The sequence below is a fragment of the Novosphingobium oxfordense genome (assembly GCF_044029435.1).
Lineage (GTDB): Bacteria > Pseudomonadota > Alphaproteobacteria > Sphingomonadales > Sphingomonadaceae > Novosphingobium.
The window spans coordinates 783,357-841,027 of record NZ_CP147008.1; the positions used below are offsets into that span (position 1 = coordinate 783,357).

Annotated in this window: 46 protein-coding genes and 1 pseudogene (2 of these 47 cut by a window edge); 28 read left to right on the top strand and 19 right to left on the bottom strand. The window is 64.2% G+C overall.

Features of this window, described 5'->3' with window-relative positions; translation table 11 throughout:
* The 3 genes in view from WBP07_RS26300 to WBP07_RS26310 are tightly spaced (at most 59 nt apart) and all read left to right on the top strand, a layout consistent with a single transcriptional unit that may run on beyond the window.
* Window positions 1-337, top strand: partial view of an SMP-30/gluconolactonase/LRE family protein gene (locus WBP07_RS26300; RefSeq protein WP_395398029.1) — the 3' portion only. The gene continues 539 nt to the left of window position 1, outside the view; only the last 337 of its 876 coding nucleotides appear in the window; the start codon falls outside the window, past its left edge; its stop codon occupies window positions 335-337.
* A 59-nt stretch (window positions 338-396) separates the two neighbouring features.
* Window positions 397-1,800, top strand: a complete 1,404-nt coding sequence (locus WBP07_RS26305) for a sugar porter family MFS transporter (protein WP_395398030.1) — start codon at window positions 397-399, stop codon at window positions 1,798-1,800.
* On the top strand, window positions 1,797-2,645 hold the full coding sequence (locus WBP07_RS26310; RefSeq protein WP_395398031.1) for an aldose 1-epimerase: 849 nt from the start codon (window positions 1,797-1,799) through the stop codon (window positions 2,643-2,645). The genes WBP07_RS26305 and WBP07_RS26310 overlap by 4 nt, the downstream gene beginning before the upstream one ends.
* A 19-nt stretch (window positions 2,646-2,664) precedes the next feature.
* Here WBP07_RS26310 and WBP07_RS26315 read toward each other — a convergent pair whose 3' ends face one another.
* The gene (locus tag WBP07_RS26315; RefSeq protein WP_395398032.1) at window positions 2,665-3,765 is read right to left on the bottom strand and encodes a LacI family DNA-binding transcriptional regulator; all 1,101 of its coding nucleotides are present in this window, start codon (window positions 3,763-3,765) and stop codon (window positions 2,665-2,667) included.
* Between the two features lie 136 nt (window positions 3,766-3,901).
* On the opposite strand from WBP07_RS26315, the gene WBP07_RS26320 reads away from it, so the two are divergent.
* The 5 genes from WBP07_RS26320 to WBP07_RS26340 all read left to right on the top strand — a co-directional run bounded on the left by WBP07_RS26320 (window position 3,902) and on the right by WBP07_RS26340 (window position 12,943).
* Window positions 3,902-6,334 carry a glycoside hydrolase family 3 N-terminal domain-containing protein gene (locus WBP07_RS26320; RefSeq protein ID WP_395398033.1) on the top strand — a complete coding sequence of 811 codons (2,433 nt, stop codon included), beginning with the start codon at window positions 3,902-3,904 and terminating at the stop codon, window positions 6,332-6,334.
* Between the two features lie 15 nt (window positions 6,335-6,349).
* Entirely contained in the window at window positions 6,350-7,348 is a 999-nt protein-coding gene (locus WBP07_RS26325) for an alpha/beta hydrolase (protein ID WP_395398034.1), read from the top strand.
* Window positions 7,345-8,142, top strand: a complete 798-nt coding sequence (locus WBP07_RS26330) for a GDSL-type esterase/lipase family protein (RefSeq protein WP_395398035.1) — start codon at window positions 7,345-7,347, stop codon at window positions 8,140-8,142. Before WBP07_RS26325 ends, WBP07_RS26330 begins: the two co-directional genes overlap by 4 nt.
* A gap of 235 nt (window positions 8,143-8,377) precedes the next feature.
* A complete protein-coding gene (locus WBP07_RS26335; protein WP_395398036.1) occupies window positions 8,378-11,305 on the top strand; it encodes a TonB-dependent receptor in 2,928 nt (975 codons plus the stop codon).
* Window positions 11,306-11,362: 57 nt separating this feature from the next.
* Entirely contained in the window at window positions 11,363-12,943 is a 1,581-nt protein-coding gene (locus WBP07_RS26340; protein ID WP_395398037.1) for a tryptophan halogenase family protein, read from the top strand.
* Between the two features lie 271 nt (window positions 12,944-13,214).
* Here WBP07_RS26340 and WBP07_RS26345 read toward each other — a convergent pair whose 3' ends face one another.
* From WBP07_RS26345 to WBP07_RS26355, 3 genes are all read right to left on the bottom strand, one after another.
* Complete coding sequence (locus tag WBP07_RS26345; protein ID WP_395398038.1) at window positions 13,215-14,717, bottom strand: diguanylate cyclase; 1,503 nt, start codon at window positions 14,715-14,717, stop codon at window positions 13,215-13,217.
* 399 nt (window positions 14,718-15,116) lie between these two features.
* Window positions 15,117-17,267, bottom strand: a complete 2,151-nt coding sequence (locus WBP07_RS26350; RefSeq protein ID WP_395398039.1) for a putative bifunctional diguanylate cyclase/phosphodiesterase — start codon at window positions 17,265-17,267, stop codon at window positions 15,117-15,119.
* Between the two features lie 493 nt (window positions 17,268-17,760).
* Window positions 17,761-19,029 (bottom strand): integrase, encoded by a 1,269-nt coding sequence (locus tag WBP07_RS26355; RefSeq protein ID WP_395398040.1) that lies wholly within the window; start codon window positions 19,027-19,029, stop codon window positions 17,761-17,763.
* Between the two features lie 206 nt (window positions 19,030-19,235).
* On the opposite strand from WBP07_RS26355, the gene WBP07_RS26360 reads away from it, so the two are divergent.
* From WBP07_RS26360 to WBP07_RS26370, 3 genes are all read left to right on the top strand, one after another.
* Complete coding sequence (locus WBP07_RS26360) at window positions 19,236-20,396, top strand: hypothetical protein (protein WP_395398041.1); 1,161 nt, start codon at window positions 19,236-19,238, stop codon at window positions 20,394-20,396.
* A 154-nt stretch (window positions 20,397-20,550) separates the two neighbouring features.
* The gene (locus tag WBP07_RS26365; RefSeq protein WP_395398042.1) at window positions 20,551-22,116 is read left to right on the top strand and encodes a beta-xylosidase; all 1,566 of its coding nucleotides are present in this window, start codon (window positions 20,551-20,553) and stop codon (window positions 22,114-22,116) included.
* 17 nt (window positions 22,117-22,133) lie between these two features.
* Window positions 22,134-23,759 (top strand): family 43 glycosylhydrolase, encoded by a 1,626-nt coding sequence (locus tag WBP07_RS26370; RefSeq protein WP_395398043.1) that lies wholly within the window; start codon window positions 22,134-22,136, stop codon window positions 23,757-23,759.
* Window positions 23,760-23,763: 4 nt separating this feature from the next.
* Here the strand turns inward: WBP07_RS26370 and WBP07_RS26375 are convergent, their stop codons facing one another.
* The gene (locus WBP07_RS26375; protein WP_395398044.1) at window positions 23,764-24,687 is read right to left on the bottom strand and encodes an SMP-30/gluconolactonase/LRE family protein; all 924 of its coding nucleotides are present in this window, start codon (window positions 24,685-24,687) and stop codon (window positions 23,764-23,766) included.
* Window positions 24,688-24,858: 171 nt separating this feature from the next.
* On the opposite strand from WBP07_RS26375, the gene WBP07_RS26380 reads away from it, so the two are divergent.
* The 8 genes from WBP07_RS26380 (at window position 24,859) to WBP07_RS26415 (ending at window position 34,629) form a co-directional block, all read left to right on the top strand.
* On the top strand, window positions 24,859-25,815 hold the full coding sequence (locus tag WBP07_RS26380; RefSeq protein ID WP_395398045.1) for an NAD(P)-dependent oxidoreductase: 957 nt from the start codon (window positions 24,859-24,861) through the stop codon (window positions 25,813-25,815).
* Window positions 25,812-26,537, top strand: a complete 726-nt coding sequence (locus tag WBP07_RS26385) for a 4-carboxy-4-hydroxy-2-oxoadipate aldolase/oxaloacetate decarboxylase (protein ID WP_395398046.1) — start codon at window positions 25,812-25,814, stop codon at window positions 26,535-26,537. Before WBP07_RS26380 ends, WBP07_RS26385 begins: the two co-directional genes overlap by 4 nt.
* A gap of 161 nt (window positions 26,538-26,698) precedes the next feature.
* Window positions 26,699-28,021 carry an NtaA/DmoA family FMN-dependent monooxygenase gene (locus tag WBP07_RS26390; RefSeq protein ID WP_395398047.1) on the top strand — a complete coding sequence of 441 codons (1,323 nt, stop codon included), beginning with the start codon at window positions 26,699-26,701 and terminating at the stop codon, window positions 28,019-28,021.
* A complete protein-coding gene (locus WBP07_RS26395; protein WP_395398048.1) occupies window positions 28,021-29,196 on the top strand; it encodes an alpha-hydroxy acid oxidase in 1,176 nt (391 codons plus the stop codon). The genes WBP07_RS26390 and WBP07_RS26395 overlap by 1 nt, the downstream gene beginning before the upstream one ends.
* On the top strand, window positions 29,193-29,912 hold the full coding sequence (locus WBP07_RS26400) for a GntR family transcriptional regulator (RefSeq protein ID WP_395398049.1): 720 nt from the start codon (window positions 29,193-29,195) through the stop codon (window positions 29,910-29,912). The genes WBP07_RS26395 and WBP07_RS26400 overlap by 4 nt, the downstream gene beginning before the upstream one ends.
* 326 nt (window positions 29,913-30,238) lie before the next feature.
* Complete coding sequence (locus WBP07_RS26405) at window positions 30,239-31,420, top strand: AAA family ATPase (RefSeq protein WP_395398050.1); 1,182 nt, start codon at window positions 30,239-30,241, stop codon at window positions 31,418-31,420.
* Between the two features lie 124 nt (window positions 31,421-31,544).
* Window positions 31,545-32,606, top strand: coding sequence for a ParB/RepB/Spo0J family partition protein (locus WBP07_RS26410; protein ID WP_395398051.1), 1,062 nt, complete (start codon window positions 31,545-31,547; stop codon window positions 32,604-32,606).
* Between the two features lie 739 nt (window positions 32,607-33,345).
* Window positions 33,346-34,629 carry a replication initiator protein A gene (locus WBP07_RS26415; RefSeq protein WP_395398052.1) on the top strand — a complete coding sequence of 428 codons (1,284 nt, stop codon included), beginning with the start codon at window positions 33,346-33,348 and terminating at the stop codon, window positions 34,627-34,629.
* A gap of 927 nt (window positions 34,630-35,556) precedes the next feature.
* Here the strand turns inward: WBP07_RS26415 and WBP07_RS26420 are convergent.
* Together WBP07_RS26420 and WBP07_RS26425 are read right to left on the bottom strand one after the other, a co-directional pair.
* Window positions 35,557-35,934, bottom strand: a complete 378-nt coding sequence (locus tag WBP07_RS26420) for a hypothetical protein (protein WP_395398053.1) — start codon at window positions 35,932-35,934, stop codon at window positions 35,557-35,559.
* A gap of 101 nt (window positions 35,935-36,035) precedes the next feature.
* Window positions 36,036-36,235: pseudogene (locus tag WBP07_RS26425) on the bottom strand (transposase); the annotation flags it as partial.
* A 417-nt stretch (window positions 36,236-36,652) separates the two neighbouring features.
* Here WBP07_RS26425 and WBP07_RS26430 point away from each other — a divergent pair.
* The 3 genes from WBP07_RS26430 (at window position 36,653) to WBP07_RS26440 (ending at window position 39,939) form a co-directional block, all read left to right on the top strand.
* On the top strand, window positions 36,653-37,690 hold the full coding sequence (locus WBP07_RS26430) for an SIS domain-containing protein (RefSeq protein ID WP_395398054.1): 1,038 nt from the start codon (window positions 36,653-36,655) through the stop codon (window positions 37,688-37,690).
* A gap of 11 nt (window positions 37,691-37,701) precedes the next feature.
* Window positions 37,702-38,511 (top strand): 3-deoxy-manno-octulosonate cytidylyltransferase, encoded by an 810-nt coding sequence (locus tag WBP07_RS26435; protein ID WP_395398055.1) that lies wholly within the window; start codon window positions 37,702-37,704, stop codon window positions 38,509-38,511.
* Window positions 38,512-38,709: 198 nt separating this feature from the next.
* Window positions 38,710-39,939, top strand: coding sequence for a VacJ family lipoprotein (locus tag WBP07_RS26440; protein WP_395398056.1), 1,230 nt, complete (start codon window positions 38,710-38,712; stop codon window positions 39,937-39,939).
* A gap of 160 nt (window positions 39,940-40,099) precedes the next feature.
* Here the strand turns inward: WBP07_RS26440 and WBP07_RS26445 are convergent, their stop codons facing one another.
* A complete protein-coding gene (locus tag WBP07_RS26445; RefSeq protein ID WP_395398057.1) occupies window positions 40,100-42,118 on the bottom strand; it encodes an SPFH domain-containing protein in 2,019 nt (672 codons plus the stop codon).
* Between the two features lie 99 nt (window positions 42,119-42,217).
* On the bottom strand, window positions 42,218-42,880 hold the full coding sequence (locus tag WBP07_RS26450) for a hypothetical protein (protein ID WP_395398058.1): 663 nt from the start codon (window positions 42,878-42,880) through the stop codon (window positions 42,218-42,220).
* Between the two features lie 169 nt (window positions 42,881-43,049).
* On the opposite strand from WBP07_RS26450, the gene WBP07_RS26455 reads away from it, so the two are divergent.
* Window positions 43,050-44,267, top strand: coding sequence for an MFS transporter (locus WBP07_RS26455; protein ID WP_395398059.1), 1,218 nt, complete (start codon window positions 43,050-43,052; stop codon window positions 44,265-44,267).
* A gap of 26 nt (window positions 44,268-44,293) precedes the next feature.
* Here the strand turns inward: WBP07_RS26455 and WBP07_RS26460 are convergent, their stop codons facing one another.
* The 4 genes from WBP07_RS26460 to WBP07_RS26475 form a co-directional block, all read right to left on the bottom strand.
* Entirely contained in the window at window positions 44,294-45,751 is a 1,458-nt protein-coding gene (locus WBP07_RS26460) for a CHAD domain-containing protein (protein ID WP_395398060.1), read from the bottom strand.
* 95 nt (window positions 45,752-45,846) lie between these two features.
* Entirely contained in the window at window positions 45,847-46,437 is a 591-nt protein-coding gene (locus tag WBP07_RS26465; RefSeq protein ID WP_395398061.1) for a homogentisate 1,2-dioxygenase, read from the bottom strand.
* Between the two features lie 114 nt (window positions 46,438-46,551).
* Window positions 46,552-47,484: a phosphatase PAP2 family protein gene (locus WBP07_RS26470; protein ID WP_395398062.1), complete on the bottom strand. Its 933-nt coding sequence runs from the start codon at window positions 47,482-47,484 to the stop codon at window positions 46,552-46,554.
* A gap of 350 nt (window positions 47,485-47,834) precedes the next feature.
* On the bottom strand, window positions 47,835-48,527 hold the full coding sequence (locus tag WBP07_RS26475; protein ID WP_395398063.1) for a DUF3313 family protein: 693 nt from the start codon (window positions 48,525-48,527) through the stop codon (window positions 47,835-47,837).
* A gap of 204 nt (window positions 48,528-48,731) precedes the next feature.
* On the opposite strand from WBP07_RS26475, the gene WBP07_RS26480 reads away from it, so the two are divergent.
* Together WBP07_RS26480 and WBP07_RS26485 are read left to right on the top strand one after the other, a co-directional pair.
* A complete protein-coding gene (locus tag WBP07_RS26480) occupies window positions 48,732-49,742 on the top strand; it encodes a transporter (RefSeq protein WP_395398064.1) in 1,011 nt (336 codons plus the stop codon).
* 52 nt (window positions 49,743-49,794) lie between these two features.
* Window positions 49,795-51,024, top strand: a complete 1,230-nt coding sequence (locus WBP07_RS26485; RefSeq protein WP_395398065.1) for a BamA/TamA family outer membrane protein — start codon at window positions 49,795-49,797, stop codon at window positions 51,022-51,024.
* Here the strand turns inward: WBP07_RS26485 and WBP07_RS26490 are convergent.
* From WBP07_RS26490 to WBP07_RS26505, 4 genes are all read right to left on the bottom strand, one after another.
* Complete coding sequence (locus tag WBP07_RS26490) at window positions 50,997-52,034, bottom strand: AI-2E family transporter (RefSeq protein WP_395398066.1); 1,038 nt, start codon at window positions 52,032-52,034, stop codon at window positions 50,997-50,999. The two genes, WBP07_RS26485 and WBP07_RS26490, sit on opposite strands and share 28 nt — an antisense overlap.
* A gap of 152 nt (window positions 52,035-52,186) precedes the next feature.
* On the bottom strand, window positions 52,187-53,104 hold the full coding sequence (locus tag WBP07_RS26495; RefSeq protein WP_395398253.1) for a formylglycine-generating enzyme family protein: 918 nt from the start codon (window positions 53,102-53,104) through the stop codon (window positions 52,187-52,189).
* 63 nt (window positions 53,105-53,167) lie between these two features.
* A complete protein-coding gene (locus WBP07_RS26500) occupies window positions 53,168-53,872 on the bottom strand; it encodes a YidH family protein (protein WP_395398067.1) in 705 nt (234 codons plus the stop codon).
* Window positions 53,869-54,405, bottom strand: a complete 537-nt coding sequence (locus tag WBP07_RS26505) for a DUF4136 domain-containing protein (RefSeq protein WP_395398068.1) — start codon at window positions 54,403-54,405, stop codon at window positions 53,869-53,871. The genes WBP07_RS26500 and WBP07_RS26505 overlap by 4 nt, the downstream gene beginning before the upstream one ends.
* Before the next feature lie 258 nt (window positions 54,406-54,663).
* Between WBP07_RS26505 and WBP07_RS26510 the strand changes: the two genes are divergently transcribed.
* A complete protein-coding gene (locus tag WBP07_RS26510) occupies window positions 54,664-55,554 on the top strand; it encodes a DUF2092 domain-containing protein (protein ID WP_395398069.1) in 891 nt (296 codons plus the stop codon).
* On the opposite strand, the gene WBP07_RS26515 is transcribed toward WBP07_RS26510, so the two are convergent.
* Entirely contained in the window at window positions 55,523-55,828 is a 306-nt protein-coding gene (locus WBP07_RS26515; RefSeq protein ID WP_395398070.1) for a hypothetical protein, read from the bottom strand. The two genes, WBP07_RS26510 and WBP07_RS26515, sit on opposite strands and share 32 nt — an antisense overlap.
* A gap of 529 nt (window positions 55,829-56,357) precedes the next feature.
* On the opposite strand from WBP07_RS26515, the gene WBP07_RS26520 reads away from it, so the two are divergent.
* Both WBP07_RS26520 and WBP07_RS26525 read left to right on the top strand, forming a co-directional pair.
* Window positions 56,358-56,702 (top strand): hypothetical protein, encoded by a 345-nt coding sequence (locus WBP07_RS26520; RefSeq protein WP_395398071.1) that lies wholly within the window; start codon window positions 56,358-56,360, stop codon window positions 56,700-56,702.
* Window positions 56,703-56,778: 76 nt separating this feature from the next.
* The gene (locus WBP07_RS26525; RefSeq protein ID WP_395398072.1) at window positions 56,779-57,429 is read left to right on the top strand and encodes a response regulator; all 651 of its coding nucleotides are present in this window, start codon (window positions 56,779-56,781) and stop codon (window positions 57,427-57,429) included.
* Here the strand turns inward: WBP07_RS26525 and WBP07_RS26530 are convergent.
* Window positions 57,365-57,671: the final stretch of a sensor histidine kinase gene (locus WBP07_RS26530; RefSeq protein ID WP_395398073.1), read on the bottom strand. The gene runs 731 nt beyond the window's last position; 307 of the gene's 1,038 nt are visible here — the last part of the coding sequence; the start codon falls outside the window, past its right edge; the stop codon is at window positions 57,365-57,367. The two genes, WBP07_RS26525 and WBP07_RS26530, sit on opposite strands and share 65 nt — an antisense overlap.

Consider the following 57,671-nt stretch of genomic DNA (forward strand, 5'->3'; position numbering starts at 1 on the left):
CACCCTGTTCCTGGACTTCAACAGCGGCGATCGCGCCGACTGGGGCTATCCGGACGGAGCGATCTGCGATGCCGAAGGCGGCGTCTGGCTGGGCTTCTATGCCGGCAGCGCGGCGCGGCGTTTCGCGCCCGACGGCAGCCTGACGGACGAGGTGCGTTTCCCGGTCAGCAACGTGACCAAGATCGCGCTGGGCGGCGCCGATGGTCGCACCGCATACGCCACCAGCGCACGGCAGGGACTGTCGGAAAAACAACTTGCCAGCCAACCGCTTGCGGGCGATCTGTTCGCCTTCCGCACGGCGATACCGGCCGCACCATCTCGCAACGCAAACACCTAAAAACATTCGGGCCAGGCCGCAGATGCAAGCCGGCCGGCCCGCGGGGAAAGGATATCCTGATGGACAGGATCGATATCAACAAGCGCCTCATCGCGCTGGTCGTTGCCGTGGCGACCATCGGCGGCTTCATGTTCGGCTATGACTCGGGCGTCATCAATGGCACGCAGAAAGGCCTTGAAGCGGCCTTCGACTTGGGCCGGCTGGGCATCGGCGTCAACGTCGGCGCCATTCTGGTCGGTTCCTCGATCGGTGCGTTCATCGCCGGCCGCCTGTCGGACCTGATCGGCCGCCGCGGCACGATGATGCTGGCCGCCGTGCTGTTCCTGTTCTCCGCACTGCTGGCGGGTGCCGCCGGGTCTTCGGAAATCTTCATTTTCGCGCGCATCATTGGCGGCCTTGGCGTCGGTGCGGCCAGCGTCACTTCGCCGGTCTACATTTCGGAAATGACCCCGGCCAACTTGCGCGGGCGTCTTTCCAGCGTGCAGCAGGTGATGATCATCACCGGTCTTACCGGCGCCTTCGTCGCGAACTTCGTGCTCGCACGCTGGGCCGGCGGGTCGACCGCGAACCTCTGGCTGGGCTTCCCGGCTTGGCGCTGGATGTTCTGGCTGCAGGCCATTCCCGCCGCGATCTACCTCGTCGCGCTGCTCTCGATCCCGGAAAGCCCGCGCTACCTGGTCGCGCGCGGCCGCAAGAATGAGGCGCACGCCGTGCTCACCCGCCTGTTCGGCGGTGCCGAAGCCACCCGCAAGGTGGCGGAAATCAACGCCTCGCTCGCTGCCGACCATCACCGCCCACGCCTGTCCGACCTGATCGACAAGACCACGGGCAAGATCCGTCCGATCCTGTGGGTGGGCATCGGCATCGCCGTGTTCCAGCAGCTCGTGGGCATCAACGTCGTCTTCTACTACGGCGCGACGCTGTGGCAGGCAGTTGGCTTTACCGAGGACAACGCCCTTCAGATCAACATCCTGTCCGGCGCGCTGTCGATCGGTGCCTGCCTTGCCGCCATCGCGCTGATCGACAAGATCGGCCGCAAGCCGCTGCTGCTGATCGGTTCGGCGGGCATGACCGTCACTCTGGGCCTTGTCGCCTGGGCATTCTCCACCGCCGTCACCGGTGCCGACGGCGTCGTGGCGCTGCCGGGCCATTCGGGCCTGATCGCGCTGATCGCAGCCAATGCCTATGTCGTGTTCTTCAACATGAGCTGGGGTCCGGTCATGTGGGTGATGCTGGGTGAAATGTTCCCCAACCAGATCCGTGGTTCCGCACTGGCGGTTGCCGGGTTCGCGCAGTGGATCGCCAACGCCGCGATCTCGGTCAGCTTCCCCAGCATGGCCGAACGTCCCGGCCTTGCCGTGACCTACGTGCTCTACGCGCTGGCCGCCGCCGTCTCGTTCTTCTTCGTGCGCGCCACCGTGACTGAAACGCGCGGCCGCGAACTGGAAGACATGAAGGGATGAGCGATCGCGGGATGATCCTTGCCGCAGGCGACTGGCGCCTCAGCCTCGATCCACATCGCGGCGGCATGGTGCGGGCGCTGAGCAGGCGCGGCAAGGACATCCTGCGGCCGATGTCGGAAGGCGCCGATGCGCTGTTCGATTCCGCCTGCTTCCCCCTCGCCCCTTACGCCAACCGCATCGCGGACGGGCGCTTCGTGTGGGAGGGCACCGCCCACGCCATCGCCCCCAACGCACCGGATCAGAAGCATCCCCTGCACGGGACCGCGTGGCTGGGCGAATGGTCGGTGGAGACGCAGGGGGCGGACTTCGCGACGCTGATCCACCACCATGCGGCCGGCGCGGACTGGGCCTGGGCCTTCACGCTGCGCCAACACTTCCAACTCGGTACCGACGGGCTGGAAGCACGGCTGGAACTGACCAACACCGACTCAACGGCGATGCCGGCAGGCCTTGGCTTCCATCCCTGGTTCACGCGTGAAGGCGTGACCGGCGTGGCCTTTACTGCCAAGGCCGTGTGGCTGGCCGATGCTGACATGCTGCCGACCGTCCGCGCGACGGCCGATTCGCTGGGCGACTGGAGCCAAGGCGCCGGGCTGGAGCGCCCCGACCTTGTGGACCACTGTTATGTCGGCTGGAGCGGCCTGCTGCGCATTCAGCGCGGCGATGGCGACGTCCTGGTCGAAGGGGACGGCACGCCGTTCCTGCACTTCTATGTGCCGCCGGAGCGGGACTTCTTCTGCGCGGAACCACAGAGCACGATGCCCGACGCGGTCAACCGCGAGGCCCCTGCCCCATTGGCGCCGGGCGAAACGCTTACCGTGACGATGCGCATCCGCAACGCCTGACGGCCCCGCTTCCCGCCCGTCAGTTCCCGTTGGGAACCGGCGGGCGCAGCACCGGCCGGCGGCGCGGCGCGGCATCGGACTGGCGGCGCACCAGCCTGTATTCGATCTCGATCCGCTGCTCGCCGATCTCGGCCTTGCGCTTGTTGCGCAGCAGGGTGACGAGCAGTTCCACCGCGCGGCGGCTCATCTCCACGATCGGCTGATGGATCGTCGTCAGTTCGGGCCAGATCGTCGTCGCCAGTGCCACGTCGTCGAACCCGCAGACGGTCAGGTCGCCCGGCACGTCCAGCCCGCGCCGATGCGCAATGGCGACGGTGGCGGCGGCCATGTCGTCGTTGCTGGCGAAGATCGCCGAGGGCTGATCCTCCAGCGAAAGCAGTTCTTCCGCCGCGTCGAGGCCGGAGCGGTAGGTAAAGTAGCCCTGCGCCACCAGCGCCTCGTCGAAAGCGATGCCCGCTTCTTCCAGCGCCTCGCGATAGCCTTCGCGCCGCGCGCCGCTGGCCGAAAGGTCGGGATGGCCGGCGATGAAGCCGATGCGGCGATGTCCCAGATCGATCAGATGCGCCGTCAATTCGCGTGCGGCGCTGCGGTCGTCGATCATGATCGTGGCGATCCCTTCGTGCGGGGTCGCCGTGCTCACGGCCACGGTCGGCATGTCCGCCTTGCGCAGGATGGCAAGCACCTCGCTCGCCTCGTTCAGCGGCGGCGGCAAGATCACGCCGTGGATGCCGCCCGCCACCATGCGTTCGGCAGCGAGGCCCAGATCCTCTCCGTCCTCCACTTTCTGGACGATGATCTGCACGTCCGACCGCCCGGCTTCCTCCAGACTGCCGACGATGAAGGCGCTGAGAAAGGCTTCCGACGGGTTCGAATAGAGCAGCCCCAGCCGCAGCTGCGATGCCCCGGCCAGGCTGCGCGCGGCGCGGTTGGGCGCATAATTCAGCTGGGCGATCGCCGCGTTCACGGCATCGCGCGTGGTCTGGCGCACCTTGGGTTCGGAATTGATCACCCGCGACACGGTCATCATCGACACCCCCGCAAGCGCGGCCACATCGGCAATGGTCGGGGCCCCGGTCTGCCGGGATTTCGCGCTGCGGCGTTTGCGCTCACTGTCGGACATGGTGTTTCTCTAGCATTTCTGCGGATGGTGGAAAGCGCATGGTTGTGCACAGTCCCCCGTCTCCGCGATCGCTTTGTGGTAGCGCAATCATTTACGATCGCCTAGACGAGGGCCCCTGGGAAACGAAGAGGATGAGATGAGGCGTATTCACCGCGTGTTGCAGACTTTTGCCATGGCTTCGTGCGCTACGGTCGCGCTCGCCCAGGCAGAGGCTCCTCATACAGCGCCCACCGCCACCCCAGTCCATCCCGAACGCTGGCCCGCCGCCAAGAGCCCCGGCCTTGTCGATGCCAAGACCGAAGCGAAGATCACCGCGATCATCGCGCGGATGAGCCTGCGCGAAAAGGTCGGCCAGATGATCCAGGCCGATACCGCCTCGATCAAGCCGGAAGACCTGAAGGAATACCCGCTCGGATCCATCCTCGCCGGCGGCAATTCGCCGCCGATCGACGCGCCGGACCGTTCGCCCGCTTCGGCCTGGGTCGCCACCTCGCGCGCGTTCAACGCCGTCGCCATGGAAAAGCGTGACCAGCATGAGCCGATCCCGATCATGTTCGGGATCGACGCCGTGCACGGCAACAGCAATGTCGTCGGCGCCACCCTGTTCCCGCACAACAGCGCGCTGGGCGCGATGCACGATCCGGCTCTGATGCGTGAGATCGGCAAAGCCACCGCTGCCGAAACCGCCGTATCCGGCATCGACTGGGCGTTCGGCCCCACCCTCGCCGTGCCGCAGGACGATCGCTGGGGCCGCGCCTACGAAGGCTATTCGGAAGACCCCGCCGTGGTCGCCGCCTATGCCGGTCCGATGGTGGAAGGCCTGCAAGGCGCGCCCGGCACCCAAACCACGGTTCAGACCGGCCGCGTCGCTGCCAGCGTCAAGCACTTCCTGGGCGACGGCGGCACGCATGACGGCATCGACCAGGGCGACACCCGCGTGGACGAGGACACGCTGATCCGCATCCACGATGCCGGCTATCCGCACGCCGTCGATGCCGGGACGATGACAGTCATGGCCTCGTTCTCCAGCTGGAACGGCACCAAGATGCACGGCAACAAGGCGCTGCTGACCGACGTGCTGAAGGGCCGGATGGGCTTCAACGGCTTCGTGGTGGGCGACTGGAACGGCCACGGCCAGATCCCCGGCTGCACCAACACCGATTGCCCGGCGACGTTCAACGCCGGCCTCGACATGGCGATGGCGCCGGATAGCTGGAAAGGCCTGTTCGATTCCACGCTGGCCGCCGCCAAGGCCGGCACCATCCCGATGAGCCGGATCGACGATGCCGTTCGCCGCATCCTGCGCGTGAAGATGAAGCTGGGCCTCTTCGATCCGACGCGTCCCTTCCAAGCCAAGCCGCAGGAAATGGGCTCCGCCGCGCACCGCGCCGTCGGTCGCCAGGCGGTGCGTGAGAGCCTTGTCCTGCTCAAGAACGAAGGCGTGCTGCCGATCAAGACCAGCGCCACTGTGCTGGTGGCCGGCGACGCGGCGGACGATATCGGCCGCCAGTCCGGCGGCTGGACGCTTTCCTGGCAGGGCGACGGCAACACCAACGCCGATTTCCCCGGCGCCACGTCGATCTATACCGGCATTGCCGATGCGCTGAAGGCGGGCGGCGGCAAGGCCGTGCTCTCGCCCGATGGCAGCTTCACCACCAAGCCGGACGTCGCCATCGTCGTCTTCGGTGAGGAGCCCTATGCAGAACTGCGCGGGGATATCCGCACGCTGGAATTCCAGCCGGGCAGCAAGAAGTCGCTCGCGCTGCTGAAGAAGCTGAAGGCGGCGGGCATTCCGACCGTCTCGGTCTTCCTTTCGGGCCGTCCGCTCTGGGTCAATCCGGAACTCAATGCGTCCGACGCGTTCGTCGCCGCATGGTTCCCGGGTTCGGAAGGCAACGGCGTGGCCGATGTGCTGATCGGCGGCAAGACCGACTTCCACGGCACCCTCTCATTCTCGTGGCCGAAGACCGCCGCGCAATTCACGCTGAACAAGGGCCAACCGGGTTACGACCCGCTGTTCCCGCTGGGCTACGGCCTGACTTACGCCAAAGGCGCGCATCTCGGCACGCAGAGCGAGGAAGCCGGCATCGACGCCAGCGCCTTCAACTCCAGCGTGTTCGTGGCGGCGGGCATCGTCGCCAAGCCATTCCGCCTGGAAACCGCTCCGGCCGTCAGCCAGCATCTGGTCGATAGCGCCAACCGTCAGGAAGGCGCTATCCAGCTGGCCTTCGCCGGTGCGGGCAAAGCCTCGGTACTCGGCCCCAACCTGACGCTGGAGCGTGAGGCTAATGCCGACATGAATGTCGAAGTGCTCTACCGCGTCGACAAGACCGCCACCGGCCCGGTGACGCTGGCGCTCGGCTCTGGCGCGGTGCGGATCGACAAGGCCGTGGCGCAGCCCGGCAAGTGGGCGTCGCTGCGCATTCCGCTGAAGTGCTTTGCCAACCACGGCACTTACCTTGGCGGCATCAGCCAGCCCTTCACGCTGGCAGCCGACGCACCGTTCACGATCACCATTTCCGACATGCGCCTCGCCACCGATCCGGCCGGCGCGGTGTGCCCTGAGTAAGAAGGACCAGCTGCTGTGAGCGACAAGACCTCCACTTCGCGCCGCGCCCTGCTGGGGGGAATCGCCGCTGCCAGCGTGGCTGCGGCGATCACTTCGGGCAAGGCGATGGCCGGGCCAACCGCGATTTCCTATTCGGGGCCCTCAATCCCGCTCTGGCCCGGAAAGGCACCGGGCGCGCCCGCGAAGCTGCCCGTCCGCAAGGTGCAGCAGCAGAGCAAGGACGCTGCCTTCGACGATCGCTGGATCACCGGCATCGCCACGCCCGGCCTCGAAGTGCGCCAGCCCGCCTATCGCGACGGATCGGCCGTGATCCTGCTGCCGGGCGGCGGCTATGGTTTCCTCGCTTGGGATAACGAGGGCGAGGAACAGGCCCGCTGGCTGACCGCGCGCGGCGTCACCTGCTTCATCCTCTCCTACCGCCTGCCCGGCGAAGGCTGGGCGAACCGCGAGACCGTTCCACTGCAGGACGTGCAGCGCGCCGTCCGCCTCGTCCGTTCGCGCGCCGGCGAATTCGGCATCGATCCCAAGCGCGTTGCCGTGCTGGGCTTCTCCGCCGGCGGCCATCTGGCCGGATCGATCGCCACCCGCTTTGACGAAAAGGTCTACGCGCCGGTCGACAAGGCCGATGCGCTTTCGGCGCGGCCCGACCTTGCCGGCTTGATCTATCCGGTAGTCAGCCTGTCGCAGCCCTTCACCCACGGCGGATCGCGCGACAATCTGCTGGGCGAAGGCGCCAGCGACGCGCTGCGGCAGGCCGGATCGGTGGAGAACCGCGTCACCGCGGACACGCCGCCGGTGTTCCTTACCGCCTCCAGCGACGACGGCCTCGTGCCGATCGGCAACAGCATCGCCATGTATACCGCAATGCTGGCGAAGGAGCGGCCGGTGGAATTCCACGGCTTCGACAAGGGCGGCCACGGTTTCGGCGCGCGCCTGCATGATGACGTTCCCGCCCATGCCTGGCCGGATCTGTTCCACGCCTATGGCAAGCGCCACGGAATCTTCACCGCGTGAAGCGACTCGCCCTACTGCTTTTGCCCGCCGCCGCTCTGCTGATCGGCGCGGGCGAACCGCAGCATTACCAGTCCAGTCCCGAGCGCCGCACGGTGCAGGACACGCGCGACTGGGGACCGTGGGCAGGGCCGTTTCGTGAGAAGCTGGTCCCCTCGATGATGCAGGATTTTGGCGAGCGCTACCTCTATGCGCCCGCCAATGCCGCGCTGCCCGCCCCGGCACCGAAAGAGCGGCGCGTCGTCTTCCTGGGCGATTCGATCACCGACATGTGGGACCTGCCGCATTATTTCCCCGGCAAGCCCTATGTGAATCGCGGCATCGGCAGCCAGGTGACGGCGCAGATGCTGGTACGTTTCCAGCAGGACGTCGTCGCCCTCAAGCCGCGCGTGGTGGTTATCCTGGGCGGCGTCAACGATGTGTCCGGCTTTTTGCAGATCGAGAGCGAAGACGGCATCGTCTCGAATATCGAAGCAATGGCCGACATCGCGCAGCGCCACGGCATCCGCGTGGTGCTCTGCTCGATTCTGCCCGTCACCAATACGCCCAGCGCGGATTACGTCGTGAAAGAGCGCAAGCCCGAGGAACTACGGCGGATCAACGCCCGGCTGGAAGCGCTAGCCAAGGCGCATGGCTATGCTTTCGCGAACTACTACCCGGCGCTGGCCGGCGCGGACGGGTTGATGGACCCGGCTTTCACGCACGATGGGGTGCATCCGCTTGCGAACGGTTACCAGCGTATGGCGCCGATTGCAGAGGCCGCCATCGCGCGGGCACTGGCCAGTAAAGGTCACTGATTTGCAAGGATTACGCCGCCCCTGACGGACATAGTGACGCAAAATCGTCACAGTTCACCGTGAGGTGTTAGCGGTCAACAGTTACTATGTTGCGCCACTATTACTCCAATGTTAGTTGGCGCGCATACGGGCACGGCTACTGCCATAAAGAATCGCCGCAGCCCGAATGTAATATGAATTGATAGCGCTATCATATGTTGCAGCGCAATATCGTGGGACCGGAGGGGACACATTAATGGCGTTTTTCACACAGATCCGTCGCGGATTCGCGATTGCTGGTAGCCAGACGACGCGCAGGAGCACGTTGGGCCTGGGCGTTTCTGCAACGGCGCTGGTCGCTTGCGCAGTCCCGAATGCGGCATGGGCGCAAGATGACGCATCGCAGGCTCCGTCCGCTGCCGAGGCGGACGCCATTGTCGTCACCGGCCGCCGTGCTGCCATTCAATCGGCGGATGATCGCAAAAAGAATGCGATCTCGATCGTCGATTCGGTGGTGGCCGACGATGCGGGCAAGCTGCCCGACAACTCCATCACCGAAGTGCTTCAGCGCGTTCCTGGCGTCACCATCGTCCGCTTCCAGTCGCTGAACGATCCCGACCACTTCTCGGCCGAAGGTTCGGGCATCCAGCTGCGCGGCCTGTCCGGCGTTGCCTCGCGCCTCAATGGACGTGACATCTTCAGCGCCAACGGCGGCCGTTCGCTGCAGTTCAGCGATGTCACCCCCGAACTGATGCAGGCTGTCGACGTCTACAAGTCATCCACGGCTGACCAGATCGAAGGCGGCACCGGCGGTTCAGTCGACCTGCGCACCAAACTGCCGTTCGACTATAGCTACGGCCTGCACTTCGCCGGCAGCAGCGACATCAGCATGGGCGATCTTTCGCAGAAGACGGACTATTCCGCTTCTGGCCTGGTTGCCGGCAAATTCAACACCGGCATCGGCGACATCGGCTTCGTGTTCGACTACGCGCACAGCCAGTTGTCGACCAAGTCGCAGTTCGTGCGCATGGAAGAGTTTTACCGCACCAACATCCAGGGTACGGACTATTTCATTCCGGGCGGCTACACCTACGGTGAAGAAAACTACCAGCGGAAGCGCGACGGTATCTACGGTGCGATCCAGTGGGCACCCACGTCCGACCTGACGCTGACCGGTGTCTACTTCCAGTCGAAGTACAGCAACACCGATACCGAATACGGTTCGTTCGTGACATCTCAGAGCCTTGCCGTCGACCCATCACAAAGCGTGTTCGACGACAATGGCGGCCTGATCTCCTCGCCGGCCGTTTTCCAGCGGGATCCCGTTACCGGACTGGCCAGCGGCGCACCGATTTCGAGCGGCGGGACCTCGGCGTTCTGGGAAGGCAAGAACAAGACCGAAGACATTTCGGGCTCACTGCACTGGACGCCTGCGAGCCTGCCCATCACCTTCGATGCCTCGTACCAGCACACCAAGTCGACCGCTTCGGTCGATCGCATCTCGGTATTCCGCACCGTCGACTTCCCGAACAGCTACGGGCTCGACTTGAGCGGCAGCCTGCCGCAGATTTCGGTACCGGCCGGCACGCAGGCAGCCCTCCTTGACCCTACCAACTACGCCTGGCAGGCGGTGATGCCGCATAACAACGACAACTCTGGCAAGATGGACTCCGTCCAAGGCGACCTGACCTGGGACGTCGGCGAAGGCTTCTTCAAGTCGGTGAAGGTCGGCGGCCGCTGGTCGAAGCGTACCGAGCGCGATCTGGACAACGGCTATGCCTGGTCCGCGCTGGGCTTCGGCTCGTTCGCGGATGGTCGCGCCAGCGATTACGAAGCACACGCCTTTAAGGATTTCTTCCGAGGTGATGTCCAGCTTCCGGGCACCCAGCTTTTCCCGTCGCAGGATTTCATCCAGAATACCAGCGTGCAAGGCTTCTTCGACCTCTATGGCGGTTCGCCGGGCCGTACGCCGGGCTTCATCCTGCCGGGCGACCAGACCGACTACACCACCAAGAACCTGGCCGGTTACGCCATGGTCAACTTCGGCACCAACTGGGGTGAATCGTCGCTGACTGGCAACGCCGGCGTGCGCGTCGTTAACATCAAGAACGCCAGCACCGGCTATTTCCAGCAGACGTCGACCCAGTTCGAACGCAATGGTCAGATCTACACGCTGGCCAACACCGCGGAGATCCGTGACGACGGCGCCGAATATACGCGCGTCCTGCCGGCCGTGAACCTGACCTATACGCCGATCAGCACGCTGCAGATCCGTGCCGCCTACAACATCACGATGGACAATGCGTCGTTCTACGACCTTCGTGCATCGGGTACGTTGGGCGTGAACACGCTCTCCGGCTCTGGCGGTAACGGTGTGCCGAACACCTTCGCGAACTACACCACCACCAGCGGCGATCCGACGCTGAAGCCGACGATGTCGAACAACTTCGACCTCTCCGTCGAATGGTATCCGAAGCCGGGTACCACCCTGCACGTCGCGGGCTTCTACAAGAGCATCAAGGATCTCGTCGTCTTTGGCGCTGCCCAGCGCAATATCACGGTTCAGTTCGCGGACGGCACGTCGGAACAGGCGCTCGCCACGACTAACGACGCACATACTTCCGATGAGACGGCCACCGTCAAGGGCGTCGAAATCGGCGGACGCACGTTCTTCGACCAGCTTCCCGGCTGGCTCGCCGGCATCGGCGTGGAGGCGAACTACACGTTCATCGACAGCAAGAATCCAGGCGACCTGTACTTCGACATCGATGGTGTGAAGCGTAACGACGTTCCGCTGAAGGGCCTTTCGAAGCACAACCTGAACGCTGCGTTCCTGTACGAAAAGGATCCGTTCTCGCTGCGCATCGCCTATAGCTGGCGTTCGAAGTACCTGCAGTCGACCACCGCAAGCGGTACGAACAACACCTACACCTACTACGATGCGAACGGTGTTGGCACCAGCGTGCCCACCAACCTGCCCGTCTATGGCGCTAGCTACGGCACCCTGGACGCGGGCCTCACCCTGCGCGTCAACGAACATCTGAATGTCCAGCTTCAGGCGCAGAACATCCTGAATGCCACGCAGAAGACGCTGATGGGTGGCAACCCCGGTGGCACCCTCTACGGGCGCAGCTGGTTCCAGAGCGACCGACGCTACCGAATGGGCGTCAACGTTACGTTCTGATGAATAACTCGGGCGGGCCAGAAGGCCCGCCCGATCCATATCGGGGGAGTTGATCTAATGGATGCCAACGGGAAACAGGTTCTCGTGGTGGGGGGCGGTACCGCAGGCTGGCTGACTGCGGGCTATCTCGCCAAGATGCTGGGTACCGATCTTCCCGGCGGCGCACGCATCACTCTGGTTGAATCTCCCGAGATCGGCATCATTGGTGTGGGTGAGGGAACATTTCCCACCATCCGCCGCACTCTTCAGCGGATCGGCGTTCCGGAAAAAGAACTTCTCCGGCGCTGCGAAGCCACCTTCAAACAGGGCGTCAAGTTCGTCGACTGGTTGCACACGCCGGGTCATGGCGGGGCCGACAATTACCTTCATGGCTTCCAGGAAGCCGACGACCGCAATGGCGGGCCGGAACTGCTTCCGTACTGGCTCCTGGGCGAAGCGAACGGCCTCTGTTGGGACGAGGCCAGCACTCCGCAAAAACGAACTGTAGATGCCTTGCGCGGGCCGAAGCTGGCGACACACCCGGAGTATGCCGGCGTGTTGAACTATGCGTTTCATTTCGATGCGGGCGCGCTGGCAGAACTCCTGCGTGATCAAAGCGTCGCCAATGGCGTCGTGCACATTTCCGACACCGTCCAGGAAGTCCTTTGCGGAGAAGATGGTGCTATCTCAGGCGTTCGTACCGAGAAGAACGGCCTCCTCAGGGCGGATCTCTATATCGACTGCACCGGTTTTCGCGCCGAACTGATCGGCAAGGCGCTGGGTCAGAAATGGAAGAGCTGCACCGACGTGCTGTTTTGCGACAGCGCTATCGCTGCGCAGGTGCCATACGAAAGGGCGGAGACTTCTATCCAGTCATGCACACTCTCGACTGCCCGTGATGCTGGTTGGATTTGGGACATTGGCCTTCAAACCCGCCGGGGAACCGGATACGTCTATTCATCAGCCCATTGCGCCCCCGAAACGGCGGAACGCACCCTGCGCAACTATCTGGGCGCGCAAGGCGATGCGGTGACGACTCGGCGGCTCCAGTTCAACGCAGGCTACCGCGAGGTGAATTGGTACAAAAACTGTGTGGCAGTGGGTCTTTCCAGCGGATTCTTTGAGCCGCTTGAGGCCACTGGAATCGTTTTTTCAGAGATCGCCGCCGGTGCCATCGCCAATCTGTTCCCATGGGCAAACGACTTCGAAACTTCCGCCCGCCAGTTCAATGCGATCATGCTGGAGCGATATGAGAGAGCACGAGACTTCCTGAAGATGCACTACAGTCTGAGCAGACGCGCGGATTCCGATTTCTGGATCGACAACACGCGCACTGAGACGATCCCCGACAGTTTGCTCGAACTGCTCGACCGTTGGCGCCATCGCCCGCCCAACGAAAAGGACTTCAATCCCAACATCGACATCTTTCCAGCCTCGAGTTGGCAATGCGTCCTGTACGGAATGGACTGGAAAACGGACCTGTCGGCGAAGGCCGGCGTCATGAGGCTTCGGTCCGAGGCTCAACAAGCCTTCGAGCAAGTGCAACGCCAAAGTGATTATGCTGTCCAGAACCTTCCCGAAAACCGGGAACTTCTGCGCCAGATGCTCGCCGGGAGCGATGGATCTACGATCAAGGAATTTGCCGGCGCGAAGCGGTAGTGTTTCGGTAAGTGGTAACTGGTCAGGGTTGCAGGTAATCTTTGGGGCCCCTGCACTGATCTCCGATGGTGTAGAGCAGGTGCTTTCTGCTTGCTTTTGCGACCATGAACCGCCGGCACATTTGCATCCGGACGCTACCGTCGGCCAGGGTCGCGAGTCGCGCAAATGCATCCGTTATCGTGAAAGCGGCGGAATGGATGCCCACGCACGGAGTCCTAATGGCGGCACACGCGCGGACGAAACAACCTCCGCCTAAGCCAGCCGCAAAGTCTTAGGCGACCATTGCGGGAACGCCTGGCGGGGCATCTCGTGCCAGCGATGGCTGGATTGCGCTTCGGGTCTGATTTCTGCCCGCTCTCTTGGCGGCGTAAAGCAATTGGTCTGCCCGTTCGTAGGGTTTCTCCAGCCCCTCGTCGCCAAGGAAATTGGTGACCCCCATGCTCGCCGTCACCGCCCGTTCAAGACCCGGCACCGTGCTGGCGACAACCACGGGGATCGCCTGGCGCCGAAGCTCGGCCTGAACCTCGGCGTCGTCGCCGCGTAGGAGCAGCACGAACTCCTCGCCGCCAAAGCGGTAGGCCCGAACGCCCGGCCCGGCCTGAAGCGCTTTCGCCACGGCCTTGAGCACGGCATCGCCGACGGCATGGCCGTTCACGTCGTTGATCGCCTTGAAATTGTCGAGATCGACGACGGCTAGTGTGGCGAACCCTTCGGCCTGAAGCTGCTCGAACTGCTGTTCGATCGCACGCCGATTCAGCAGGCCGGTCAAGGGGTCGGTCTCGGACAATCGCTCAAGCAGCTCGGCCTCGCTGCGCGCGCGGTCTCGCTCGCGCTTTATGGTCACGAAGCGATCCGCCATGCCGAGCGTAGTGAAGAGCACTTCGCAAATGCAGCCGACATAGAACAGGATCATGGCATCGAAGCTGTGCGACCATGGGATCACGCCCGTCACCAGCCGGATCAGGGCGACCAGGACCATGGGCATATATCCGACCGCCTGGAACTTCGCGGCGCGGCTGCCCCGGCGCAATGCGTCGATCACCGACATGATGAAGACAGCAAGCACCGGCGCGAATGCCGCCGTATAGGCGGTCGATTGCACAGGCCGCGCCACGAACGGGAACGCTGCATGGAAGGTGCTGAGGACTATGGCCCAGGCCGCGCAATAGGGCAGCAGGCGCCGCAGCAGCGGGTGCATCAGTCCTGGTTCGATGAAACTGTAAGTGAACATCGTTCCCGAGCCGATCGTCATCCCGAAGATCAACGCCGTCATCCAGTTCAACGTCATTGCGGGCGGATCGAAGAACATGACCGAGAGCCCCGACGACACGAGGATCGTCATCAGCAGCGAAAGAGCGAGAACCGAGTGCCAGAGCACGAAAGGTTCGCGCAGAGCGCGATAGAAGGCGGCATTGAAGAACAGCGGCATAACGAGCATGCCGCCAAGCCCGGCCAGAATGATCAGGAACCGCATGTCGGCTGTGCCGCCGACCGCATCTTCGGGCGCGAGATAGGCTCTCTCCAGCGTCATCCGGTGGCTCGGCAAGTCGACCGCGACGACGATCTGCCGCGTCGCACGCGTCACGCCCGGCAGGGGCGTCTTGAAGTAGCCTCCCGCCATCGAACTGGGCAAGGCCGCCGCAGCGACCGAGGCCCGGCGAATGGCGCCATCCCGATCGATCGCGAGCAGATGCACCGCGTCAAGCGCGCTCCGCCGCGAGAGGAGGTATCGGGGAAGCGGTTCCGCCGCGTCGATATCGAAGCGCAGCAGCACGCGTTCGGCATCGATGGAGAATTTCCTGTTTCCGCAGGACCAACGCTCCCCCTTGCGAACTATTTCGGTGATGTTTTCGGAAATAGGTCCCGATGCCCAGCACGAACTACTGATACCATCACGGTCCGATTGTTCAATTCCGCCGACACTGAAGTAGGTCAGCATTACCATTAGCACGAAGGCAGCCAGCAATTTTTCTCGAAAACCAAGCAAAATCGGCCGCCTACGATTGAATAAAACGCTTTCTAAACCATTATAGAGGCCCGAAATGCGTATCGGTTACAGAACGCTGTAGAACAAGTGCTGCCATACGGCCGGACGCCAAGCGCCCGCCGCACACCCGCCCCGGCGGGCCGCCCCCGCCAGGCTTTCCGAAATTCCCGGTATCCTGCGGACGCGCTATTGAACGGCTGCGAGGCGCGGTTCGTGGACGTCAGGTTCTGCAATCAGCGCAGCGGCCTGCTGCTTGAGCGTCGCGAGATTGCGCCGTGTCGCCCATACAGGCGCGGGACGGCCGAAATAGTAGCCCTGAGCGAAGTCGCAGGACCAGCCTTGCAGGATCCGGGCCTCGTCCTCCTCCTCGATCCCCTCGGCCACGACCTGGATGCCAAGGCGATGGCAGATGTCGATGACCCCCTGGACCAGCGCTGCGCTGCGCTCGCTTTGGGTGCGGCCGCCGCTGACGAAGCTTTTGTCGAGCTTCAGGCGCTGGATATCGAACTCGGACAGATAGCTCAGCGACGAATAGCCGGTGCCGAAATCGTCAAGCGCCAGCGAGTAACCCCGTTGCCGCAAACCCATGAGATTGGCGCGAACCGTGTCTGAATCGGCGAGCAGAATGCCCTCCGTGATCTCGAAACCGATCGCCTGCGGGCTGATGTTGTAACGCGCCCGATTGAAGTCGATCTGGCCCAACAGCGCCGGGTTCTCCAGCTGGAGGGGGGAAAGGTTGATGGAGGTCCGCAGCCCCAGCCACTTGCGACTGTCGGCGAAGGCCTGAGCGATGATCCATTCGCCCAGTTGGGGCATCAGGCCCAGTTTTTCGATAACCGGAACGAACTCCGCAGGCGTTGCCGCCCCTTCCTTCAGGCGCAGCAGCGCTTCGACACCGGAAGGGCGCATGGTACGAAGATCGACGATCGGCTGATAAAACAGCTCGAACCCCTGATCGTCGATCGCCTGCTTCATCTGCGCTTCAAGATCCTTGCGCGACTTGAAGGCAAGACCCAGCGTGGGGTCGTAGATGACGTGGCGGGCCGTACCGGCCGCCTTGGCTGCGCCCAGCGCGATATCGGCATTCTGCATGAGGTCTGTGGCCGTGTGCCCATGCTCTGGCGCCGCGACGATGCCGGCGCAAAGCGTGGCAACCGTGGTGGGATGGCCCCGCTTGCGCTTCTTCACGGAAACCTGCGTCGCCTTGGGCCCCAACGAGTGGATCTGCCCTGCCCCGACGACAAGAATGGCGAATTCGTCACCGTCCAGCCGGGCGATCATGCAACGGTCTGCGCTGAAAACCTTGACCAGCTGCTTGCTGAACTCGCGAATGACCTCATCGCCGCCACGCAGGCCGAACGCATCGTTTATCGCACTGAAATCATCGATATCGAGCCGGAGGAGCTGGCAGGGATGGTTGCCGGCGATCTGGTCCAGCCTGTGCATGAACGTCGCGCGATTGACCAATCCGGTAACGGGATCGAACCGTTCGAGAAAGCTTGCGCGCGAGATGGAAGTGCGGGCCTTGCGCGCGATGCTCCAGAACAGGGCTAGGATGATGGCGCCGAACACCAGCTCCGCAGGCAGCACGTAGTGAGTCAGAACATCACCCGGCCGATCCGATACCCAGACCAGATTGCCGATCGTTTCGCCGTCGATGGATTCCAGCGGCTGCCGCTGCCAACCGGCGATCACCGGGCGGTACGGAGAGAACAAGGCAAACCGATCCAGCAGGAAGGCGTGCCCCCAACGCGTTATGGTGGGATCGTCAAGATAGGTGAACGTGACGATGTCCAGCGGCATCCCCCCCGAAGCGATCGGCGCGGCGGAGACTATCGCCGTATTGCCGTTGATGCTGCGGATGTCCGTTGTCGCGGCGCTCGCGCGTTGCTGGCGCTCTGCGGGCAGCGGGCGCGCAATGTCCGCCACCGCTGCCGACAATTCTTCCATCTCACGCGTGGAAGCCCGGCCATGCTCGGAAAATCCATACAAGGGACCATCCGGCCCGACGATCAGAACGGCCTTGGTGCCGACCGTCGACGTGATCGGCTGGCCCAGTTCCTCGTCCAGCCACCCGGCCGCCCCGTCGGCCCCGTTTGCCGCAAGCTGACGCGCAAGTTCCAGGCGCTGCCCAAGGCCCTTGGCCTGTTCCTCGGAATTATGGCGCGCGCGTCCTATGGCATCGCGCACCTGCTCCACCTGACGCTGCGATGCCTGATGGTTCAGGGTAGTGCCGGCAGCCCACAACGCCCCGGCACCGCCCAACGTCATTGCGATGATCGCAATGATCGCGCCAGTACTTCGCTTTGCCACGCGATAATGGCGGGGGGTGTCCATTTCCGATCCTTGTTCGCGCATCCAGATCCGCGTTGTGTTTAAGATAGGCGCTTCGACGACCCTGCGGTTCAACCATTCGAATTTTCCAACTTCCCGCCCAGCAAAAAAGGCGGGGAAATTGGCTATGAAGAGCACCGACCAGCCGACCGGGCAGGACCAACTTTGACGATTCCCGAAGGAGACAATACCGCGCGATGGTTACCGACTCCTCACCTGACGAGACGATTCTGCAGTCGCAGGTCCCGAGCGGTTACCTGCCATGCGCGATCGCGACGGCGAGCGATGCGATCCTGATCCGACCGATTGCAGTGGCGATGGGAAGCACGCGGAGCACGCCCCCAGGCACGCTGAGACCAGGGCCAACCGCACAGACGGCGCGCACCTCAGCTCCAGCGTGACATTCCGCCGCATTGGCGCAGGATTGGAGAAGGCGCCGTCAAGGGCCGGGCGAACCTCTGCTGCTTACGGGTTTCGTTCAGTCCAGCACCGCCCGTCAGCTCCGCCTGCTGCACAGTTGACGGGCGGTCGCATGCGACGCGGGCGCGAGATCACGTCCATATCGCGCAGCCGTGGTCGGCGATGACCAGCGCAGCGCCTGGGCGATCGAGCCCGCATCCTCCCCCGCCGCGAACAGGTCCTGCGTCAGGCCAACGCGTAGCGAGTGCGTGCTCAATGTCGCGATCGCCGCATCCAACGCCTGGCCCGTGAGAGGAACGAGGCCCATATCCGCAGCGCGCCGCGCAGCGCGCTTGATGATCAGCCTCACCGCCGCCGGCGTCAAAGCGTGTTCACCGATAGCGTAGTCGACACGCGCCGGTCGGCCGGCACTCGCGCTCAGGCGCTCATCACCTCCCCGATAATTCCACGCCAGTTCGCGGATCGGCCGCGCCTGCATGCCGCTGCGCGCCTTGAATCGGCGTACCGCTACGCGGCGGAACATCGCTCCGTCGTGTATACCGGATTCCTCGACCCAATCGGTAAGCCGGCGCACTGCTTCCGGTGAGACCCAGGCGCGGGTGCCCCGCCCGGCCTGGTCGGTCATCGAGCACCGAACCGGGAGATGCGCGGAACCGTCGTCCTGCAGCTCGATGTCAGCAAAACCGACGGCCACGAGTTCGGAGACGCGCAGGCCAGTGTCATAACCCAAAGACAACAGCGCCGCATCGCGGAGCCCAGGTGGGGTGAGGTCGCAAGCTTCAAGCAAAGCATTGAGGGTAATGCCCTTGGCGGGCGCCGTTGCCAGCCCGTCGTTGCCAAGGCGGATAGGATCGGCGGTACGCTGGGCTGCGCTCCTACCGCGCAATTCGAGTAAAGCATCGCGCACGCTGTCCCTCTTGGTAGGACTGGAACAACCGAGAATGCTATGAATAGCAGCGAGCGACGCAAGGCGGCGAGCGACGGTGGCCGGTTTCAGGCCGCGTGCCTCGCAATCCTCGATGTAATGAACGACCTGCACCTCACTGGCAGGAAGTCCTGGTAGGCATCCGCCTCGGCAAAAGGCTGCATAGTCATCCAGATCGGTGGCGAGCGCCTTGACGCTGGCAGGTGCGCGCACTGCCATTGCTTTGCGAAACGCCGGTTCGTCGATCCGGCTTCGGTCTTTCACCAATTCCCTGAGCAGCTCAGCGAGTTGAGAGACACGATCGATAGTTCCACCACCGCCCCGCTGCGGCAGTGTCCGCTCGCCTGCGCGATAGACGGTGATGACCGCGTCATCGCCGGTGGGGCTTTCAACTGGAGGCAATGCTGGGGTTTGCGCCATGATCCATCCTTCGCCAAGGCCGCCAGCAGACCCTCCTAGCACGCCGCCGCCCAGATTTTTCGGGGCTTAGCACGAGTTTCTCGGATCATTACTATCGATAATATGACATTATCGATAGTGCGCAAAAACTTGACACCAGCAGGTGCCCACCTAACTTGAGTTAGGTTGCATCCAAGAAATTCTCTTTGAAAATAAGGAGCCATTTCGTGTCGTCGAGCGCTCCCGACGGTCTTCAGCCGATAACCGCCGTCCTCAGTGCGGTTCTGCTCGGTCGCATCCAGGTCGGAGTGACCAGAGCACCGGCCGATGTGCTGCGCATATTCGCCGCAACCCTCGTCCGTGAAAGCCTCATTACCGCCCTCCGCCAAGAAGGGCACGAATTTACCGAGCAGCGCTTCTTCGCCTGGTTCGCCGGGCTCACCACACTCTCGGACCCTTCCCAAGCGGTTTTACGCCCGCCCAAAGCGCTTTGCCAAGCAATATTGACTGAATTTTGCCACAGCCCTTGGCCCGAGCTTGTTGGCGCATCGCAGGATTTGCTGAGGAGCTTTCTGGCTCCGGCCGACATCAGCCGCGGTCACGACCATACCGAAGCCCACACGATCATCGCGGAGGCCCATAGCCTGTTAGCCGGTCTTCCAGCGGTCGACGACGGCCTACCCTTTCGTTCCGCCAGGATGCTGTTCGCCGCCGCCGCCCAAACCGCACGGTTCGCACGCGAAGACAGAAGCCTCGATCTCATTGCCGGCGCAGCAATCGAACGCGAGTTTATCGGCAATGCCAGGTGGGCACTGGACATCCTGGCGGGTCAGCTTCTGGCGCCGCGCCATGGTCTTCCAGTAGCGCTGCCAATCCCAGGCCTGATTGCCCTGCCGATGTCTCAAAGCGATCCGATCGAACCGATCCCCTCCGAACCTCACGTTCGCGATGACGTCGTATTCTCTGCGCTGCACGAAGGATTTTCGCGCCTCGATCGCTGGCTCAGCGAGGCGCAACTGGCCGCAGAACATATCCGGGCGCAACTGCATGACCGCCGCCGTGGCGGACGCTCGCTTCAACTTGCGGAGTACCTCGCGGGCTTCGGTCCGATGCGGTCGCGGCAAATAGAGCAATTGCTTGGCGCATCCCGGAACGGCGTTGCAGTCATCATTACCGCGCTGGAAACGAGCCTGCTGCTGGTTAGCCACAAGTCTCGCAATGCAACGCAGATGTACGCCTACACACCCGCTCTCGCAGCATCGGCGCCAGACGCCGCACATACAGCACCCTTTGCATCCTCCGCTTCAGCGATCGCGGAATATGACGAGGCAATGCGGGCAATCGACGAACTCCTGAAACGCGCGTCGACATCGCCGGACAGCGACTAGGCCATGGCTTTCCTGGCGAGCTGAAAGCTTCGGTCCTCGTCGGCGATCCCAAACGGCCATCGACTTTTACGACGCCCCCTCTTGCGGGCCAATATGTTTGCGCTACCATAAGCGCAGGCAAGGCACCGGATGAGCGCGCCTGGAGGGGAAATTCATGAAAATCATCAGCCTGCCCGTCGTTGCGGCGGCTAGCTTATTGGCGAGTTCGGCGATTGCCGACGATGGCGTCGCTCCTCGCCAGGTTCGCATCGACGCTGCCGCCTCCACAGGGCCGGTCGATCGCTTCTTCGATCTTTCCGTGGGCTCCGACTTTCCGGGCACCTTGAAGCGCGCCGACAGCCAGGCACAACTCAAGGTCGCCTCGGAAGAGCTGGGCTTCCGCTACATCCGCTTCCACGACGTGTTTCACGACGTGCTGGGCACCGTGCGCAAGGTGGACGGCAAGATCGTCTACGACTGGACCGGGATCGACGCGCTTTACGACGCACTGCTGGCCAAGAAGGTCCGTCCCTTCGTGGAGCTGGGCTGGACGCCGGCGGCGATCCGCACGTCCGACCAGCAGCTGTTCTATTGGAAGGGCAATACCTCGCATCCCGATCCGGCGATGTGGCGCGACCTGATCCATGCCTTCGTCACGCATATGCGCGCGCGCTACGGGGCGGAGGAAGTGCGCAGCTGGTACTTCGAGCTGTGGAACGAGCCCAATCTCGACGGGTTCTGGGAAGGCGCGGACCAGGGCGCCTATTTCGGCCTCTATGCCGATACCGTCCGGACCATCAAGGCCATCGATCCGCGCCTGCGCGTCGGCGGCCCGGCCACGGCGGGCGCGGCATGGGTGCCGGAATTCCTGGCCTATGCCGCCGCGAACAAGCTGCCGGTCGATTTCGTGACGACGCATACCTACGGCGTCGAAGGCGGATTCCTGGACGAACAGGGCAAGCAGGACACCAAGCTATCCCCCTCCCCCGACGCGGTGATCGGCGATGTGCGGCACGTGCGGGAGCAGATCGAAGCCTCCGCCTATCCCGGCATTCCGCTCTATTTCACCGAGTGGAGCACCAGCTACACCCCGCGCGACTTCGTTCACGACAGCTATGTCAGCGCGCCCTACATCCTCACCAAGCTGAAGAAGACGGGGGGGCTGGCCCAGGGCATGAGCTACTGGACCTATACCGACCTGTTCGAGGAGCCGGGCCCGCCGCCTACCCCATTCCACGGCGGCTTCGGCCTGATGAACCGCGAGGGCATCCGCAAGCCGGCGTGGTTCGCCTACAAGTATCTCCACGCCCTGCGCGGGCGGTCGATCCCGGTGACGGATGAATTCACGCTGGCCTCCCGTGACGGCAGGGCGATTTCCGCCGTGGTGTGGGATTGGCACCAGCCGGCGCAGGCGCTGAGCAACAAGCCGTTCTACACCCGCCTCCAGCCCTCGCGCGCCTCTGCGCCCCTCGCCGTGCGGTTCGACCACCTTGCGCCCGGAAAGTACCGGATGGAGACGCGTCGCACCGGCTATCGGCACAACGATCCGCTCTCGCTCTATATCGACATGGGCATGCCGGAGACGGCAAGCGCGGACCAGATTGCCCGGTTGCAGCAGGAAACCGCTGACAAGGCGGAAGTGGCGAAGATCATCACCGTTGGCCGCGATGGCACGGCGGCGCTCGATATCCCGATGCAGACGAACGATGTCGTCCTGGTGACGCTGAAGCCCGCGTCATGACCGAACAAGGAACCTCCATGAGCCTTTCGCGCCGCACCGTGTTCAAGGGCGCGCTTGCCAGCGCCGCCCTACCCGCTTTGGCTGGCCCACTGGCTGCGCGTGAAGCTGGCTCGGGCATCGCTCCTGCCGGGCCGAGATGGGGCGAAGGTGCCGAAGGGCAGCGCAAGGCCGATCTGGGCAACGGCACTTATCGCAATCCGATCCTGGCCGGAGACCATCCCGATCCCACGATCCTGAAGGATGGCGACGTCTATTACATGACGTTTTCCTCGTTCGACTACTATCCGGGCCTGGTGATCTGGCAGTCGCGCGATCTGGTGAACTGGTCGCCGATCGGGCCGGCGCTGCGGCACAACCTGGGCAGCGTCTGGGCGGTCGATCTGGTGAAGCACAAGGGCCGCTACTTCATCTACCTGCCTGCCGCGCCGGATGGGAAGCCCTGGGGCATCTACGCGATCTGGGCGGACGACATTCGCGGGCCCTGGAGCGATCCGGTGGACCTGAACATCCCCGGCTGCATCGATCCCGGCCACGTGGTGGGTGAGGATGGGCGCCGCTATCTCTTCACCAACGGCATCCGCAAGGTGCGGCTGACCGACGATGGCCTCGCCACCGACGGACCGGTCGAAAAGGCCTACGACCCATGGCGCTATCCCGACGACTGGATCGTCGAGAACTTCGCCCCCGAAGGGCCCAAGCTGCTGCGCCACAACGGCTGGTTCTACCTGATCACCGCGATCGGCGGCACCGCCGGGCCGGTGACCGGGCACATGGTGATCGCCGCGCGCTCCCGCTCGGTAAACGGGCCGTGGGAGCATTGCCCGCACAACCCGATCGTGCGGACCGAAAGCACCTCGGAACCCTGGTGGTCGCGCGGCCATGCCACTTTGGTGGAGGGGCCGGCCGGCGACTGGTGGATGGTCTATCACGGCTATGAGAATGGCCTGCGCACCTTGGGCCGGCAGACCCTGCTGGAACCGATCGAGTGGACGGCGGACGGCTGGTTCCGCGCCAAGGGCGGCGACCTCTCGCGCCCGCTGCCCAAGCCGGCCGGCGGCAAGCCCTCCCCCTCTACGGCCGCGCTCTCGGACGATTTCTCGAAAGACCGGATGGGCGTGCAGTGGGCGTTCTTCGCACCGGAAGCGGGCGAAGCGCGCGCCGCCTATCGGCCCGGTGGACTGGTGCTGGCGGCGGCGGGCACATCGCCCGCCGATTCCGCGCCGCTGACCTGCATTGCCGGCGACCGCCGCTATCAGGCGGAAATCTCGCTGGACCTGCTGGGCGACGAGGCGGAAGCCGGGCTGCTGCTGTTCTACAATCACAAGGCCTATGTCGGGCTGGGCTTTACGCCGTCGGTGCTGAAGATCTTCGAATATTCGGAGGAGCTGAAGTGGGCGGGAATCCAGCACCAGACGCGCAGCATTCGCCTGCGCGTCACCAGCGACGAGAACGTCATCACCTGGCACTATTCGCATGACGATGGTCGCACGTGGAAGCGGCACGACACCCGCATGGAAGTTTCCGGCCTCCACCACAACACCTTCGGCGGCTTCCTCAGCCTGCGGGTGGGCATCTACGCCGCCGGCAAGGGCGAAGTGCGGCTGCGCGATTTCCGCTATCGCGCCAATGGCGCGATAGCGTGATGGGTCAGACGCTCGCCGTATAGATCGGGCGGCCCGGCACCGGCATCTCTACGCGGTAGACGGTGCCGGTGCTCGATTCCGTGAAATAGAGCCAGCGATTGTCCGGTCCGCCGTAAGCAGCGTTGGTGGTGTAGCGCCCCTCCGGCACGTCGATGCGCAGCATCGGCTCTCCCCGGTTGCTGAACAGCCAGACCGCGCCGAAGCCGACGTGACAGACGACGAGGTTGTCATCTTCGTCGATGGTCAGCCCGTCCGGCCCGGAGCCTCCAGACATCTGGATATAAGTGCCGACCTTGCTGACGACCTCGCCATCTTCCACCAGCGGGCATCGCCAGACGGCGTTCGCGCGGGTCACCGCCAGGAACAGCGCGGTTTCGGCCTTGTTGAGCACCAGACCGTTGGGGCTGGGAATGCCGCCCAGCAGCAGTTCCAGCCGCCCCGTCCCGGCGCGAACGCGGAACAGGCGGCCATTGGGGTTCTGCCAGCCGGACTGGCCCTGATCGGTGAAATAGATGTCGCCGTTGCGCGCGATCGTCAGGTCGTTGCAACCCAGGAACGGCTCCAGCAGGTAGCGGTCGAACCACACTTCCGACGTTCCGGTGGCGGGATCGCAGATCACCATGCCCTTGTGATGATCCGCCACCAACAGCCGCCCGTCGGACAGGAACTTCATGCCATTTGGTTGGCCATCATATTCGAAGCCGACCTCACACGATCCATCGGGCGCGATGCGGAACAGGCGGCCCCAGGGGATGTCGGTCACCCACAAGTTGCCCGCACCGTCGAACACCGGCCCTTCCAGGAACACGGGCGCCGGCGCGCCATGAAGCTGCACGCGCGCCCATTCGCTGCTTTCGCCGAAGCGGCGGAACTTGTCGGGAATGCGGCAGAAGACTTCCGCCGTGATGGCGGGCGGCGCAGCGAACATCTCTCTCTCCTCATCCGGCCCCATTCTCTGGGTGCGGCATCGCTCCGACGGCATTCGATACCCGCCGGGCGCCCGACAGACCTATTGCCCATTGACCGTTCTGGAAAGAGGCTTCACCACTCGATCAGCCCATGAAAGTATACATAACGGGCATGGAGAGGCGAAAACCCGATGAGTTCACGCGAACTCGTATGCATTATCGACCCCATTCATCCCCTCGGCGTGGAGCGGATGGCAGCGGGGCACGATATCATCGCTCCGGCGAACTGGCAGGACGATCCGCGCCTTGCCGAAACCAGCGTGATCGTGATCCGCACCAGCCCGCTGGGGCCTGAGGTTTTCGGCCAGATGCCGCGCCTGAAGGCGATCGTGAAGCACGGCGCGGGGGTGGACAATATCGACATTCCCGCCGCCACTGCGCGCGGGGTGCTGGTGGCCAATACGCCGGGCGGCAACAACTCGACAGCGGTGGCCGAAGGGGCCGTGTCGATGATGCTGGCGCTGCTGCGCCGCACGCGCGAGATGGATACACTTGTGCGCGATGGCCGCTGGGATGAGCGCTGGGGCGTACGCCTTGGCGACCTGACCGGCGCGCGCGTGGGCCTAATCGGCTTCGGCCGCATCGCCCTCTGCGTGGCAAGGATCTGCGGCGCGGGTTTCGGCGCCGAAGTGGCCGCTTTCGATCCGATGGTGGCAGACGAAGACATCCGCGCCGCCGACGTGGAACCGCTGCCGCTGGCGGAGATCCTCAGGCGCGACGTGATCTCCATCCATACGCCGCTGACCGAGGGCACCCGCAATCTGATCGACACCGTGGAACTGGGCCTGATGGCTCCCCACGCGATCCTGGTGAATTGCTCGCGCGGCGGCATCGTCAACGAAGCGGCGCTGGCCGAAGCGCTGAAGGCCGGCCAGATCGCAGGCGCCGGGATCGACGTGTTCGAGGCCGAGCCCCCCTCCCCCGACAATCCACTGTTCGCGCTGCCGAACTGCCTGCTCTCCCCCCACGTCGCCGGCGTGACCGAGGCCGGAATGCGCGACATGGCGCTGAACGTCGCGCGCGTCGTCGACCTGGTCGCCCGTGGAGAGCGGCCGGACACCCTGCTCAATCCGGAGATTTTTGCATGACCGCCCCGCTGAAATCGGTGATCTACCGCCGCATTCCCCGCCCGGACCCTGCCCTCGTCGCCCGCGCCGCCAAGTTCGGTGTCGCCGACCTGCATGAAGGTCTGGGAGATATCGCCGGGCGCATGGGCCTGATGAGCCCCGCCATGATACCGATCGCCCCCGGCCAGAAGCTCTGCGGCCCGGCCGTCACCGCCTGGAATTTCCCCGGCGACAACCTGGCCATCCACGCCGCGCTCTGGGTGGCGGAGGCGGGCGACGTGCTGGTGCTGACCAACGGCGGCGGGCACCAAGGCGCACTCTGGGGCGACGTGGCCTGCACCTACGCGAAGCAGAAGGGGCTGGCCGGCACAGTCGTCCACGGGGCGATGCGCGATGTCGATGCGATCCGTGAGCTGGGTTACCCGGTCTGGTCGACCGCCGTCTCCGTGGAGCATCCCAAGAAGCGCGGGCCGGCCGCCGTCAACGTGCCGGTGGTGGCCGATGGCGTGCAGGTGGAACCCGGCGATCTGGTGGTGGGCGATTCCGACGGCGTGCTGGTGATCCCGCGCGCACTGATCGAGCAGACCGTCGCCAAGGCCGAGACGCGCGCCGCCGCCGAAGTCGAATTCCGCCGCCGCATCGGCGAGGGCGAAGTGCTGTTCGAGATCCTGGGCATGGACAGAATCGTCGCCGAGCTGGGCATCGAGGTTCACGACCGGACTTACGAGGACGACGGACTTTAAGAACGCAACTGCACGCTTTCAGAACTGCACCTGGGGAGGGGACCTCTATCGAGGTCCAGCAGGGCGGCCGAAGCCGGCATTTCCGCCGGTTTCGGCCGTATCCCCGGGGAAACAAACGGACCGGAAAAGCCGGCCGACCGAATAGCGCGAGGAGAGGCATTATGGACGCCGAGACACCGAACAATCGGATGCATCTGGTCAGCTTCCAGATCCATTCGCCGATCAATCACACCGTGCTCAGCTGGGCCGCCCCCGGCGACAACCGACTGGATGCCATGGCCGACCTGAAGGCGTGGCAGGACCTTGTCCGCACGCTGGAGCGTGGCAAGTTCGACGGGCTGTTCTTCGCCGATACCCCCGGCGTGTTCGATCGCTATCGTGACAGCCACGAGGATGCCGTGAAGTACGGCATCTGCTGGCCGAACCACGATCCGGTCGTACTGCTGTCCGCCCTTGCCGCCGTCACCGAAAACCTCGGCCTTGCCACTACGATGTCGACCAGTTCGTACCGGCCATGGTCGATCGTGCGCCAGCTTTCGACGCTGGATTATCTCTCCGGCGGGCGCGTGGGCTGGAACATCGTCACCGGCCACTTGCGCGGCGAACATCGCGCGCTGGGGCATGAGCAACTGGACCACGACCGGCGCTACGACGCGGCCGACGAATACATGGAGATCTGTTATCGCCTGTGGGATTCCATCGGCGATGGCGCGGTGCTCGCCGACCGCGAGGCGGGCGTCTATGCCGATCCTTCCAAGGTGCAGTTCGTCGATTTCCAGGGCGAATTCCACAAGTGCCAGACGGTCGGCCCCGTCCTCCCCTCCCCCCAGAAGCGGCCGGTGCTGTTTCAGGCGGGCACTTCGGGGCGCGGCCTGCGCTTCGGGATCGAGCATGGCGACGTGGTCTTCGCGATCCAGCCCAACCTGCCCGGCATGCAGCGCTACATGGGCCAGCTTCGTGAAACCTCAGCCAGCCTGGGCCGCAAGGCTCCCGGCGTGCTGTTCGGGGTGCAACCGATCCTGGGGGGCACCGAGGAGGAAGCGCAGCGCCATCTGGATGACCTGATCGAACGCCTGCCGCTCGATGGCTGCCTGGCACGGCTGTCGGGAACGATGGGCGTCGATTTCTCCGGCATCGACCTCGATCAGCCGATGCAGGAACAGGCGACGCAGGCCTCGCAAGGGCTGATGAAGGCGTTCACCTCGGTCCTCGGCGACCGGCCCTTCACTTTGCGCGAGGTGGCGATCAAGTGGGGCCTTGCCGTTGGTATGCCGCAGATCGTCGGCACGCCCGAGCAAGTGGCGGACAAGCTGGAGCAGATCTGGCGCGAAACCGGCTGTCATGGCTACAACCTGACGCCCACGGTCATGGCCTCTTCCGTCACCAACTTCGTCGATGAGGTGGTGCCGATCCTGCAGAAGCGCGGCGTCTTCCGGACCGAGTACGAAGGCACCACCTTCGCCGCCAACCTTGGCCTTACCTGATGGCGATAGGCAGCAAGGCCCACAATATCGCCCAGCTTCGTGCCCTCGCCCGGCGACGGCTGCCGCGCGCGATCTGGGAATTCATGGAGCGTGGGACAGAGGACGACCTGCTGATCGGCCGCAATCCGGCAGCGCTGCAAGCGCTCCACCTCCTGCCGCGCGCCTTGCGCGACGTTTCGGCACGCTCTGCCGAGATCACTCTGTTCGGCCGCCGCCAGCCCCTGCCGCTGGTGATCGCGCCCACCGGCATTGCCGACCTGATGTGGCACCACGGCGAACGCGCCATCGCTTCCGCCGCCGCCGCTGCGGGCATCCCCTTCACCCAGACCACCAGTTCCACCACCAGCTTCGCAGACATCGCCAAAGTTGCGACCGCAGGGCACTGGATGCAGATGTACTTGTGGGAACGGCGTGACCTGTCCTGGCAGGTGGTCGATGCCGCGCGCGAAAACGGCGCCAATGTGCTGGTGCTAACAGTCGACACGCCCGTCTGGCCTTTGCGCGAATTCAACCGCCGCGCCGGCATGTCCAACCCGATCCGCCCCAATGCCCGCCTGGTCGGCGATTTCCTGCGCCGCCCGCGGTGGCTCGCCGGAGTAATGGGCCGCTACATGCTGGCGGGCGGCCTGCCGCAGTTCGCCAACTACCCCGCCGAGGTCGGCGGAAAAGTCACCGGCAAGGTGGCGCGCGTCGCCAATTCGGCGTCGGTCGACTGGAAGGACGTGGACGAACTGCGCCGCCGCTGGCCAGGCAAGCTGGTGGTGAAAGGCCTGCTCCACCCCGAAGACGCGCATCGCGCTCTCGACCATGGGGTGGACGGCATCGCCGTTTCCAACCACGGCGGGCGCAATTTCGATTCCTCTCCGCCCGCCATCCATGCCCTTCCCGCGATCGTCGATGCCGTCTCCGGCCGCGCGACGGTGCTGTTCGACAGCGGCGTGCGGCGCGGGGCGGACGTGCTGAAGGCCATCGCGCTCGGCGCGGACGCGGTGATGATCGGCCGCGCCACGCTCTACGGCTGTGCGGCGGCTGGGCAGGCCGGCGCGGCGCATGCGCTCTCCCTGCTGGCGCAGGAGATCGATGTGGCGATGGCCATGCTGGGGATCACCCGGCTTGACGAGTTGGACCGCACTTTCCTCCTGCCCGTGGCGGAGGCTATGCAGGTGCGGACATGACCACGCCGCCCTCCTCTTCTGCCGCCAGCCAGCGCATTGCCGACATCCTGGCCGAGCGCATCCTGGCCGGCGATCTCGCACCCGGCGCGCGGATCAAGCAGGACGAACTGGCCGCCGAGCTGGATACGAGCCGCATTCCCGTGCGCGACGCGCTGCGGATGCTGGAGGCGCGCGGGCTGGTGGTCATGCGGCCCAATGCCGGCGCCCGCGTGGCCAGCCTGACGATGCGCGATCTGGAGATTTCCTACGAAATCCGCGAGCGGATCGAGCCGCTGCTGCTCGCCGAAAGCATGCCGCGCCTGACGGAAGCCGATTTTGCCGACCTCAAGGCCGTGATGGAGCGCAACGAGCAAGTCACCGACATCGACGAAGCCATTGCGCTGGGCCGCGAATTTCACTGGATCACTTATCGCCGGCATGAGACCCCGCTGCTCGCCCAGATCGTGGAGCGGGTGTGGGACACGACGCAGAGCTACCGCCGCGCCTACCTGAAGCTTGCCTTCGCCAGCGGCAGCCGCACGCATGATGTGGAACACCAGTTGCTTTACGACGCCGTCGTCCGGGGCGAAGTGGAGACCGCGCAGGCCGCGCTGGTCTTGCATATCCGGCGCACCCGCATCGGCCTGCAGCGCCATGCCCACCGGTTGAGCCATACCGCTCAGGCCGTTGCGAATCACGAGGCCGTGGAAGCGAACGTTCCTGGATTGTCGCTCTGAACACTAGCGGTAGCCAGCGGCGCAGTTCCTGGGACGAGGCTTATCCGATTTCCGCGGTTTCGGGCCGATATTCCGCCGAATTTCGGCGGATTGTTGCCCCGGGACCAAAAGAATCACTTCCTTGTGAATAACGCATTCGAAGCATTTAAGCGGGACGCGCGGAACAGGATTCATACCGGCTCTAACCCCATATCTTGCGTCTCTTTGATGCGTATGGCGCTAGAAATAGGATTGTGGGTCGTCCCATTGCCGAATTGAATGAAATTGCCTATTCTGCCGGCAAAAGTGCTTCAATGGAGTGCCGCGTGCCGGAATCGAATGCCATCATGTCCCAGATTGGCGATCTTGCCCAAGCTGGCGAGAAAATGATCGAGCGCCTGCGCCGCAAGGCCTTTCTGCCGGAAAGCCGCAAGGGGCTCAACGTGCGGATCGGCATCGCGGATGCGGCGCAGCTCCTGGGCTGCTCCACCAATCGCATTCGCATGGCGGAGGATGACGGCCGTCTCCCCCCTCCCCCGGCGGGCGATAACGGCCGGCGGCTTGGCTATTCGATCGAAGACATGCTGCACATGCGCGAGGTTCTGGGCGCTTCCCCTGCCCGCGCCCCGCTCGACATTCCCGCGATGATCGCGGTGCAGAACTTCAAGGGCGGCGTCGGCAAGTCCACCGTTACCACGCATCTGGCACACTACTTCGCCGTTCATGGCTACAAGGTCCTCGTTGTCGACTGCGACAGTCAGGCAACCACGACCACGCTGTTCGGCTTCAATCCGCACTTCAATATTACGCGCGAAGAAACGCTCTACCCTTATCTGTCGATCGATCCGACCCAGGCAGACCTGCTTTACGCGGTGAAGAACACGCCTTGGCCGAATGTCGATTTGATCCCATCCAACCTCGAACTGTTCGACGTGGAGTACGAAATGGCCGCCGCCGGCGCGGATGGCCAATCGGTGTTGGCCGCCCGCTTCCGCAAGCTCAAGCGGGGCCTGATGGACCTTGCCCGCAACTACGACGTGGTGATCCTCGATCCGCCGCCAGCGCTCGGCACGATCAGCCTCGCTGTGATGCAGGCCGCCAACGCCCTGCTGGTGCCGCTGGCCGCGACCACGCCCGACTTCTGTTCGACCGTGCAATTCCTGTCGATGATGGATCAAGTGCTGGATCAGTTGACCAGCGCAGGGATCGAGGTGGATTACTCGTTCGTCCGCCTGATCTGCTCCAAATTCGATGGCAACGATCCCAGCCATGACATGGTCCGCACGATCATGGAGCAGACGTTCGGCCCGGCCCTGCTGCCGGTTCCGATCCTGGATAGCGCGGAAATCAGCCATGCCGCGCTTCGCATGATGACCGTCTACGAACTGGAAAAGCCGATCGGCACCGCGCGAACCCACAAGCGCTGCCGCGCCAACCTGGACGAAGCGCTGGGACAGATCGAACAACTCGTCCGAACCGGCTGGGGCCGCAGCCAAAGGGTGGACGAAGAGATGCTGGTCAATGGCTGAGCGCGCCCTTTCCGGCGACCGGACCATCGTTCTTTCAGGAACGCGGCCACATTTCACCGTTCGCCATCTGTTCCAACGCGTTTCGCAACATCGTTATCATCCAGAGCGTCCTTCGAGGTAAGCCATGGCCCGCAAGCAATCCGATTATCTCGCCGCACTGCTTTCCGACGAAGTTGAAACCACGCCTGCAGCAGTCGAAGAGGCTGCCCCTCAGGCGCCCGCCATTCCGCCGCGAACCGAACGATCGCGCGGAACGACTTTGCTTGGCCGCGAAAGCGCCCTGGCCCGCGTGGCCAGCGGCGAAGTGCGCCAGGTTACGCAGTTGCTGCTCGATCCCGCCCGAGTGCGCGTCTGGCCGGGCAATGCGCGCAGCTATATCCATCTCTCGGAAGAGTCCTGCCGCGAACTGATCGATTCCATCATTGCGGAAGGTGGCCAGAAGGTCCCTGCCGTGGTTCGCCGTATAGATGGAGATCCCGATCATGACTTTGAGGTCATTGCCGGCACCCGCCGTCACTGGTCGGTCGCCTGGCTGCGTGCGCATTCCTATCCGGACATGCATTTCGTGGCCCAGGTCGTCCAGCTTGACGACGAAGCCGCCTTCCGTCTCGCCGATCTCGAAAACCGCGCGCGCAAGGACGTGTCGGACCTCGAACGGGCCCGCAACTATGCCGAGGCTCTCAAGCATCACTACGGCAATCACATGACCCGCATGGCCGAACGGCTCAAGCTTTCGAAAGGCTGGCTGTCGAAGATGCTCAAGGTCGCGGGTATTCCCGATGCCATCCTTGATGCCTTTGCCTCGCCCGCCGACGTCCAGCTCAAGCCGGCCTACCCTTTGGCACAGGCTCTCGATGATGCAAGCAAGGCACCGGCGATCCGCAAGGAGGCCCAGCGGCTGGCCAGGGAACAGGTAAGCCGTCGGAACGGTGGTCGCCCTGCCGTGCCCGCAGCGGACGTCATCAAGTCGCTGCTTGCGGCGCCCGATGCGGGCCGGTTCCGGCCTGAACCGAAGTCGGTTCTTTCGAACCATGGCCGCCCGGTCGCTTCGATCCAGTCGAGCAACCGGCAAGGCGTGACGATGCGCCTGCATGCCGGTTCCGGAGCCCAGCGTGAACAGATCCTCGATGCGGTGCGCGAGCTGCTCGCGATGTTGGACGATGAAGGCCGAGGCCTTCGGCCGTGACATGCGCGTGAGGACCTGATGGCCTTGCCAAGCAGGTTCCTTCGAAAGTTGAAGATGCCGAGGGGCGGGAGCGAAAGTTCCCGCTCCTTTTCTTTTGCGGCTTTGCCTCTCCCAGGTTTCCCCGGGGAAACGCTCAACTCGACCTATCCTTGTGAACAGCCTGATGAAGGCAGGACCTCGGGACCGTACTGCTGAAGCCGACTTTGCGCACTGCACACCCCAGCGGGCTCCATTACTGCTTCAGCCTGTGGTGCAAGGAACTTCCCTATTATCCTGTTTCCCCGGGGAAACAGACTTCAGCGCATATGTCTGCGTGGTCCGCTTCAGGCCCATGCCTTTCCTGAAGATTGCCGGGAAGTTCGACCCGCTACACGCTTATCGACATCTGCCCGCAGCACTTCTGAAAACGCTGCCCTGCCCTTCCCCCAAGGAAGGTGCTTGGCTCCGGCTGCGTTTCCCCAGGGAAACCCTCCCGCGCCACTCCGAGTCTGAAATGGAGCCTTGGCCTAGGTGCGGTCCGACAAAGGTGCATAAAACCTCGTTCTGATCGGCTTTCACGCGCTTGCGCGCGCGAGTTCTTCACAGCCGCGAATGGCCGCGATTTGCCCTCCCCTGCCCTGCCCGCCATGATGGTGGGAATCACCATCGCCAAAGTCACGTTTCCCCGGGGAAACAGGCTGCCGGCGACGCATGAGCATTCGCCAAAATCATACGTCCATTTGCCAGTCGGAATCCGAACATGAGCCGCCAAAAGCCGGAGACGGCGTCCGAACAATTCGACATGTTCCTGCCTTACATTGCGGAACTACCCCTGCGCGACCAGCGCGAGATGATGGAGCGCCCCTTCTTCAGCCTGGCCAAATCGAAGCGGGTAAAGCCGATCGACTACACCAGCCCGGACGGAAAGCTCTGGGTCCACGTCAGCGCCAACCCCGATTACGGCATGGCAACGATCTGGGATGCCGATATCCTGATCTACTGCGCCAGCATGCTTGCCGACATGGCGCGCCGCGGCACCAACGATGTCCCGCGCAAGCTTCACCTCATGCCGTACGATCTCTTGCGCGCAATCGGCCGCCCCACGACCGGGCGGGCGTACGAACTGTTGGGCCAAGCGCTCGACCGCCTCGTCTCGACCACTATCAAGACCAACATCCGGGCAGAGAACCGCCGCGAGGCAACGTTCTCCTGGCTCGATGGCTGGACCCAGCTGGTCGACGAGCGGACCGAGCGCTCACGCGGAATGACCATCGAACTCTCCAACTGGTTCTGGGAAGGCGTGATGATGAAGGGAGGCGTGCTCTCGATCGACCGCGCCTACTTCGACATCACCGGCGGCCGGGAGCGCTGGCTCTACCGCGTCGCCCGTAAGCATGCGGGCGGGGCCGGTGAATCCGGCTTTGCCATCTCGATGCCGGTGCTCTTCGAAAAGTCGGGCGCCGAAGGCCAATACCGCCGGTTCAAATTCGAGATGCTCAAGCTCGCCGAAAAGGACGAACTGCCTGGCTACGCACTCGCAGTCGAAACCGCCAAGGACGGCGAGCCCATGCTGCGGATGCGCCGAGTGGACGGGAAGGGCGGTGCCGAAGCCACTCTGCCTGGAGGGACGGGGGAAGAGACCGGTCGCGCCACCGCCTCGTCCGCGCCGGCTCCAGCCAAACCAGTTTCCCCGGGGAAACGGTCTCCCACCCAAAAGACGGTTCAGACAGCGGCACAGGCTACCGTCGGCGCCATTCACACCGCGGCGGAAGCCATCGAAGATGAAAGCGTCGTCGATGCCCGCAAGCTTATTCGCTCCACCATCGTGGGTCTGTCGGATGCGGCCACCCGCGGCTTCATGACCGACGAGACCATCACGCTGCTCCGCCGCGAATGCCCGGGCTGGGATCTTCATGCACTCCATGCCGATTTCGAGCGTTGGGTATCGGCCAGCCCCGAACGCACCCCCGCCGATTGGCAGCGTGCGTTCGTCGGCTGGGTTCGCCGGCACCACGAAAAGCACCATCGTTCTTTGCGCGGATAAGGCACGGATTAGGGCGTGAACAAGCAAGCATACGAGGGAAAGCGAGGGGCGTTCCCGAAGTGTCGCGTCGGAGTTGAAGGCGACGCTGAAAGTCGCTGACGTGAAGACCGAGTTTTCCGGAATTGAACCTTCTTCGCGAGGCTTGTTGGAAAACTGATTCAACAATGTGAGGGAAAAGGCGGCTTTTCACGGTCCGTCGACACAACGGGAACCCATAACGGGGTAGCTTCGACCCTTCGGGAACACAGGTTCGACACTCCAGGAACGCCTTCATCGACACTCCGGGAACGCATACACGGCACTTCGGGAACGTCGCATTTCCGCGACTCAGTGAAAACCGGGGCTCTTGGGCCTCCGGGCCGAGGCCTAACCTTGTAACAGAATCTATAAATAGAGATTCTAACTGTCCGGAAGTTCCTCGTTTTGGGGGATTATGGCGAGGGGGTTCGCCGCAAGATTCGGGATCATCGCAACCCTTACTTTTGCTGAGAGCTTAGCAAGGGCGTCTTGAGAAACCGGTCCTGGCATCACCGGGACCGCCCCCCACTACCCAGCCCACACACGGCGCGTTGCGACGCTCACGACCCGCTGGAGAGAACGTTCAGGGCAAACCTCGAGGCCAACGCTCCGGTTTTAGGGAACCCGCTCTAAGCCGGCAGCGCTGCGTGTCTGATCAACGTTCTTGGCCCCATCGCACGTTTTTAGAAGACGCCCCGAGATCCAAGATCACAAGCCATCTGGCACACAGGTGCAACCTGGTTACGCGCGGTGTCATCCGTCATATTCGCTCGCACAGATCGATGCCGCACCTTGTGAGGCTTACTGAAAAGCAAAAGAGGGTGAGGGGAGGGGGAGAACGGCTTGCGGTTCGACCTGCGCCTGCAGATATCGACGCACGGACAACACTATCCTGCCGAACCGATCCGCTCAGGCGAAGCCCGTTTTCACCAGCTGGCTACGGAAGTCTCTCATCGCTTTCAGGATCCTGATGGATTCAACCATTGCCGGAACGAATCCCTGCAGCACCCGAGAATAGCGAACTGAACGGCGAAAATCCGAATCACGGAAAAGAACAAAACGCGAAAACGTCAAATTTGCCCTCAGGTGGGGTTTAGAACGCTTCTGTGTCACGGATGACCCGTAGGTCGGATAAGGGCTGAACCCGGCTTCTATGCCCACCCAGCGCCGCCTAATATTTGAGCATAATCGGGCGGCGGCGATGACCGAACCGGTGTCCAGCGCTGGACGTTCATCACGCACACCCCTAGCATCGGGTAGGCGAAGGTCCAATTGGTCGCCGGCCAAAATGGGGGAAATGAGCGCTGAGGTAAAATCGGGAGATCGTGTCCCGAGAGGTGGTGTAGCTTTTCTGGACCACTTTGGTTTTCGGCATCAGCCTGAGCCGATCATGAGCCGGGTAATGCCGACAGCATGACAATAGGATCGTCGCTGAACGAGGCCATCGTTTCCAGCGTCATGTACCGCGCGCGCTGGACGGCCCATTCGTCGGACTGTTCCATGTGGATGGCTCCGACGAGGCGGGTGATGGCGGCTTCGTTCGGGAAGATCCTACGACCTCGGTCCGCCGTTTGATTTCGCCATTGAGGCAGCGGTGAATGCACTGCGTAGGCCCTGAGGTGAAAGATGATTTCGCTGTCGGATAAAATCTGCCGCTTTCGCCAAAGAAAATTCTTAAAATGCATGTTAGCTAAATCAAGCAGACATGATCAAAAGCTGAACGCCGCCGTCGAACCACCGATGCTACGAGATTCTAGAAACCGGCAGGCGTAAGGGTTTTCTCATATCTCGCTCGGCAGCTCTGTTTTACTCCCTCGATTGCCAAATTTTCACACGCCGTTGCGAACGCTAGTTATCGCTTGTGGCATTTACATGCTGCATTGCGGAAGCTAGGCGTAGCGCACTGATAAATATGGCAGTCGAACTTCGGCTGCTTGGGCAGCGATCTCCTGCAAGTGCAAAGTACGGGATCGTGCCCTCGGAAAGAAGTCGAAGGGGAGTCAATTTGGCATCTTCAGTGGTCCTGAAAGCGGTCGGGGCAAGCGAAGGGGTTCTGTCGAGGGGACGTGAGGTAATCCGGATCGAGGCGGCGACCCTCGATGAGCTGGCGGCAGCGCTTGATCGGAACTTCGTCAGCGCCTGCGAACTGCTCGGCATGGCCACGGGACGCATCGTGGTAGCCGGCATCGGCAAGTCCGGACACATCGGACGTAAGATCGCCGCGACGTTCGCAGCGACGGGCTCTCCCGCGATCTATCTCCATCCCGGCGAGGCGGCGCACGGTGACCTCGGCATGGTGGTCGAGGGGGATGTGATCCTCGCGCTGTCCAATTCGGGCAACACCGCCGAATTCCAGGTCCTCTTCGACCATGCCGAAAGGCGCGGTATTCCGGTGGTGGGCGTCACGTCAGGCGCGGGCTCGCTGATCGAGCGTCGCTCCACCGTCTGCATCCTCATGCCGCAGGCAAAGGAAGCCTGCGCCTCGAACATCGCGCCGACCAGCTCGACCACGCAGCAGCTGGCACTGGGCGATGCACTGGCCATGGTCCTGATGGATGCGCGCGGCTTCTCCCGCGACGGCTTCAAGGAATTGCATCCCGGCGGGGCGATCGGCCTGCGGCTCGCTTCGGTCGGACAACTCATGCACGGGGCGGACAAGTTGCCGCTGGTCGATCTGGACCTGGCGATGGAGGAAGTCATCTCGCGGATGACGTCGATGGGCTTCGGCATCGCCGGCGTCGTCGATGCGCTGAACAGATTGGTAGGCATCATTACCGATGGCGACTTGCGCCGCCATTTCCGGGACCTGGGCCAGCTTCAAGCACGCGACGTGATGACGCGGCAGCCGAAGGTCGTGCGGGCCGGCATGACGGCGGAGGATGCCTTGCGCTTCCTCAACGATGCCAAGATCACCTGTGCCTTCGTCATCGACGACGACGAGGCGAGTTGCGTTCCTGTCAATGACGAGGCAACGGTGACCGGAAATCAGGTTCCCATCGGCATCATTCACCTTCATGATTTCCTGCGCATGGGCCTGACCTGAGTACAATCGCAATGTCCAATCCCAGTTTCGCGATCATCATTCCCGCCCGCTATGCATCCAGTCGCTATCCGGGAAAGCCGCTTGTGCGGCTGACCGGCGCTACAGGGGAAGAGCGCAGCCTGATCCGACGTAGCTGGGACTGCGCGATGGCTGTCGAGGGTGCATCCGGCGTCTGGGTCGCAACCGACGACGAGCGCATTGCCGACGAAGTCGAGAGCTTCGGCGGCCAGGTCGTTAAGACCTCCTCCGATTGCGTGAACGGGACCGAGCGTTGTGCCGAGGCGATTGGCCGGCTGGGCCCGGTGGCGGATGTTATCGTCAATCTTCAGGGCGATGCGCCGTTGTCGCCCGCCGGGATGATTCCCCAGCTCGTCGAGCAGCTTTCACGCGATTCCGATGCCGTGATGGCAACGCCTGTGGTGCGGGCATCGCGGACGGTCTACGAACATCTTACCAAGGACCAAGCCGAAGGGCGCGTTGGCGGCACGACGGCGGTGGTCGACGGGCGCGGGCGCGCGCTCTATTTCTCCAAGCGGGTGTTGCCGCATCTGACGCCGGAAGCCGCGGCGATGGAATTCCCGCCGGTTCACCTGCATCTTGGCCTCTACGCCTATCGCCCCGCTGCGCTTCAGCGCTATGCTGCCGAAAGGCCGTGTGCGCTCGAATTGCTGGAAGGATTGGAACAGTTGCGGTTCCTGGATATCGGTCTTCCTGTTACGGTGCTCTCGCTGGATCCGCTCGATTGGGACGCGATCGAGCTGAACAATCCCGGGGACAAGCCGGTGATCGAGCGCATTCTGAAGGAAAGGGGTATAGTTTGAAGGCGATACCTCCCGGCGATATGCCATTCCGATTGTCGCAAGCGCATCTCATTTGCGCCCGGTGCAATTGACGAACGGAGCAATCCTGCTTAGCCGCGCGAATGCGCCCTCCGTTTCCCCCGCCAAAGGAGGCGCGTCCACGTTTTCGCGTGGATGGCCGGCACGCGTTCGACGTGGCCGCCCGACAAGGATGTTCGAATGAGCGTGACGGCCGCCGCTGTCGTGTTGATAATGGGTTCCGCGGTTCCTGCGGCCGCGACCTCGGCCTTGGGCCAGAACCCCGTTCAAGACCCCATCGAAAGTGCCTCGCCGCCCCAGGTCCCGGCCGGATCGCCGGCGGCGGTGCCGATTACGCTGCCGACTTTTGGACAGAGTGCAGAACCGCAGGTTACCTTCGATCCGAACGCATCCTTGCCGACGCTCGCCCCGGCGCAACCTGCGGAGGATTCGCCGGCCAATGACAATGCCGAGTCCGAAACTCTGGGCTCGGATATCATTGTTCGCCATCGCCGGCCGTCGCCGGGAGACCCGCTGGAGCAGATCAACGTCGAATCGTTCAAGGCGGTGCAGGCGGTCGACAAGGCGGTGATCGAACCTGTCGCGAAGGTCTATAACAAGGGCATCCCGCGACCGATCCGGCAGGGTCTTCGAAATTTCTTCAACAATTTCAACGAACCGGTCGTGTTCCTGGCCTTTATGCTGCAGCTCAAGCCGGGCAAGGCAGCGGAAACCGCCGGGCGTTTCGTGATCAACACGACGCTGGGCGTGGCCGGCGTGGTCGACGTGGCTAAGCGCAAGCCTTTCAGCTTGCCCTATCGCCCCAATGGCGTTGCCAACGTCCTGGGTTACTATGGCGTCGGGCCGGGACCTTACATGTACCTGCCGCTTGTCGGACCGACGACGGTGCGCGATCTGATTGGCGATACGCTCGACAACCTGGTGCTTGCGCCCACGCTGATCGGCAAGCCTTTCAACAAGCCCGAAGTGGCACTGCCGATGAGCGTCGTGCGGCAATTGGGTGAACGCGGCGCGTTCGACGAAGAGATCAACCGGATCCGCAAGACGGACGATCCCTACGCCACCTATCGCGAGCTTTACCTGCGGCAACGCCAGGCCGAGATCGACGCGCTGCATGGCCGGGTGACGCCGAATGTCGTCCCGGTTTACGGGCCGGGGATGAAAACCCCCGGCAAGAAGAAGAAAAAGGCGAAGGATGCAGCGCCAGTGGCTGCGCCGGAAACGCCGGCGGCATCGGTTGCCGCGCCCGTTCCGGGCGCTGCGGCAACGACGCCAACTGGTCCGGAACCGGTGGGGCAGGGCGCTGTGCCGACGACGGCGCAACCGCTGCCCGAGAGCGCCGGGCAGCCTGCGGTTCAGCCGCAAAATCCCGCGCCGACGCCGGGGCAGATCCCGCAGCCCCAGCTCTGATCGCAACATCGGAGTAAGGGGCGACCGGCAGGCCGCCCCCTTAGAGCAGTTTCCGATCCGATTGCATCGGATCAACTGCTCTAAAATTTTGGTTTGCCGCGTTTTCCGAGTCATCAGGTGATTCCACCTGATTAGAAAACGCTCAAACCGTTCACTCGCCTTATTCCGCAGCGATGGCCGGCGGTTCCTTCTCGTCATTGGCGGCCACGCCTACCGGCGTGCCCAGCATGTTCATGCCCTTTTCGGAGAGCAGCATGCCGATCAAGGCCTGCAACGCGCCGCCGCCTTCCGCGCCCGATGCACCGCCGGTGTTGATCTGCACCCGGGGCACGATGTCCACGCCCGACTTCTCCAGCGCCTCGGCAATGCGTTCCATCACCTGACGTGTCAGCTGGAACTGCGCGCCGCCCGATGCTGCGGCCTGCTTCTCGATCGTTTCGGCAGTGGCAAGGCCGGTGCGGGTGATCCGCTCCGCCTCGGCGCCGGCGAGCGCGACGGTCTTGGCGGCCTCACCCTCGCCGACGATGCGGATGCGGTCGGCCTCTGCCTTGGCCAGCGTGCGGGTCTGCTCCGCGTCCTGCGTGGCGCGTTTCAACGCCGCCTTGCCCTGGTTTTCCTGCACCGTGATCGACAGTTCGGATTCGGTGATCGAGGTCTGTTGGTGGGCACGCGCTTCCGCCTCGCGCAGCGCCTTTTCGCTTTCGGCGGCGATGCGCTGCTTCTCGTACGTGGTCACGCGTTCCTCGGCCACCTGGCGTTCGCGCAACTGCTGCAGCACCTTTTCGATCTGGTCGTTGCCAGCGGTCGCGCGCGGGGTGCCGATCAGCACTTCCTGCAGTTCCAGGTTGTAGCCGCTGAACTTGGCGCGCATCTCGTCGCCCGCCTGCTCCTGAATGTCGGAGCGTTCCTGCAGCAGTTCGATCAGCGTCTTGCGCTGGGCAACGTTCTTGAAATAGGCCGAGACCATCGGATCGAGCGTCTGTTCGACCAGTTTCTTGATGTCGCCGAAGCGCTGGATCACCAGTGGCGCCTTGCGATAGTCGATATGGACCACGACCGAGAGCGGCAGCGTGGGTTCGAACGCATCCTTGGTGATCAGTGAGACTTCGGACAGATTCTCGTCCAACTTGTGCTGGCCGGTCGTGTCCTGATCCCACTTCAGGATGAAGTTGGTGGTCGGCACGATCACGATCTTGCCGGCATAAGTGTTGAACGCATATTTGCCGGGCAGCAGCGGCTCGCTCCAGACGCCGCGTGTGCCGCGCGCGACCAGTTCGCCGTGTCGGTAATCTTCGCCCGAAGTGTCCTGCCCGCTGACGCCGGTATAGCTGATGACGACGCCGACATGGCCGACCTCGATCACCGTCTTGGCGACCATTTCCACGGTCGCGAACAGGCGGTTGATGAAGTAGCTGCCCTCGACAAGTACCTGCAACTGGCGGCCGCGACGGCCACCGGCGGCGATGAACTTTTCCGGGTCCTGGAAGCTGTTGTGGAACGTCACCGCGTCCGCCTGGCTGGTGCCGACTTCGGGCGCGATGATCTGGTCGGCGGTCAGTGCCGGGCCGTCATGCACGGTGACGATGCCGATCTGGTCGGACGAATCCTTGATCACCACCGCCTCGAACCCGCGGCGTTCCTCGATCACCGCCTGCATCTGGGCGAAGAGGTCGGCGTCGTTGCGTTCCAGCATCAGGCCGTAGATGTGCTCACGCGTGATGATCACGAACTGGGCGAGGTTGATGGCATACGTACCCTCGCGCAGGATCGTGCGCTGCGGGCCCTTCTGGCCGCCGTTGGACAGGAAGCCGCGCACGTCCAGGAAGTCCGCCGTGGCGGAGTTGCTGGCCAGCGTCTGGGTGGGGCCCAGCGGGGCGCCGTCACGCGCGAAGATATAGCCGATCTGGCCTTGCGGGATCGTCACCAGCGGCTGGCTGTGGATGCGATACTGGAACGGCACGAAGAAGTGATAGCCGCCGCGCAGTACGTTCGGCTGGTAACCGGCTTCGCGGCTGAGCGCGATCAGGCCGCCGGAGAGGGAGCCGTTGCGGCTCCACAGCTTCTCGACGACGGCGACGCGGTTGTTGCCGACATAGCGGACGCAGCGCGAAAGCACGAAAAGAAAGACGACGACGAGGGCCACGACAGCCGAGGCGCCGAGCACAAACATATTTGTCATCTGGGAATGGTGTCCTTGGGACCTGATACAAGCGCACCAGTTGCGCTCGCCGCGATATTTACGCCTGTTCTCAAGCGTCCACCAGAGGAATAATATTTGTTAACCTGAGAATTGAGAGGGACCGTAGCGCGCCTCGACATAGCCGGCGACTATCCTTGCCTGCGTTTCGTCCGCGCGGGCTTGTGCGATGGCAAGGTCGGCCTGAGCGGCGGCGATGTGCTCGATCGTGGCGGCGATCATCTCGGTCAGGGCAGGGCGCCGGTCCGGCGCGGCGGTGGCAAGCGCGCGGGTGGACGACTCGATGGCTTCGGCCAGATCGCGCGACAGGGCCTGATGGCCGGGGTCTTCATGGTTCCAGTTCGCCGCCGTGATGGCGGCGATGGCCGCCTCCGTCCGGGCGCCCCGAATTGCACGCGATGCCGCGATGGCGCGGCGAAGATCGCGCTCGGACCGCGCGGCGGGCGCGCGAGGGTCCCTGGCTTCGCGGCGTGCCCGGCGCGCCCGCAAGAGCGGATCGACCAGCGCGGCGAAGGTGGTTGCGCCGGTCGCGACGAGGGCGTAGCCGCCCAGCAGCGCGGGGCTGATCCGCAGCGCCAGGTCCAGCAGCGCCTCGACATGGTCGGGTCTGCGCACCACGATCGCGGCCAGCATGGCGAGCAGGTAGAACGGCAGTACGCAATGCAGGAATGCGCCGGCCACCAACCGCCACGGCAGCACCGGTGCGGCGGCTTCCTTGCCGGTCGATGAAACGTCCTTTGGCACGCGCCCATTCTGCCACGCCGGAAGGCGGCACGCCATGGAATCCCAGTGACGGGCACCCGCGCGATGCAATCGGATCGGAAACTGTTCTAGCGACGCAAAAGAGTCACATGCGGTGCTTATGCGCCGCGCAGTGACCGTGGTTTCACCCAAGACGTCGCTGCGGGTCTTCATGACGTCGCATCTGGCGAAGAACTTGCTCTGGTCGGGCGAGGAGGCCTTTGCCTTCTACGTGCTGGTGGTTGTCCTGCGGCTCAATCCCGTGCTGGGCGGGGGCATGTTTCTGGCTGGTTCGGCATGGAACGCCGCGCTCGATTTCGCCTGGGGCATCCTGCTGGCGCGGCGTCCGCAAATCGGGCGCTGGCTGCCGGCGATCGCCGTGATGGCCGTGCCCGTCGCTTGCGTGAGTTTTGCCTTGCTGCCGCTGGTCGATACCGCCGGCGCGGCCATGGCGCTGATCCTTGCGTTCCGGACCAGTTTTGCGCTGTTCGACGTGCCGCACAACGCCTTGAGCATGCCCTTGGCGGAGCGGCACGGGCACCTTCGGCTCATGCGGTTGCGGTCGATCGCGGCCGCTGCCGGGGCGCTGGTGGTGGCGGGGCTGACGCTGCCGCTGATGTTGCTAGCCACTCCCGGCCTTCCGCTCATCCTGTTCGTCGGCCTTGCCCTGATCGCATTGGTGGGCCTGCTGCCGGTGCCGTGGATGCTGGCGCGGCTCTGGCAGGATGTCCCGGAGCGGCCGGTCAGCCCAAGCCTTTCCGACATGGCCCGCGTGGCGCTTTGCGTGCTGCCGTTCTGTCTGGCGCAGATGGTGGGGGCGGGCGCGCTCGGGGCGGTGGGCAAGGGGCTCCTGCACCTGAAGATCCGCACGCAATGGGTGCTGGCTGCGGCGCCGCTGGCCATCGGTCTGGCCCGGCTTGCGGTGGTTCCGGCGTGGGAGGCGATCGCCCGGCGCTGGGGAATCGCGCAAGGCCTGTCGATCGCTTATTTCTGCATCGGTGCGGTCATCCTGCTGCTGCCGGTCGCAGTGGGCGTAGGCCCGGTGGGCGCGCTGCTGGTCTTTGCGATATTCGGGGCGCTGGTGGGCGGGATCGCCCTCTTGGCATGGACGGGCTTTTCCCAGTTGGTGGCGCATGAGCCGGCAATCCGTGGGGCCGGGGATTCCAGCCTTGCCTACGGCCTGTTCACGGCCACGACCAAGATCGGCCTTGGCGTTTCGGCATGCCTTGCAGGCAACTGGCTGGAATCGCAGTCCACCCGGATGGTGCCCGACGGTACGGCCCTCTGGCCGCTTGCGCTGGGCACCGCCGCGCTGTGCGTGGTCTGTTCGGTCTTTGCGGGCCGGCCGGTCCGGAAGGTGGCGGGCCCATCGGCCGCCGCGCTTTCCTGAGCGCGGGCTTTACCAGGCCGGCAGGGTTATTTCCAATAGCGGCCGGCTTCGGCGAAATCGTCCAATGCGGCGGCGGCGGACTTGAGGAGGCGGGGCCTGCCGCTTTCGTCGGTCATCGCGGCGGCTTGGGGCAGGTCCGACAGGCCCAGGCGGTGCACCACGGCGGGCGCCGTGGCCAGATCGTTGAGGTCGCCGAGATGGTCTTGCAGGTCTTCAAGCGCATGGATGAAGTGCTTGCGGCGGCGGCGCGCCTTCTTCCGGGTATAGAGCGTGGCGAAGAAATCCGCCGTGTAGCGCATTTTCTTCGCGGCCTTGCGCACTTCATGCCGCGCTTCGTCGTCCAGTTCCGCAAGGTCTTGGCCGCGTTTCTTCAGGACCCTGCGGCGGTGGCCAAGTGCGCTGGCGGCGAAATCGCACACCGGCAGATCGCCATGCTCCGGTTCGCCCTCATGCGAAAGCCATGGCCCCGTGGCGATCCATTCCGCCAGTTCGATCATCAGCGCGCGGCATCGCTTCGATCGCAAGGCGATACCGGCGGAAGCATAGGCCTTGGCGCGGGCTAGCGAGAGACGTTCCACCAGCGCGCCGTCGCTGGCGTCCGCGATCAGCACGTCGATTTCCCGAGCCGCCCCCAGCTTTCCGGCCAGCCAGCGCAGTTCACGGTTGATCCTGGCAGCGGCGCGGTCGCTGGCCAGCATCGCCTTGTATATCGACAGCGCCGAGCGCAGCCGCCGGATCGCCACCCGCGCCTGATGGAGTGCATCGGCATCGTCGTGGTCCAGGATCGTCGCGACGTTGGAATGATAGTGCCGGAGGCAGGCGCCCGCGATCGCCCGGAACGCCTCTGCCGCCGACATGTCCGCGCTCAGTTCGACCGGGGCGGCCTTGACCGGGCTGGGGGAGGGGCCCAGCAGGCGATAGCCGCGCTCCGCCTTGCTGAGCACGCAGATCCGGGTCGGAACTGTCCCATCGATCTTGCGGGCCAGCGCGAACAGCGCCGAAAGGTCGCCTTCCTTGCGCTCCAGTTCCACTTCGCAGACCGGTGTCGAACGTTCGCCGGCAACGATCCGGCCGCGATCCAGTGCGATCTCGATGCCGTCCAGCTTCCACAGGCGACGCTCGTTCTCGACCGTGAAGACCGGCGAGAGCAGGCCGATGCGTCCACTCAACAGCGCGGCGACCGGCGTGGCATCTTCGATGACGGGATGGTCGCCGGACACTTCGCGTTCCCATTCCGCACGAACGAGCATTCCGGCTGCAGAGCGCTCTGCCTTCACCGTCTGCACCCGGCGTTTGCCGCTGCGGCGGATGCGGAGCGACAGGCCGGCGCGGAAAAGCGCGCGGTCGGGCGTGTCGAAATAGACGGACTCCTGCCGGATCGCGGCAGGCGCGCGGCCGAATAACCCGGAGCCTTCCAGCGTATCGGCGTCATCCGGCGTCAGTTCGAGCTTCAGTTCCTCTTCGTCGACAGCGTCTGCGGCCATTGTCCGTCCCCGCCTTTCGCCGGCAAGCATATAGGACATCGACGGATTATGACAGTGCACCGGCCCCGAAGGCCGGCCATCGGGCAGACTGGCCCTTACGCTGCCGGCACAATCAGAAGCGGAACCCGCGCATCCGGGCTGCCTGAAATCTGGAGCACGTAGTCCCCGGGCTGCAGGGGGAAATCGATCATCTTGCGGATGCCGGAGCAATCGGGACCGCGGCCGTGCGTGGTCGATGTCTCGGGCTTGCTGTCACGGGCGGGCTTGACCACGTCGATCCACGCGGCCGTACCCAGCACGATGCGGTAATCACCGGGCTGGGAGACCGAAAAGGCATAGAGGCCGCCGAAGCTGGTGGATGCGCCCGGTTGGCCCGGGGGCGTGGCGTAGCGGACCTTTCGCGTCGGCGCGAGTTCGCCGTCGACCGCGCGGCCAAGGTCGAGCCGTGCGACGGTCAACACCTGTTTGGCATTCCGCGCCGCCGCCAGCGGCATGCGTTGGTTCCAAGCCGCCAGTTCGGCAGGTAGGGCCGGCGGGCCGGGTGGGCAGGCGATGGGGGAGGGGACGGTCCTTGGCACATCCTGCGCCGGTTCCTGCGCCTGCGCCGCGCCTGCGCATAGCAGTGCCGCCAGCAGGATCGGTTTCCGGCCGTGTAGTGGGATTGCGCGTGCTTTGCTGGTCGTCATCAGCCCCTCGATGCTTTCACCAAAACCCCTTGCTGCCAGATGTTAGCCGATCGCCGGCATGGGAACAGCGCAAAAGCACCAAGTGGGGGTTCGTTTTCCGCACGGAAGAACCGGTCAGGATGCCGCCAGCGAAGCGGCTTCCGTCGCGCAAGTCTCGGTGGGCGGGGCGGCCGGGCGCGCCGGGCTGGCCAGTTCCTTGCGCGCGGCATCGAGATCGGCCCTGAAGGCCGCGTCGCCATGAAGGCGCGCCACGGCGGCTGCAGCGATCACGCGGCCAGCGTCGACGTCGCTAGCCCAGTGCGCGTTGCAGACCAGGCGGCTCTCGCCGAAGTCCCGGCCACGCTGGAGGATCGCATCGGTGCGGCCCGGCACCAGTTCGGTCAGGATCAGGGCCCAGCCCCAGCCAAGCGCGCTGTGCCCCGAAGGATAGGAACCGTCGCTGCGCAGCGTGGCCTCGTCTGCGGGCAGGCAGGTGCCGTTGCCATGGGCGACGAAGGGTCGGATCCGCTGGTAATGGTCCTTCGCGCGGTAGGTGGAAAGGCCGATGTCGATCATCGACTTGCCCAGTATCCGGTAGAGCACCGGCGTGCGCCGGGGATCGGGCGTGACGCCGGCGGCGCAGGCGAAGGTCTGCAGGGCGTGCGCGGGCTTGAGATCGGCATCGCTGGCGGCTTGCACGAAGCGCGGACTGTCCGGCGCGCGGCTCAGCGCCTTGCTCACTTCCTCGTCACGGGCAAAGGCGGCCGAACCGGCGGCGGGCGGCGGGGGCAGCAGGGCCAGGCTATCGGGCAACTGGTCAAGGGGAAGGTATCCCTTGGGCATGTTGGCCGGCAGCTTGGCGGCGATGGAAGGAGGAACGGGGGAAGGAGGAACGGCGCTTGTGGCCGGCGCGGCGTCGGCTCGGTTCGTGGATTGTCCGTCCGCTCCCGAAGCGCCGGCGGCAATGGCCATGGCGCCCAGCGCCACCAGTGCCAACGGGTAGTAGTGCAAGCCGCGCCAGCGGCAGACATGCCGCTGTGCGTTTTCGCTGCGCTTTCCATCCGGCATGGCATGCCCCTTTCCTGAAGCCCTTTCGATCAGGGGGCTGATCGGGAGGGGGTTGTCGGTCGTTCACCCGGGCGGGAACTGGTGGAATTGGCGGCGTAACCGCCGCAAAGCGCACAACCCGACGCATCTCAAACGCCATTTGCTTTATGCTGGCCATCTGCGTCACGCCGGGTTGTGCCAGGCGCCTGTGCCGCTTCTGCCTGGCTCAGGTCTGGAGAGGAGCGGAAATAGGATCCGGATTCCACCACCGAAACTTATGCCGGCACCCGCCGAAATCTATCGGGTATTATCCCGATGTCTTGACAGGGACGGTCCGCACGGTCGTGCGCGTCGCCGGTCCATCCGGCACGCTATCGCTGCGGTTTCCCGTCGGCGCCGAGCGGCGAATGCAGCTTCAGTTCGTTCAGCCCTTCCGCGCTCAACTTTGCCCAGCGGGCGAAGAGATCGCGGAAATCCTCATAGTTGGTCGCGCGGTTGCGCAAGTAGGGACGCGTGTCGTCCATAACGCGGGCGTCGACCGCGCGTCCCAGCAGCGCGCCCGTGGTGGAATCGCGCGCTTCCACCACCAGTGTGCCGCCGCCGGCTTCGCTGGTGAACGTCCACTGCATGCCCGCGCTCATCGTATCGGGAGCGGCCACGTCCAGATTGACCACCGCGGTGGAGATGCGCAGGACGTCGGCGCCGGGCGTGGAGACAACCTGATAGCCCGCCTTCTGGTAGGCTTCCACGAACAGGGTGTGGAAGCCGGTCTTTGCCTGTTCCAGGATGTCGCGCACTTGCGCGTTCGAGATGTTCTGAGACGGATCGACCCCGGCGTTGTGTTCGCGCTGCCAGTCCTTGCGGAAGGCGAATTCCGGGGGATCGATCATGACTTTCGAGTAGGCGCGGAAGTCGGCGCCCGGCAGCAGGTAGACGGCCTGGATCTTGCTGGACTTGACGTGTGCCAGCCCATCCCACGAGGCGGGCGGCGCGGCGGCGGATACCGGTGTTGCAAGCGATAGCAGCAGGGGCACGGCGATCGCCCGGCAGAGCCTGTTCGGCATGGCATTCCTCCTCCGTTCGTATCGGTGCCATGCTAGGCAGGGGCAGGATGCGCGCCCATCGGGACAATTCCTGCTTTTCGGGAAATCTTCCCGCCCGCCGCACCCTCCCCGGAAGAATGTACGCGAATCCGGGGGTAAACCCCGATTCATGGTCCCGGCAGGGTCCTGCACACTTGCAGTCCAATATGGGATCAGGAGCGGCCTATGACCGTCTTGGCTTCAAAGCGTGGCCGTATCGCCGCGCTGGTGACGATGCCGCTTGCTACGGCGGTTCTGCTGGGGGGCGTCGAACCGGCGCAGGCGACGGAGGGAGGGGCGAGCATCTACCTGCTCGGTTCCGGCGGCGCCAATGCCGCCGTGCAACCCCCGGTCGAAGGCGTCTACGCGGACAGCACCTACTATTTCTACGACGGCAACATTTCCGCGGACAAGAGCCTGGTCGTCGGCGGCAAGGTGGCGGCCGGGCTGGACAGCGTGATCGTTGCGCAGTTCGTCACCCTGCTGTGGGTGCCGTCCACCAAATTCCTGGGCGGCACGCTGGCCCTCGGCCCCGCGATTCCGGTTGCAGCGCCGATGGTCAGCGCCGATGTCTCGCTGACCGGACCCTTGGGCAACACGATCTCGCGCTCGGTGCGCGATAGCACGCTGACGGTGGGCGATCCGCTGATGACGGCCTCGCTCGGTTGGACGTGGGACCGGTTGCACCTCACCGCCAGCAGCTTCGTCAACATCCCGGTGGGCCACTACCGCAAGGACCAACTGGCCAATATTGCCTTCCACCGCTGGGCGGGCGACTTTTCGCTGGCGGCGAGCTGGCACGACATCAAGTCAGGCTGGGACGTCAGCGGCAAAGCCGGGGTGACGATCAACGGCACGAACGATTATACCGACTACAACAGCGGGAACGATTTCCATTTCGAAGCCGCGGTAGAGAAGACCTTCTCTCCCAAGTTCTCGGCCGGGATCCAGGGGTACTACTACAAGCAGATCAGCGCGGATACCGGCTCGGGCGCGGTGCTGGGCCCGAACAAGGGCGAAGTGGCCGCGCTGGGCGGGACGGTGGCCTACAATACCGTGCTGGGCCGTAGCCCCACCACCTTCCGCCTGCGCGTCCTCCAGGAATTCGACGCCACCCGCCGGCAGGAAGGCACCGTGGCCATGGTCAGCGTCACCCTCCCGCTCAAGATGAACCTGCCGCCGAACGCCGGGCAATAGGCGCTTCATTTCCGTCGCCGGTCACCGGCCTTTCGCGAAAGGAGAAACCGGCATGCCCGGGATGGTGAGCGGCACGGTGCGGTCTTGCCAGTTGGTGGCGGCTGCCTCCCTGCTGGTCGCGGGCTTTCCGGCGGCCGCGCAGGCCCAGCAGCAGATATCGGCGGAGCAGGAGCCCGATACCGTTCCGCAGCAGGCAGGCCCCCCGGCTGATGCGCCCGCGAAAGGGAAGCCGAAGTTCCTCCAGCGCTTCTTCGACGATGAGGATGGCAAGTTCGACTTCTCGAAATTCCTCGCCAAGGGCGGCTTCATTCCTATGCCCGTGATCATTACCGAACCGGCCGTGCATGGCGGTTACGGCGTGGTGGCGCAGTTCATCACCGTGCCCAAGGACGATCCCCGCAATGTCACACGGCGGATGCTGGGCGCCTTCAAGACGGGGAACGGGTCCTACGGTTTTGGCTACTACCAGGCCGGCCGGGGGCTCGATGGGTTGATCAACTACAAGTTCGGCATCGGCCGGGGGGAGATCACGCTCGACGCCCATCCCAGCTTCCTGCCGACGGCGCTGACTTACACGAGCAAGTACAAGTACGGCATCCTGGGCTCCATCCTGGTCCACTTGCCGGACAAGCGCTTCTCGGCCGGGCCGCTGATCGACTTCCGCAAGCTGAGCTCCAGCGTGGATTTCGAGGATCCCCTGCCGATCGCGAACGACTTCGGCCGCACCCTGACGACCGGCGCGCTGGGCTTCGGCGTGCACTTCGACAGCCGCGACAACACGATGACGCCGACGAAGGGCGTGAATGCCTATGTGCAGGGCAAGTTCGATTCCGCCGCCTTCGGCAGCGACCGCACCTTCCAGAAATACGATGCCGATCTCTACGCTTTCCACGGCCTCTCGCCGAAGTGGCGGCTGGGCTACAAGGCCGAATTTTCGGCCATGCGGGGTGACTTTCCGATCTATTTCGCGCCCGCCGTCAATCTGCGCGGCGTGGAAGCACAGCGTTATCAGGGCAGCAATGTGTTCAGTACCGAGGTCGAACTGACGCGGCAGCTCAGCACGCGCTGGGCGCTGCTTGCCTTCGCCGGCGTCGGCGCTTCATGGGCGGGCGATCGCCGGCTGTTCGACGATTCCGGTGCCAAGTTCGCCGGCGGAGGGGGCTTTCGCTATCGCATCGCCCGCAAGCTGGGGCTGGACGCCGGCATCGATGTGGCCGTGGGGCCGGGTGGGGGCATCTTCTACCTCCAGTTCGGTCATGCCTGGGCGTTCGGAATGGATTGACCGCTGGGGGCGGGCAGCAGCCAGTGTTGCCAGACGAGCAGGAGCGCCGCCATGACCACCGGGCCGATGAACAGCCCGATCAGCCCCATCGCCGCCAGGCCGCCGAAAGCGCCGATCATCGCCAGCAGGAATGGCAGCTTCACGGCTCTGCCGACGACTGTCGGCTGGATGACGTTGTCGCCGATCGTCATGACCATTGCGCCGAACAGGAACAGCGCGACGCCTTGCGGGGCATTGCCGCCGGCGATGAGGATCAGGCTGGCAAGGCCGAATGCCGCCCATGCGCCGAACGGGATAAGGGCCAGCGCGATAGTGAAGGCGGCGAAGAGGATCGGCTGGGGAACGCCGGCAATCGCATAGCCCACGCCGATCAGCGCGCCCTCGCAAAACGAGACGAGGATCGTGCCCGTGACGGTGGCGCGCACGGCGCCGGCAAGCTTTGTCAGGAAATCTCCGCCGAAGGTGCCGAAGATGCGGATCGCGATCTGGCGGCCTTCTCGCACAAGTACCTCGCCATGCCAGAGCAGGCTGGCCAGCGAGATCGCCGTGATCGCCACCGTTGCCGATTTGCGCACGATTTCCATACCGATCGCCTGCGTCCAGGTCAGGACCGAGCCGGTGCTGACGATGGCCAGCAGATCGTCCACCGACTGCGCCCTTGCCAGATGAGCCTGCCAATATCGGCTCGCCCGCCCGCCGATCAGCGGTAAGTCCGGAAGCCATGGCGGCATGGCCATGCCTGATTGGCCGATGTGTTTGAGCCAATCGAGCCCCGCCTGACTCTCTTCCACCAGCGCGGCGGCACCGATCGAGAGCGGGACGAGGAAAAACAGCGCGGTGCCGAGCGCAAAACCCACCGCGATCGTGCCCCGGCGGTTGGGCCGCCGATCCAAGGCGCGTCTGTACAGGGGCCATTCGGCGACGGTCAGGATGACGGCCCAGGCGACTGGTTTCAGGAATGGAAAAGCGACCCAGAACGCCGCGATCAGGATCACGACGGTCAGACCCATCTGCCTCGGATCGATGGCCGCCTTAGCCGCGGAGATGCCCGGGGTTGCCGGATCCTTTCCGTCTGCACTGTCCGTCATGGTCGGTCCGCCATCGTTGCGGCTGGAAGATGCTCCGCAGCCTCACCAACATGCCGACATCTTCCCCTCGTTTCTCAGGATCGCCGCACGCAGCGAAAACCCACGTGTGAGGTCGAGGTATCGACCGGATGGGGATGGCGCGCCGCCGGCCGGTAGCGGCGGCAATAGTTCGGCGCACACAAGTGCGATCCGCCCTTGAGTACCCGCCGGGCCATGCGGGCGGGGTCTTGCGGATCCACGCTGCTGGCCTGCGCGCGCTGGTTGGCGGCGGCACAGCAACCGCCAACGGACTTGTCCTTGGCCTGCATCGCCCACCAGTCCGCCGTCCATTCCCAGACATTGCCGATCATGTCGTGCAGGCCGAAGCCGTTGGCGGGATAGACCCCCACAGGCGACGTGCGCACCCAGCCATCCTCGGCCAGGTTGGCATAAGGGAACAGGCCTTGCCAGACATTGGCGTGGTGAACGCCTTCCGGCACAAGGTCGTCGCCCCAGGCGAATTCGGCGCCCGTCGTTCCGCCCGCCCGCCCGCCCCAGGCGGCATATTCCCATTCCGCCTCGGTCGGCAGGTCGAGCCCGGCCCATTCGAGATAGGCTTCCACGTCGGCAAGGGCGAGGTGGACGACAGGATGATTGGAAAGGTCGTCTATCGAACTCCCGGGACCGGTGGGATGGCACCAGTCCGCGCCCGGTCGGAACTCCCACCACTGGCTGGCGGGCCCGCGCGGATCGACCGGGCGACCCGGCGGCTGGAACACCAGCGAGGCCGGCACCAGCAGTTCCGGCAATGCGCCGGGATAATCGGCAGGGTCGGGTGCGATTTCCGCCAGCGTGCGATATCCCGTGGCCGCGACGAAGCGGGCGAAATCGCCGTTGGTGACCGGGGTGCGATCGATCCAGAAGCCTTCGACGTCAACCCCGCGCTCCGGGCGTTCCTCCGGATAGTGGCGGTTGGAACCCATCGTGAAGTGCCCGCCCGGCAACCAGACCATGTCCCGGTCTGCCAATTGCACCTCGGCCTTGCCGGGCTTGTTCCGTGCTATGCTATCCATCATTCAGTTCATTCCGGACAAGTTGAAGGCAATGCCGGCGAAGGCGGCGATGCCCAGCAGGGCCAGCAGTACCGCCACGAGCAGGGTTACCGAGACGGGGAAGCGGGTCTCGCCATGGACAAGCCCCTCTTCCATCATCGCCTTGCGGGTGGCGCGCAGTTCGGATCCGAACTGAAGCTGGCGCACGATGCCGCCGACCAGCAGGATGACGCCCAGCACGATCAAGGCCACGCCGAAGTTGCGCGGCGCCTGGCTCTGCAGGATGACATTGGCCTGATGCAGCTTCTCGAACGTCTGGTAGATCGTGAAGCCGAATCCGATCAGCGACAGCGCGGTGCGGATTTCCGACATCAGCGTGCGGTCCGCGCTCATGCGGGTGCGCTGGAAGGACATGCCGGTCCGCCGCATCGACATCTCGGTGCGATGGTCGGACAAGTCGGTGCGGTGCTGCGAGAGGTCCGTCCGGAACTCAGACAGATCGGTGCGATGTTGCGAGAGGTCGGTGCGGAATTCCGAAAGATCGGTGCGGTGTTCCGACAGCCCGGTGCGAAAGCGCGAGAGATTGCTGCGAAACCGCGAGAACTGGGTGGAGGCCTGTTCAGCCTCCAGATTTTCCACGTCGGGCAGGTCCGGCACTGCAGGCAAGGCAATGCGTTCGGGCCGTACGCTTGTTAGTGCGGCCGGCTTCTCGCGTGCGTCCGAATTCATCGCTTTGCTCCTGCCGGCGGCGGAAAGTTCGCAAGAACCGCCGTGACCACGGAATCGACCTTCTCCTGCGATATCTGGTCGGTCGTCACCTGCTGGGTGGCCCGGCCATGCCAGACCGGGGCCTTGCTGGCCGTATCGTAGATGTCGATCGTCAAGGTGCCGTCGGTGATGTTCCGCACGTCCACCTGGTTGAAGCCGCCACCCCAACCGCCCCAGGGGCGGAAGTACGGACCATAAGTCCCCAGGCTGGACACCTCTACCCGATTGCGCGCGCCCAGCGTGAAGCCCACGGCGAAGTCGCCCGGATCGGCTTGCGTGAAGCCGCGCGCGGCCAATGCATTGTCGATGGAGGTTCGCACGCGCTGCGATAGCAGCGGGTTGGTGCCCTGCGGCGCCGCCGTATAGGCCCAGCTATAGGTCCTGAAATGCGCGAAATTCGCCTGGGGATCGGCATCGAAGCTGATCTGCGGCGTCGCGGTGCACGATGCCATCAGCACCGTGCAGAGGGCCAGGGACAAGGCACGTGCTTTCATCGGGCGCCTCCTTCTTGAATGTCGGCAAACTATCCCCGCCCGGCAGCCGCTCATCTATCGGTAATCTCCCTGAGTAACGTCCCGCCTGGCCCCCAGTGAGGTTCGATCTCGCGGCAGGACGAACGGATGGATGCGCCGGGCCCCACGGCCGCCCCGCGCATCCAAGGCGAATTTCCACGGCATCAAAGGGATTCTACCGATGTGCGGTTTTCGGCAAATCTGTGAACGTGATCGTGGACCCCCCACAGGAGAGACACGATGCATCTTCTGACGGATCAGCCTCGCACGTTGCGGATTCGAAATACCCGGACGATGGCGGGAGCGATCGCTCTGGCATTTGCCCTATGCCTCACGCCCGGAGCTTCCCCGGCCCAGACGCCCGAAGCCGGTTCTGCGGTGGCGGCTGCGGCTGCGGCTGCGCCTGCGACTGGGACTGGGACTGGGACTGCGGACCAGACAACTGGCGCGACGGCCGCGACCACGCTCGATCCCGTCGCGATCGAGGCGCTGAAGGGCATGGGCAACTATCTCAAGTCGCTGCAGACCTTTGAGGTGCACAGCAACGCGACGATGGAAGCCGCGCTTCAGGATACGGATCTGCTGGTTCACCTGGGATATGAGGGAACCTATCGGGTCCAGCGCCCCAATGCCTTCTACGTCCAACTGAAGTCGGACCGCACCGTGCGCGAATACTTCTACGACGGAAAATCGCTGACGGTGAACGTGCCGCGCCAGAACCTATACGCGACGGCGGCGGCGCCTTCCACGATCCGCCAGACGGTGGACAAGATCTACAACGATTATGGGATCAGCCTGCCGCTGGCAGACCTGTTCTATTGGTCGGAAAGCCCGATGACCGATGGCATAACCTCTGCGGTCAGAGTCGGCTTCGCACGGATAAACGGACAGGAGACCGATCAGTTCGTCTATCGCGGAGAGGACCTCGACTGGCAGGTCTGGATTGCCCGCGGGTCCGCGCCGCTGCCGCTGAAGATCGTCATCACCGATCGCAGCCAAACGCTTCGCCCGTCCTACAGCGCCGAACTGACGTGGAACACCTCTCCCAAGTTCTCTGCGCGGGACTTCACGTTCACGCCGGACCCGAAAGCGACGTCGATCAAGCTTGCAGCCTTGTCGGGAGGACAGTGACATGCGGCACCGAACGCTCAAAATCGCGGGGATCGTTTCCGCGCTGGCCCTTGTCGCATCCGTTTTTACGCCTGCCGATGCCCAGCGTCGTTTCGGCGGGGGCGGATTCCACGGCGGTGGCTTCCACGGTGGCGGTTTCGGGGGCGGTGGCTTCGGGGGAGGCGGGCAGGTTCGCGCGCCCACCAATTTCCACGGGCCCGGAAGCGGCGGGGGCGGCATCCGCAATCCCGCCGTGCCACGGAACGGTGGCGGCGGAGGAGGCGGGGGCGCTCATCCTGGGCCCGGCCCCAATCCCGGACCCGGTCCGAACCCCGGACCGCATCCGGGCCCAGGCCCACATCCCGGCCCCGGACCTGGCCCCGGACCGGGACCACATCCAGGTCCGGGACCGGGCCCGGGCCCGGGACCTCATCCGGGACCGCCCCCGCCGCCGCCTCCGCCGCCGGGCTGGGGCTGGGGCTGGGGCTGGGACGACGATCCGTTCTGGGATGCCGCCGCAGTTGGCCTTGTTGCTGGCACGACGGCAGCCGTCGTCGCCAGCGCTTCTCAGCCCGAGACGGTGATCGTCCAGAGCACGGCAGTCGGCTCGACCGTCTACGCTCTCCCATCGGGTTGTCCGAAAGTCGTGCGGGGCAGCGTAGCTTACTTCAGCTGCAACAACGTCTGGTATCTGCCGCAATACCAGTCGTCCGGTGTGACGTACGTTATCGTCAATCCGCCGGGCTGAGCGGAACCCTGGCCCCACCCCTGCGCGCAAGGGCGCGTGCAGGGGTGGGGCGGCCGTTTGATGATCGAGGGCAGCGATGCAGGTCGGCACCATCTCCCACAGGCTGAATACAGATAATTCCGTGCCTCCAAGCGAAGTCCCCGGAATTGACGGCAATGCGCCCGATCGTCCTGTTTGCGGCACGCGCTGCGGAGGCCTTGCCCAGGCGGCATGGACCGGGGTGAAAATTGCCGCGCCCTATTGCGATTCTTCAATGAATATCGGGTGCTCGACGATGCAAGAAAAACTGTTCGATAATTTGGATGCCTATCAATTCATCTCATCAAAATTCAATGTATTCAGTCGGAAAATTCAGGAGATTTACCTCATATATCGATATTTCAGTACTCTAGGTGATCTCTCTAGGGAAAATCCCGATTGAACGAACAGATGGCGCAGGGATGATGCTTATCCGGGCTCACCGAACCTGAGAACGGACTAGGAGAAAAGAGGTTCGCATGCGGCCGACCACAAGCAGGATTCTGATCGCGGACGATCACCAGGCCATGCGCCAGGGCGTGCGGACCCTGCTGGAATCGCACCCGGCCTTCCAGGTCATCGCGGAGGCCGCCGACGGCCGGGAAGCGTTGGACTTTGCCATCGAGACCAAGCCGGACATCGCCATTCTCGACTATTCCCTGCCACTGATGAACGGGCTGGAACTGACGCGCGCGCTCAAGCATGCGTTGCCGCGCACAGAAATCCTCATCTACACGATGCATGACCGCGAACAGATATTGATAGACGTGCTGCGCGCGGGCGCCCGGGGCTATGTGTTGAAGTCGGACAGCGGAACCCATCTGGTTGCTGCCGTCAGAGCGCTGTCAAACCATAAGCCCTATTTCTCGGGCGCGATTTCCGAAACGCTGCTGGAACACTTCATCGAAAGCGATCACGATTTCGACAAGGGCATCACGCTGACCGCGCGCGAGCGGGAGATCGTCCAGCTCATTGCAGAGGGCAAGCTGAACAAGCAGATCGCCCACATCCTCGACATCAGCGTGAAGACGGTGGAGACGCACCGGGCTGCCGCCATGCACAAGCTCAAGATTCGGACGACTGCGGAACTCGTTCTTTACGCGGTCCGAAACAATATCGTTGAGCCCTGATACCGTCGTTTGCATTGTCTTCCGCGCGGCGCTGCGGGAAGTAGGCGCCGATGTGGGTGCCATTCAGGCGGCGTTCCACGCAGAACATGCCTCCCAGCCCCTCCACACGCTCGCGCATGCCGGCCAGCCCGACGCCCACGGCTTCGCGCATGCGGCCTTCGACGATATCGTTGGGGATGCCGATGCCGTCATCCTCGATTTCCAGCGCCAGGTATTTGGCCACGCTGCGCAGCCGTACTTCG

Excerpts from the sequence above, each read along its gene's own strand:
- WBP07_RS26305 (WP_395398030.1), top strand. The coding sequence starts at position 397 with ATGGACAGGATCGATATCAACAAGCGCCTCATCGCGCTGGTCGTTGCC.
- WBP07_RS26310 (WP_395398031.1), top strand. The coding sequence starts at position 1,797 with ATGAGCGATCGCGGGATGATCCTTGCCGCAGGCGACTGGCGCCTCAGC.
- WBP07_RS26315 (WP_395398032.1), bottom strand. The coding sequence starts at position 3,765 with ATGTCCGACAGTGAGCGCAAACGCCGCAGCGCGAAATCCCGGCAGACC.
- WBP07_RS26320 (WP_395398033.1), top strand. The coding sequence starts at position 3,902 with ATGAGGCGTATTCACCGCGTGTTGCAGACTTTTGCCATGGCTTCGTGC.
- WBP07_RS26335 (WP_395398036.1), top strand. The coding sequence starts at position 8,378 with ATGGCGTTTTTCACACAGATCCGTCGCGGATTCGCGATTGCTGGTAGC.
- WBP07_RS26340 (WP_395398037.1), top strand. The coding sequence starts at position 11,363 with ATGGATGCCAACGGGAAACAGGTTCTCGTGGTGGGGGGCGGTACCGCA.
- WBP07_RS26350 (WP_395398039.1), bottom strand. The coding sequence starts at position 17,267 with ATGGACACCCCCCGCCATTATCGCGTGGCAAAGCGAAGTACTGGCGCG.
- WBP07_RS26355 (WP_395398040.1), bottom strand. The coding sequence starts at position 19,029 with ATGGCGCAAACCCCAGCATTGCCTCCAGTTGAAAGCCCCACCGGCGAT.
- WBP07_RS26365 (WP_395398042.1), top strand. The coding sequence starts at position 20,551 with ATGAAAATCATCAGCCTGCCCGTCGTTGCGGCGGCTAGCTTATTGGCG.
- WBP07_RS26370 (WP_395398043.1), top strand. The coding sequence starts at position 22,134 with ATGAGCCTTTCGCGCCGCACCGTGTTCAAGGGCGCGCTTGCCAGCGCC.
- WBP07_RS26375 (WP_395398044.1), bottom strand. The coding sequence starts at position 24,687 with ATGTTCGCTGCGCCGCCCGCCATCACGGCGGAAGTCTTCTGCCGCATT.
- WBP07_RS26380 (WP_395398045.1), top strand. The coding sequence starts at position 24,859 with ATGAGTTCACGCGAACTCGTATGCATTATCGACCCCATTCATCCCCTC.
- WBP07_RS26385 (WP_395398046.1), top strand. The coding sequence starts at position 25,812 with ATGACCGCCCCGCTGAAATCGGTGATCTACCGCCGCATTCCCCGCCCG.
- WBP07_RS26390 (WP_395398047.1), top strand. The coding sequence starts at position 26,699 with ATGGACGCCGAGACACCGAACAATCGGATGCATCTGGTCAGCTTCCAG.
- WBP07_RS26395 (WP_395398048.1), top strand. The coding sequence starts at position 28,021 with ATGGCGATAGGCAGCAAGGCCCACAATATCGCCCAGCTTCGTGCCCTC.
- WBP07_RS26400 (WP_395398049.1), top strand. The coding sequence starts at position 29,193 with ATGACCACGCCGCCCTCCTCTTCTGCCGCCAGCCAGCGCATTGCCGAC.
- WBP07_RS26405 (WP_395398050.1), top strand. The coding sequence starts at position 30,239 with ATGTCCCAGATTGGCGATCTTGCCCAAGCTGGCGAGAAAATGATCGAG.
- WBP07_RS26410 (WP_395398051.1), top strand. The coding sequence starts at position 31,545 with ATGGCCCGCAAGCAATCCGATTATCTCGCCGCACTGCTTTCCGACGAA.
- WBP07_RS26415 (WP_395398052.1), top strand. The coding sequence starts at position 33,346 with ATGAGCCGCCAAAAGCCGGAGACGGCGTCCGAACAATTCGACATGTTC.
- WBP07_RS26435 (WP_395398055.1), top strand. The coding sequence starts at position 37,702 with ATGTCCAATCCCAGTTTCGCGATCATCATTCCCGCCCGCTATGCATCC.
- WBP07_RS26440 (WP_395398056.1), top strand. The coding sequence starts at position 38,710 with ATGAGCGTGACGGCCGCCGCTGTCGTGTTGATAATGGGTTCCGCGGTT.
- WBP07_RS26445 (WP_395398057.1), bottom strand. The coding sequence starts at position 42,118 with ATGACAAATATGTTTGTGCTCGGCGCCTCGGCTGTCGTGGCCCTCGTC.
- WBP07_RS26455 (WP_395398059.1), top strand. The coding sequence starts at position 43,050 with ATGACGTCGCATCTGGCGAAGAACTTGCTCTGGTCGGGCGAGGAGGCC.
- WBP07_RS26460 (WP_395398060.1), bottom strand. The coding sequence starts at position 45,751 with ATGGCCGCAGACGCTGTCGACGAAGAGGAACTGAAGCTCGAACTGACG.
- WBP07_RS26465 (WP_395398061.1), bottom strand. The coding sequence starts at position 46,437 with ATGACGACCAGCAAAGCACGCGCAATCCCACTACACGGCCGGAAACCG.
- WBP07_RS26470 (WP_395398062.1), bottom strand. The coding sequence starts at position 47,484 with ATGCCGGATGGAAAGCGCAGCGAAAACGCACAGCGGCATGTCTGCCGC.
- WBP07_RS26475 (WP_395398063.1), bottom strand. The coding sequence starts at position 48,527 with ATGCCGAACAGGCTCTGCCGGGCGATCGCCGTGCCCCTGCTGCTATCG.
- WBP07_RS26480 (WP_395398064.1), top strand. The coding sequence starts at position 48,732 with ATGACCGTCTTGGCTTCAAAGCGTGGCCGTATCGCCGCGCTGGTGACG.
- WBP07_RS26485 (WP_395398065.1), top strand. The coding sequence starts at position 49,795 with ATGCCCGGGATGGTGAGCGGCACGGTGCGGTCTTGCCAGTTGGTGGCG.
- WBP07_RS26490 (WP_395398066.1), bottom strand. The coding sequence starts at position 52,034 with ATGGGTCTGACCGTCGTGATCCTGATCGCGGCGTTCTGGGTCGCTTTT.
- WBP07_RS26495 (WP_395398253.1), bottom strand. The coding sequence starts at position 53,104 with ATGGTCTGGTTGCCGGGCGGGCACTTCACGATGGGTTCCAACCGCCAC.
- WBP07_RS26500 (WP_395398067.1), bottom strand. The coding sequence starts at position 53,872 with ATGAATTCGGACGCACGCGAGAAGCCGGCCGCACTAACAAGCGTACGG.
- WBP07_RS26505 (WP_395398068.1), bottom strand. The coding sequence starts at position 54,405 with ATGAAAGCACGTGCCTTGTCCCTGGCCCTCTGCACGGTGCTGATGGCA.
- WBP07_RS26510 (WP_395398069.1), top strand. The coding sequence starts at position 54,664 with ATGCATCTTCTGACGGATCAGCCTCGCACGTTGCGGATTCGAAATACC.
- WBP07_RS26515 (WP_395398070.1), bottom strand. The coding sequence starts at position 55,828 with ATGAGCGCCCCCGCCTCCTCCGCCGCCACCGTTCCGTGGCACGGCGGG.
- WBP07_RS26520 (WP_395398071.1), top strand. The coding sequence starts at position 56,358 with ATGCAGGTCGGCACCATCTCCCACAGGCTGAATACAGATAATTCCGTG.
- WBP07_RS26525 (WP_395398072.1), top strand. The coding sequence starts at position 56,779 with ATGCGGCCGACCACAAGCAGGATTCTGATCGCGGACGATCACCAGGCC.